General features: G+C 43.9%; 53 protein-coding genes, 2 tRNA genes and 1 rRNA gene (1 of these 56 only partly in view). 50 read left to right on the top strand and 6 right to left on the bottom strand.

Annotation, left to right across the window (positions count from 1 at the left end; genetic code table 11):
- The 4 genes from HGO97_RS15030 to HGO97_RS15045 form a co-directional block, all read right to left on the bottom strand.
- A protein-coding gene (locus tag HGO97_RS15030) for a PucR family transcriptional regulator (RefSeq protein WP_216243236.1) crosses the window boundary here: on the bottom strand, positions 1-529 show its 5' portion. The gene continues 380 nt to the left of window position 1, outside the view; the window shows 529 of its 909 coding nt (coding positions 1-529); its start codon is at positions 527-529; its stop codon lies beyond the left edge, outside the window.
- 104 nt (positions 530-633) lie between these two features.
- Positions 634-1,746: an ABC transporter ATP-binding protein gene (locus tag HGO97_RS15035; RefSeq protein ID WP_216243238.1), complete on the bottom strand. Its 1,113-nt coding sequence runs from the start codon at positions 1,744-1,746 to the stop codon at positions 634-636.
- A 137-nt stretch (positions 1,747-1,883) separates the two neighbouring features.
- A complete protein-coding gene (locus tag HGO97_RS15040) occupies positions 1,884-2,141 on the bottom strand; it encodes a helix-turn-helix domain-containing protein (RefSeq protein ID WP_216243240.1) in 258 nt (85 codons plus the stop codon).
- Between the two features lie 37 nt (positions 2,142-2,178).
- Entirely contained in the window at positions 2,179-3,063 is an 885-nt protein-coding gene (locus HGO97_RS15045) for a hypothetical protein (RefSeq protein ID WP_216243243.1), read from the bottom strand.
- A 346-nt stretch (positions 3,064-3,409) separates the two neighbouring features.
- On the opposite strand from HGO97_RS15045, the gene HGO97_RS15050 reads away from it, so the two are divergent.
- The 20 genes from HGO97_RS15050 to HGO97_RS15145 all read left to right on the top strand — a co-directional run bounded on the left by HGO97_RS15050 (position 3,410) and on the right by HGO97_RS15145 (position 23,541).
- The gene (locus HGO97_RS15050) at positions 3,410-4,303 is read left to right on the top strand and encodes a DMT family transporter (RefSeq protein ID WP_216243244.1); all 894 of its coding nucleotides are present in this window, start codon (positions 3,410-3,412) and stop codon (positions 4,301-4,303) included.
- A gap of 44 nt (positions 4,304-4,347) precedes the next feature.
- Positions 4,348-4,950, top strand: a complete 603-nt coding sequence (locus HGO97_RS15055; protein WP_216243246.1) for a hypothetical protein — start codon at positions 4,348-4,350, stop codon at positions 4,948-4,950.
- 94 nt (positions 4,951-5,044) lie between these two features.
- A complete protein-coding gene (locus HGO97_RS15060; RefSeq protein WP_246597470.1) occupies positions 5,045-6,694 on the top strand; it encodes an aryl-sulfate sulfotransferase in 1,650 nt (549 codons plus the stop codon).
- 121 nt (positions 6,695-6,815) lie between these two features.
- Entirely contained in the window at positions 6,816-7,334 is a 519-nt protein-coding gene (locus tag HGO97_RS15065; protein WP_216243248.1) for a peptidylprolyl isomerase, read from the top strand.
- 23 nt (positions 7,335-7,357) lie between these two features.
- Positions 7,358-8,290 (top strand): DMT family transporter, encoded by a 933-nt coding sequence (locus HGO97_RS15070; RefSeq protein ID WP_216243250.1) that lies wholly within the window; start codon positions 7,358-7,360, stop codon positions 8,288-8,290.
- 247 nt (positions 8,291-8,537) lie between these two features.
- Complete coding sequence (locus HGO97_RS15075; RefSeq protein WP_216243418.1) at positions 8,538-9,389, top strand: energy-coupling factor transporter ATPase; 852 nt, start codon at positions 8,538-8,540, stop codon at positions 9,387-9,389.
- Positions 9,374-10,222: an energy-coupling factor transporter ATPase gene (locus HGO97_RS15080; protein WP_216243252.1), complete on the top strand. Its 849-nt coding sequence runs from the start codon at positions 9,374-9,376 to the stop codon at positions 10,220-10,222. The genes HGO97_RS15075 and HGO97_RS15080 overlap by 16 nt, the downstream gene beginning before the upstream one ends.
- Complete coding sequence (locus tag HGO97_RS15085) at positions 10,215-11,039, top strand: energy-coupling factor transporter transmembrane component T family protein (RefSeq protein ID WP_216243254.1); 825 nt, start codon at positions 10,215-10,217, stop codon at positions 11,037-11,039. Before HGO97_RS15080 ends, HGO97_RS15085 begins: the two co-directional genes overlap by 8 nt.
- Positions 11,040-11,103: 64 nt before the next feature.
- The gene (truA, locus tag HGO97_RS15090; RefSeq protein ID WP_168866648.1) at positions 11,104-11,841 is read left to right on the top strand and encodes a tRNA pseudouridine(38-40) synthase TruA; all 738 of its coding nucleotides are present in this window, start codon (positions 11,104-11,106) and stop codon (positions 11,839-11,841) included.
- Between the two features lie 334 nt (positions 11,842-12,175).
- On the top strand, positions 12,176-13,117 hold the full coding sequence (locus HGO97_RS15095) for a dihydrodipicolinate synthase family protein (RefSeq protein WP_168866649.1): 942 nt from the start codon (positions 12,176-12,178) through the stop codon (positions 13,115-13,117).
- Between the two features lie 44 nt (positions 13,118-13,161).
- Positions 13,162-14,469 carry an ABC transporter substrate-binding protein gene (locus tag HGO97_RS15100; protein WP_216243256.1) on the top strand — a complete coding sequence of 436 codons (1,308 nt, stop codon included), beginning with the start codon at positions 13,162-13,164 and terminating at the stop codon, positions 14,467-14,469.
- A 69-nt stretch (positions 14,470-14,538) separates the two neighbouring features.
- Positions 14,539-15,411 carry a carbohydrate ABC transporter permease gene (locus HGO97_RS15105; protein ID WP_216243258.1) on the top strand — a complete coding sequence of 291 codons (873 nt, stop codon included), beginning with the start codon at positions 14,539-14,541 and terminating at the stop codon, positions 15,409-15,411.
- Positions 15,411-16,238: a carbohydrate ABC transporter permease gene (locus tag HGO97_RS15110; RefSeq protein ID WP_216243265.1), complete on the top strand. Its 828-nt coding sequence runs from the start codon at positions 15,411-15,413 to the stop codon at positions 16,236-16,238. The genes HGO97_RS15105 and HGO97_RS15110 overlap by 1 nt, the downstream gene beginning before the upstream one ends.
- 33 nt (positions 16,239-16,271) lie before the next feature.
- Positions 16,272-17,309, top strand: a complete 1,038-nt coding sequence (locus tag HGO97_RS15115; RefSeq protein ID WP_216243267.1) for an iron-containing alcohol dehydrogenase — start codon at positions 16,272-16,274, stop codon at positions 17,307-17,309.
- A gap of 22 nt (positions 17,310-17,331) precedes the next feature.
- Positions 17,332-18,291 (top strand): acetylxylan esterase, encoded by a 960-nt coding sequence (locus tag HGO97_RS15120; protein WP_216243277.1) that lies wholly within the window; start codon positions 17,332-17,334, stop codon positions 18,289-18,291.
- Between the two features lie 14 nt (positions 18,292-18,305).
- A complete protein-coding gene (locus HGO97_RS15125) occupies positions 18,306-18,986 on the top strand; it encodes an N-acetylmannosamine-6-phosphate 2-epimerase (RefSeq protein WP_216243278.1) in 681 nt (226 codons plus the stop codon).
- Positions 18,987-19,151: 165 nt separating this feature from the next.
- Positions 19,152-20,015 (top strand): MurR/RpiR family transcriptional regulator, encoded by an 864-nt coding sequence (locus HGO97_RS15130; protein WP_216243280.1) that lies wholly within the window; start codon positions 19,152-19,154, stop codon positions 20,013-20,015.
- A gap of 116 nt (positions 20,016-20,131) precedes the next feature.
- A complete protein-coding gene (locus HGO97_RS15135; RefSeq protein WP_216243281.1) occupies positions 20,132-20,923 on the top strand; it encodes an electron transfer flavoprotein subunit beta/FixA family protein in 792 nt (263 codons plus the stop codon).
- 42 nt (positions 20,924-20,965) lie between these two features.
- The gene (locus HGO97_RS15140; protein ID WP_216243282.1) at positions 20,966-22,159 is read left to right on the top strand and encodes an electron transfer flavoprotein subunit alpha/FixB family protein; all 1,194 of its coding nucleotides are present in this window, start codon (positions 20,966-20,968) and stop codon (positions 22,157-22,159) included.
- The gene (locus HGO97_RS15145) at positions 22,156-23,541 is read left to right on the top strand and encodes an FAD-binding oxidoreductase (protein ID WP_216243284.1); all 1,386 of its coding nucleotides are present in this window, start codon (positions 22,156-22,158) and stop codon (positions 23,539-23,541) included. The genes HGO97_RS15140 and HGO97_RS15145 overlap by 4 nt, the downstream gene beginning before the upstream one ends.
- Before the next feature lie 114 nt (positions 23,542-23,655).
- Here HGO97_RS15145 and HGO97_RS15150 read toward each other — a convergent pair whose 3' ends face one another.
- Positions 23,656-24,321, bottom strand: coding sequence for a helix-turn-helix transcriptional regulator (locus tag HGO97_RS15150; RefSeq protein ID WP_216243287.1), 666 nt, complete (start codon positions 24,319-24,321; stop codon positions 23,656-23,658).
- Positions 24,322-24,650: 329 nt separating this feature from the next.
- Between HGO97_RS15150 and HGO97_RS15155 the strand changes: the two genes are divergently transcribed.
- The 14 genes from HGO97_RS15155 to HGO97_RS15220 all read left to right on the top strand — a co-directional run bounded on the left by HGO97_RS15155 (position 24,651) and on the right by HGO97_RS15220 (position 39,415).
- The gene (locus HGO97_RS15155) at positions 24,651-25,031 is read left to right on the top strand and encodes a Rid family detoxifying hydrolase (RefSeq protein ID WP_168866610.1); all 381 of its coding nucleotides are present in this window, start codon (positions 24,651-24,653) and stop codon (positions 25,029-25,031) included.
- Between the two features lie 18 nt (positions 25,032-25,049).
- Entirely contained in the window at positions 25,050-26,270 is a 1,221-nt protein-coding gene (locus HGO97_RS15160) for a pyridoxal phosphate-dependent aminotransferase (RefSeq protein WP_216243289.1), read from the top strand.
- A 29-nt stretch (positions 26,271-26,299) separates the two neighbouring features.
- Positions 26,300-27,514: a DUF819 family protein gene (locus HGO97_RS15165; RefSeq protein WP_216243292.1), complete on the top strand. Its 1,215-nt coding sequence runs from the start codon at positions 26,300-26,302 to the stop codon at positions 27,512-27,514.
- Between the two features lie 29 nt (positions 27,515-27,543).
- On the top strand, positions 27,544-28,578 hold the full coding sequence (locus HGO97_RS15170) for a succinylglutamate desuccinylase/aspartoacylase family protein (protein ID WP_216243302.1): 1,035 nt from the start codon (positions 27,544-27,546) through the stop codon (positions 28,576-28,578).
- 265 nt (positions 28,579-28,843) lie between these two features.
- Complete coding sequence (gene nagB, locus HGO97_RS15175; protein ID WP_216243306.1) at positions 28,844-29,575, top strand: glucosamine-6-phosphate deaminase; 732 nt, start codon at positions 28,844-28,846, stop codon at positions 29,573-29,575.
- Positions 29,576-29,694: 119 nt separating this feature from the next.
- Positions 29,695-30,813, top strand: coding sequence for an N-acetylglucosamine-6-phosphate deacetylase (gene nagA / locus HGO97_RS15180; RefSeq protein WP_216243323.1), 1,119 nt, complete (start codon positions 29,695-29,697; stop codon positions 30,811-30,813).
- The gene (locus tag HGO97_RS15185; protein ID WP_216243325.1) at positions 30,810-31,850 is read left to right on the top strand and encodes a hypothetical protein; all 1,041 of its coding nucleotides are present in this window, start codon (positions 30,810-30,812) and stop codon (positions 31,848-31,850) included. Before nagA ends, HGO97_RS15185 begins: the two co-directional genes overlap by 4 nt.
- A 358-nt stretch (positions 31,851-32,208) precedes the next feature.
- Positions 32,209-33,045: a BglG family transcription antiterminator LicT gene (gene licT, locus HGO97_RS15190; RefSeq protein ID WP_216243327.1), complete on the top strand. Its 837-nt coding sequence runs from the start codon at positions 32,209-32,211 to the stop codon at positions 33,043-33,045.
- A 15-nt stretch (positions 33,046-33,060) separates the two neighbouring features.
- On the top strand, positions 33,061-33,546 hold the full coding sequence (locus tag HGO97_RS15195; protein WP_216243336.1) for a PTS sugar transporter subunit IIA: 486 nt from the start codon (positions 33,061-33,063) through the stop codon (positions 33,544-33,546).
- Between the two features lie 117 nt (positions 33,547-33,663).
- Positions 33,664-35,103, top strand: a complete 1,440-nt coding sequence (gene nagE / locus HGO97_RS15200; protein WP_216243345.1) for an N-acetylglucosamine-specific PTS transporter subunit IIBC — start codon at positions 33,664-33,666, stop codon at positions 35,101-35,103.
- Positions 35,104-35,184: 81 nt separating this feature from the next.
- Positions 35,185-35,937 carry a copper homeostasis protein CutC gene (locus HGO97_RS15205; RefSeq protein ID WP_216243348.1) on the top strand — a complete coding sequence of 251 codons (753 nt, stop codon included), beginning with the start codon at positions 35,185-35,187 and terminating at the stop codon, positions 35,935-35,937.
- Positions 35,938-36,428: 491 nt separating this feature from the next.
- Positions 36,429-37,652, top strand: a complete 1,224-nt coding sequence (gene tyrS, locus HGO97_RS15210; protein ID WP_216243420.1) for a tyrosine--tRNA ligase — start codon at positions 36,429-36,431, stop codon at positions 37,650-37,652.
- Positions 37,653-37,792: 140 nt separating this feature from the next.
- Positions 37,793-38,299, top strand: a complete 507-nt coding sequence (locus tag HGO97_RS15215) for a flavin reductase family protein (RefSeq protein WP_216243350.1) — start codon at positions 37,793-37,795, stop codon at positions 38,297-38,299.
- Between the two features lie 9 nt (positions 38,300-38,308).
- The gene (locus HGO97_RS15220) at positions 38,309-39,415 is read left to right on the top strand and encodes an aldo/keto reductase (protein ID WP_216243352.1); all 1,107 of its coding nucleotides are present in this window, start codon (positions 38,309-38,311) and stop codon (positions 39,413-39,415) included.
- A gap of 55 nt (positions 39,416-39,470) precedes the next feature.
- Here HGO97_RS15220 and HGO97_RS15225 read toward each other — a convergent pair whose 3' ends face one another.
- Positions 39,471-40,781, bottom strand: a complete 1,311-nt coding sequence (locus HGO97_RS15225) for an alpha-amylase family glycosyl hydrolase (protein WP_216243354.1) — start codon at positions 40,779-40,781, stop codon at positions 39,471-39,473.
- 404 nt (positions 40,782-41,185) lie between these two features.
- Between HGO97_RS15225 and rplM the strand changes: the two genes are divergently transcribed.
- The 16 genes from rplM to HGO97_RS15305 form a co-directional block, all read left to right on the top strand.
- Positions 41,186-41,614, top strand: coding sequence for a 50S ribosomal protein L13 (gene rplM / locus HGO97_RS15230; RefSeq protein WP_216243356.1), 429 nt, complete (start codon positions 41,186-41,188; stop codon positions 41,612-41,614).
- Positions 41,615-41,640: 26 nt separating this feature from the next.
- Positions 41,641-42,033, top strand: a complete 393-nt coding sequence (gene rpsI / locus HGO97_RS15235) for a 30S ribosomal protein S9 (protein ID WP_216243358.1) — start codon at positions 41,641-41,643, stop codon at positions 42,031-42,033.
- A 101-nt stretch (positions 42,034-42,134) separates the two neighbouring features.
- Positions 42,135-43,280 carry a Gfo/Idh/MocA family protein gene (locus HGO97_RS15240; RefSeq protein WP_216243360.1) on the top strand — a complete coding sequence of 382 codons (1,146 nt, stop codon included), beginning with the start codon at positions 42,135-42,137 and terminating at the stop codon, positions 43,278-43,280.
- 64 nt (positions 43,281-43,344) lie between these two features.
- Entirely contained in the window at positions 43,345-44,751 is a 1,407-nt protein-coding gene (locus HGO97_RS15245) for a hypothetical protein (RefSeq protein ID WP_216243362.1), read from the top strand.
- A gap of 52 nt (positions 44,752-44,803) precedes the next feature.
- The gene (locus tag HGO97_RS15250; protein ID WP_216243364.1) at positions 44,804-46,129 is read left to right on the top strand and encodes a hemolysin family protein; all 1,326 of its coding nucleotides are present in this window, start codon (positions 44,804-44,806) and stop codon (positions 46,127-46,129) included.
- A 113-nt stretch (positions 46,130-46,242) separates the two neighbouring features.
- Positions 46,243-46,956 carry an IMP cyclohydrolase gene (locus HGO97_RS15255; RefSeq protein WP_216243366.1) on the top strand — a complete coding sequence of 238 codons (714 nt, stop codon included), beginning with the start codon at positions 46,243-46,245 and terminating at the stop codon, positions 46,954-46,956.
- Between the two features lie 24 nt (positions 46,957-46,980).
- Complete coding sequence (locus tag HGO97_RS15260) at positions 46,981-48,159, top strand: phosphoribosylaminoimidazolecarboxamide formyltransferase (RefSeq protein WP_216243368.1); 1,179 nt, start codon at positions 46,981-46,983, stop codon at positions 48,157-48,159.
- 24 nt (positions 48,160-48,183) lie between these two features.
- Positions 48,184-48,612, top strand: coding sequence for a tRNA (adenosine(37)-N6)-threonylcarbamoyltransferase complex ATPase subunit type 1 TsaE (tsaE, locus tag HGO97_RS15265; protein WP_216243375.1), 429 nt, complete (start codon positions 48,184-48,186; stop codon positions 48,610-48,612).
- A gap of 124 nt (positions 48,613-48,736) precedes the next feature.
- On the top strand, positions 48,737-49,921 hold the full coding sequence (tsaB, locus tag HGO97_RS15270; RefSeq protein ID WP_216243377.1) for a tRNA (adenosine(37)-N6)-threonylcarbamoyltransferase complex dimerization subunit type 1 TsaB: 1,185 nt from the start codon (positions 48,737-48,739) through the stop codon (positions 49,919-49,921).
- Positions 49,922-50,092: 171 nt separating this feature from the next.
- Positions 50,093-50,326, top strand: coding sequence for a hypothetical protein (locus tag HGO97_RS15275; RefSeq protein WP_216243380.1), 234 nt, complete (start codon positions 50,093-50,095; stop codon positions 50,324-50,326).
- 1 nt (position 50,327) lies between these two features.
- Entirely contained in the window at positions 50,328-51,233 is a 906-nt protein-coding gene (locus HGO97_RS15280) for a ribonuclease Z (protein WP_216243382.1), read from the top strand.
- Between the two features lie 71 nt (positions 51,234-51,304).
- Positions 51,305-52,333, top strand: a complete 1,029-nt coding sequence (tsaD, locus tag HGO97_RS15285) for a tRNA (adenosine(37)-N6)-threonylcarbamoyltransferase complex transferase subunit TsaD (protein WP_216243389.1) — start codon at positions 51,305-51,307, stop codon at positions 52,331-52,333.
- 99 nt (positions 52,334-52,432) lie between these two features.
- Positions 52,433-53,134, top strand: a complete 702-nt coding sequence (gene ispD, locus HGO97_RS15290) for a 2-C-methyl-D-erythritol 4-phosphate cytidylyltransferase (RefSeq protein ID WP_216243391.1) — start codon at positions 52,433-52,435, stop codon at positions 53,132-53,134.
- Between the two features lie 110 nt (positions 53,135-53,244).
- A tRNA-Ser gene (locus HGO97_RS15295) sits at positions 53,245-53,330 on the top strand.
- A gap of 183 nt (positions 53,331-53,513) precedes the next feature.
- A tRNA-Ser gene (locus HGO97_RS15300) sits at positions 53,514-53,603 on the top strand.
- Between the two features lie 421 nt (positions 53,604-54,024).
- Positions 54,025-54,242, top strand: a 16S ribosomal RNA gene (locus HGO97_RS15305); the annotation flags it as partial.

Consider the following 54,242-nt stretch of genomic DNA (forward strand, 5'->3'; position numbering starts at 1 on the left):
CCCTGTATGCGGCGGAGAGATCCATGAGTGTCTCCACAGTGCCGCTGTATGCGGTCTGAACACGAGTCAGGGCCTCCATATTCAATGTATCCACGATCATATGTGCAAGCCGGTCGATATCCGCTGGCGTCTCGGAGGTCTTTAAAGGTCTCAGAATAACAAGATTACGTTCCCCCATACTGACCAAATATGTCTTGGACTGTGATGGAAAGAGATTCTTAAGAACCTCCATGATCGTATCGTCTATTGGGCCTTTGGTCTCCACCAGAAACAGGACTCTTGGAACCTCTGCGTCGATATGCAGACGGGACGCACGCTCGAATATGTCATATGAGGGGATGCCGTCTGTCATAAGGGTCTGAAGGAAATGATTCTTATTGTACTTTTCCTTGTATGCAAGACAAAGACAGTGGACCTGTGTAAGCGCGAGTTCCAGTTCTTCAGGGGTCTTGGCTTTGACTTCTAATGTAATACCGGTTATTCTTTTTAATTCGGATAATGCCTTATCAAGTTCCAGTTCAGATGCCATATGCGTCTCCTATGTATGTGGATTCATGGTATGTCAGATAGAATCAAAGAGGCCGCACTTTAATAGCACAGCCCCTCTTAATACCATATTCTTATTCTAAAACATTAGTTCACAATCGTCAACTCTGATTCTTTGTCAAATACGTGAATCTTCTCCATGTCAAGAGCAAATACTGCATCATCGCCTGTTCTGAGTGTTGTACGAGGATTAACGCGGGCTGTCATCTGAGTTCCTTCAACATCGAAGTACAAGAATACTTCTGCACCGAGCAGCTCGTATACTTTAATCTTAGATTTGATCACGCTGTCAGGTGAGTTCGCGATAAATGTCTCTGAATCATGTACATCCTCAGGACGGATACCAAGAACAACAGTCTTTCCGTCATAACCGCCATCGATCAGAGGTTTCTTCTTGGATGCAGGAACTTTCAATACATGCTCTCCAACTGTAAGAGTTACATCCTCTCCATTTACTTTAACAACAGCATCCATGAAGTTCATCTGAGGTGAACCGATGAATCCAGCAACGAACAGATTGCAAGGTGTGTTGTACAGGTTCTGAGGTGTGTCTACCTGCTGAACAACGCCGTCTTTCATAACAACGATTCTTGTTCCCAGTGTCATAGCCTCTGTCTGGTCATGTGTTACGTAGATGATAGTTGCGCCTAAGTTCTCATGAAGCTTGGAGATCTCGATACGCATCTGAACTCTCAGCTTTGCATCCAAGTTGGAAAGAGGCTCATCCATCAGGAATACCTTAGGATTACGTACGATAGCACGTCCCATAGCAACACGCTGTCTCTGTCCACCTGATAAAGCCTTCGGCTTACGGTCTAATAATTTCTCAAGGTCGAGGATTCTGGCAGCCTCACGAACCTTCTTGTCAATCTCGTCTTTCGGAGTCTTGCGAAGCTTCAGACCGAAAGCCATGTTGTCATATACAGTCATATGTGGATACAGAGCGTAGTTCTGGAATACCATCGCGATATCACGGTCCTTAGGCTCTACATCGTTCATAACCTTTCCATCGATCTCTAATGTACCACCGGAAATGTCTTCCAGACCAGCGATCATACGAAGTGTTGTAGACTTACCACATCCAGATGGTCCTACAAAGATGATAAATTCTTTGTCATCGATGTCAAGATTGAAGTCTTTAACTGCGTGAAATCCGTTCGGATATATTTTCTGAATTCCCTTTAATGATAAACTTGCCATTTTAATAGCCTCCTTGAAAAATGTTGTTTCGTTGTTTTCTGTGATTAGTATAATAAAAAAGTGGCAAAGGGACAATGGCACGAGTGACTAAAAAAAATGAAAAAAAGTGTACATTTCAACCAGATAGGAATAAAAGCCTATTCTATGAGCCTCTCTTTAATTGTAGGAACCGAAAGTCCCTGTTCCCTAAGGAGACGTATTTCTTCGATTCGGCTGACTGCTTTTTCTCTTGGAAAGCGCCTGGTCAGCTTTTCTTCTTCCTGTTCAAAGGGAAGCATTCCTTCTTCGGTGTAGAATTTGAGGGTACTGTAGCGCACTCCGGTGATGCGGACGAGCTCTCCAATTGAGACGTATTCAGATGTCAAAATTTTTTCCATACTGCGTTGTCTTGACATGTTCATTCTCCTTTTGCATATTTACATATGTGTATCTCTACATGACATAGCGCCGCAGGCGGACACCCTGAATTGGTACTTTCATGGCTCTCTGTGTAGGGATGCATTCGTAATAGAAGTTATCGATCTTCAACAGAGGCACGGTTCCGGCACGCAGCACATGGACTTCGTGCTGCTGCGACTCTAATCTGCGGATCACCGCCTCCAGACGTTTATCATCCCCGGAAAACCAAGCGTCAGCCTCGATGAAGATAGACTGCGAACGCTCGAAAAACGGGAAACTGAATAGGAGGCCTGTTCCTGTCTTTGTTGTAAAGACATCCTCCTTTTTCTTTAAGAACTTGTGAGAAAATGCTTCAAAGCCTTTGTGTACCTCAATAGGGAGCAGAAGCTTAGCCAGCGGTGAATGCAGGTATAATTCACTGATGCGGGAAGAAAGGTAATCCTGTTCCGATTTTGAAAACAGATCGTAGAAACAACTGCTTTCACGCAGCAGCCATAAAAGGCAGATCACTTCGTCTGAAATGTTGCCCTCCTCCATGAGTTCCGCGCGCATTCCTTCGGTCTGACGAGTATATTCTGTCTCATCACTTCGATACTCGAAGATGTTGACAGCGGCGGTGACATAATCCAAATCGCAAGCGAGAAGGTTCGGAATCTCACGGATCAACTGCTTTTCTTCCAGTGAGTTTTTGATCTTGGCCTCTAATTCCTTCAACTCGTGCGAAGAGAGTGAGACTGCATTCTTTAACTTCTCCTCAAGTACTTCCTGGGAGGGCCAGAGGCTGTCCATATATTCTTCTAAAATTCTGGCAGCAGAGATACAGCGCAGAGCAGCTTTCTTTGTGGCCGTGAGATGAAGACTGTCCTGGGCGTTGAGGGACACTAGGGCAAAACGTTCTTGTAATGTTAATTCTGACATAATAATACCTCCCTTATTAGATTACAGTTGATTCCATTGGAATTGGTGTTCCTTAAGACGGCAGCTCATATCTTGTACCGCATCTTTTTTACATACTACTTATTACTTATCACTTACTACTTACGATTTGAATATAGCACTTATAGATGAAAAAGGCAAGGGTCTGCAAGAAGTATTTGTTTTATAAGTATTTATTTTAAATTGGAAGATGAGAGGGAGTGTGATATACTAATACAGCAATCTGAAAGCAAAGAGCATAGGATCAAGTAATGTTCTGGAACATGGGGCTGGTCCTGCTATACAGTAATTCATATGATGTAATGTGAAAGTCAAGAAGGAGAGAGTCATGGAAAATCAGAAGAAGAGTCTGCTGTCAATACATCTCGCAGTACTGTTATTCGGGCTGGCTGGCCTGTTTGCAAAATGGGTACAGTTACCGGCGGTGATTATTGTACTTGGGCGTGTTATTTTTTCTTCTATTTCATTATTGGTTTTGCTAAAAATTAAAAAAGGAAGTATCCGGCTTAAAAGCGGGAAAGATTATGTATTGATGATCACAGCAGGAATTGTTCTGGCGGTCCACTGGACTACATTTATGCAGTCCATCCAGACTTCCACAGTAGCAATCGGGACATTGACCTTCTCCACGTTTCCATTGTTCGTCACATTTTTGGAGCCGATCCTGTTTCATGAAAGGTTGAAGGTCTCCAGTGTGGTCTCTGCAGTCGTCATGCTGTTGGGCGTACTGTGTATTGTGCCAGAGTTCGAATTGGGCAATACGATGACACAGGGCGTGATATGGGGAATGATCTGTAGTCTGACGTATGCAGTCCTGTCCTTGTTGAATCGTCTTTTTATGGAAAAATACACGAGTAGCGTGACTGCATTCTACGAGCAGGCAACAGCCAGTGTGGTACTTCTCCCGGCCCTATTTGTACTGCGCCCGGCTGTTTCAATCCGGGATATTCTTGTACTGATTTTGCTGGGGGTAGTTTTTACAGCGTTTGCACATACTATGTATATCGAAGGTTTGAGACACGTAAAGGTACAGACGGCAGGAATCATCTCCGGTCTGGAATCTGTATATGGGATTCTTGCAGCGTTTCTGTTTTTGGGAGAAAAGCCCGGAATCAAGGAGCTGGCCGGCGGTGTGATCATATTAGGAGTCGTGTTCTATTCCACCCGTCTCTCTTCAAAGGAAGAGGCAGACAAGGTAGAAAAGGCAGGTCCAATCAAATAGAAAAAGTTCAAAAGTGAAAATTAGTGGGACATCAGGAGGCAGTTATGAAAAAGATGTTAGATTATTTTACGATAGATGGTGAGATTGGCGGAAACCAGGATTGGTTCCGCAATGTTGTGATGCATGTCGGCGGATGTGCTGCAGCGACCGCTTGTGACTGCTGCATTTATTTTGCACTGCATCAGGGGCAGACACATCTGTACCCTTATGATGCTCATCATCTTGAGAAGGAAGATTATATTCAGTTTTCGATGAAAATGAAGCCTTATATCCGGCCGAGGGCAGGCGGTGTGAAAAAGCTGGAGATGTTCATCGACGGTTTTTCCAATTATTTAAGAGACGTTGGAGATCACAGTCTTAAAATGGAAGGATTTTCAGGAGAAGATACAGATACAAAGGCATCAGCTCTGATCAAGGCGCAGATCGATGCTGGATTTCCGGTGCCATATTTGATGCTGCGCCATACTAACCCGGAATATAAGGATTTCGTGTGGCATTGGTTTTTGTGTTATGGATATGAGGAAAAAGAGGATGATTTTTTGATTACTGTTGCAACTTACGGGGAGGCGACCACATTTTCGTTGAAAGATCTTTGGAATACCGGGTACGAAGAAAAGGGTGGATTGATTCGTCTTTTTCGAAATTAATTCCAGAGTTTTCATAGAATGGGCACAATTTTCATTTACAATGTGAGTGTTCAGAGGTTGGAAAAGACTACATTGCAGTGAAAGGAAATAAAATATGGTAAGAAGACCAAAAGAACCTAGTAGGAAAAAGTGGAAGAGGACGGCCCTGCTTGTATTGGCATTTATAGGTGTCAGTGTCTTTGGAAGGACGACAGCGATTTCAGCTATGGAAGCCACTGTCAGCAGGATATTGGGGACACCTGATGAAGAGCAGACCGAGGCGCTTACAGAAGAAGAGCAGAAGCAGTTAGAAGAGATAGAAAAGGTCTATGACACTGCAGGACAGGCCGAGATCGCGAAGCAGCTCGAAGAGAAAAAGAGGGACAATGAGTATACGATGGATCACATGTTGATCCAGTATAATCCATTTGGTACGAATACACAGTCGGCCTATGTTTATTTTGAAACAGAGAATCCTGCAAAGATTTCTTATACAGTGAGTGTTTCTGATAAGGAGATTGATGATTTTACACAGGAAGTGACACAGGAAAAGGAATATCAGACGGAGCATGAATTCCAGGTACTGGGACTGATTCCAGACATGGAGAATAAGGTGACTTTCTTAATCACAGAAGAGAACGGAAGAATCACAAAACGTTCCTATGCCTATAACATGGGAAGCCTATTAGGAGACGAAGAGGTGAAGCTGGAGACGGACATAAAAGAAGAAGCTAAGGACCAGCTTTCTGATGGTCTGTATGTGGTGCTTGGCAATGACGATTCCCACTTGGACTTTATGTACTATTATGATAATAACGGGATTCTCCGTGGGGAGGTCCCTCTTCTTGGATACCGGAGCCACAGGATTTTGTTTGACGACAATACAATGTATTACAGCATTTCTGAATCGAAGATAGCGGCTGTGGACCGCTTGGGACAAGTCGTAGGGGTATATGACCTGGGAGATTACAGCCTGCACCATGACTATGTATTTGATGATGACGGCAATATTCTGATTCTGGCTACAGACAGTAAGCAGGACAGCGTGGAAGATGTGGTGGTGAAGTTGGATGTTAAGACAGCTCAGGTGACAGAAGTGCTGGATCTTGGGAATCTTCTCGGGAACTATAAAGAGACTTGTGTGGTAAATGCGGACGGTGATCTGGACTGGATGCATATCAATACGATCCAGTGGATGGGAGGTGGGCAGATTATCTTAAGCTCAAGAGAAACCTCCACGATACTCAAGGTAAATCATTTGTATCAGACACCGCAAATCGAATACATGATCGGAGCGGACAAGTTCTGGGCCGGGACCGGGTATGAGAATCTGCTGCTTACGAAGGAGGGAGACTTCACTATACAGGGCGGGCAGCATTCGGTTACATATGTAAAAGATGATACCCTCAAGGACGGTCAGTATTATCTGTACATGTACAACAATAATATCGGTTACAGCGAGACAAGGCCGGATTATGATTGGACCAGTGTAGGATTGACGAATACTGCCGCAAAGGAAGGCAGCACTTCCTACTATTATAAGTATCTGGTGGATGAGAACAACAGGACCTTCCAGCTTGTAGAGTCATTTAAGGTACCTTATTCAGGTTATGTAAGCAGCGTGCAGGAGGTGGATGACAATATCATCACGGATTCAGGCTTTGCAGGAGAGTTCCGTGAATATGACAAGAATCATCATCTGCTTGCAAGCTATAAGATGGATGCGGAAAAGTTCATATACCGGGTGTATAAGTATAAATTTTAACCTTCGGGATAAAAATCAATAAAAAATAAGGAGTGCAGTTCGTTACCACAGTTGATTGACGAATCCCGCTTTATCCGCTACAATAGACATATTGAATTTTAGAAGAAAAGAGGAGTTTACTATGGCAAATCCAATTGTAACATTTGAAATGGAAAATGGAGATATTATGAAAGCAGAGTTATATCCTGAGATTGCACCGAACACAGTGAAGAACTTTGTTTCTCTTGTGAATAAGGGCTTTTATGACGGACTGATTTTTCACCGTGTAATCAGCGGCTTCATGATTCAGGGCGGATGCCCGGATGGGACAGGCATGGGCGGCCCGGGATATACGATCAAAGGTGAGTTCAGCCAGAATGGTTTCAAGAATGACTTAAAACATGAGCCGGGAGTGCTTTCTATGGCACGTGCAATGCATCCTGATTCAGCAGGATCACAGTTCTTTATCATGCACAAGAATTCTCCGCATCTGGATGGATCTTATGCAGCATTTGGTAAGATCACAGAAGGTATGGATGTTGTGAACAAGATTGCTGACACAGCAACAGACTACAGCGACAAGCCGTTAGAGGCACAGGTCATGAAAAAAGTGACTGTGGATACATTTGGCGAAGAGTACGGCGAACCAGAACAGTCATAAAGAAGCACAGGAGAAGACCACAGATGGAAAAGAGATTACAGAAACCGGCAGTTGTCTGCCTGCTTGCTTTAATCTGCTGTGCGTTATGGGGAAGTGCATTTCCATGTATTAAAGTTGGATATGAGTGGTTTGGAATAGAAGGGACCGGGAGTCAGATCTTATTTGCTGGCTACCGGTTTTTCCTCGCCGGAGTTCTTACTTTTATATTTGGCTGTATTTTGGAAAAGCGGTTTCTTACAATGAAACGTTCTTCCATTCCTTATATCCTGCGGCAGGGATTTTTACAGACCACCGTACAATATTTCTTCTTTTACGTAGGTCTGGCGAATACGACCGGTACGAAAGGCTCTATTATCAATGCTTCTAATGCATTTGTCTCAATCGTGGCGGCACATTTTATGCTCAAGAATGAAAAAATGACATGGCAGAAAGGGATTGGATGTATCCTGGGACTGGCAGGTGTGGTCGTGATCAACCTGGCGCCCGGTGCATGGGGGACCGGCTTTTCGATTCAGGGAGAAGGGATGGTCTTGATCTGTACGACTGCCTATGGAATCAGTACAGTCGTATTAAAGATGATTTCTGACCTGGAGAGTCCAATGACGATTACTTCCTATCAGATTCTGTTCGGAAGTGTACTTTTGATCGTGATCGGTCTGGCATTAGACGGACATGTGGAGGGATTCACTTTAAAATCCACCCTTCTTTTGATTTATATGGCGTTGATATCTACGGTGGCATTCAGTATCTGGACGATACTCCTAAAGTATAATCCAGTCGGGAAGGTCGCTATTTATGGATTTACAATCCCGGTATTCGGGGTTGCGCTCTCGGCGATATTCTTGGGAGAGGAGATTTTTTCACTTAAAAATCTTACCGCTCTGATTCTGGTCAGTGTGGGAATCTTGATTGTCAATCATGTAAAAGGCGGGACAAGCGTAAAAGAGAATTCATAAGGGCTGCCCAGAAGGTATTTTGTAACTTGTGTCCGGTGGGCAGGGATACATAGTAGAGAAGAAAAATATAAAAGAGACGGATGAGAGGAGCGACCAAGTTGGCCAGGCCCCTTTCATCCGTTTTTGTTATAGAATTATGATGTGCTAAGCATGCTGCCAGGAATTTTATCTTGTCAAAAAACAACTGATAACGTACAATACAATAATGAAGAGGCAGCAGACAGGAAGTTATGGAGGCAGAGCCAATATGGATATGATTCAGTCAGAAGAACTGATTTTTGAATATGAGAAGCGGGATGAAGAAGGCAATGTGATTGGGATGAACCGTGCTATTGACGGGGTGGATATCCATGTCAGCCCGGGGGAATTTGTGGCAATTCTGGGACACAATGGTTCCGGGAAGTCGACCCTTGCCAAGCATATGAATGCGATTCTTGTTCCGACTGGCGGTACTATGTGGGTCAATGGAAGAGATACTAAGGAACCAGCAGAATTATGGAATGTCAGACAGTCCGCAGGGATGGTCTTTCAGAACCCAGATAACCAGATCATCGGTACAGTGGTCGAGGAGGATGTTGGATTTGGCCCGGAAAATCTTGGAGTTCCGACAGATGAGATCTGGAAACGGGTGGAGGACAGTCTAAAGGCAGTGGGGATGCTTGAATATCGCAGTAATTCACCGAACAAGCTTTCTGGCGGGCAGAAGCAGCGTGTTGCCATTGCCGGAGTGATCGCGATGGAGCCACAGTGTATCGTTTTGGATGAGCCGACCGCAATGCTGGACCCAAATGGAAGAAAAGAGGTCATCAGGACCATTCAGGAGCTTCGGAAGAAAAAACAGGTCACTGTCATTTTGATTACACATTATATGGAAGAAGTCATTGATGCAGATAAGGTGTATGTGATGGACAGTGGACATGTTGTGATGCACGGGACACCGAAGGAGATATTCAGCCAGGTAGACCTATTAAAAAAATATAGGTTGGATGTGCCCCAGGTCACCATGCTGGCGGAAGAATTGAGGAAGAAAGGTCTGGATCTTCCCAAAGGGATCCTAAGAACTCAGGAATTGGTGGAGGCATTATGTCAATTAAGTTAGAGCATATCAATTATATATACAGCCCCGGGACAGCCTATGAGAAGCAGGCACTCAAAGATATCAGCCTGGAGATCAAGCAGGGCGAGTTTGTTGGAATCATTGGACATACTGGTTCCGGGAAGTCCACGCTGATTCAGCATTTTAATGGACTGATGAAAGCTACATCCGGGGCACTGTATTATGATGGGAAAAATATATACGAAACAGGATACAATATGAAGGAGTTAAGAAGCCAGGTCGGCCTGGTGTTCCAGTACCCCGAGCATCAGCTTTTTGAGGTGGATGTAATCAGTGATGTCTGTTTCGGACCGAAGAACCAGGGTCTTTCACAGGAAGAGTGTGAGAAACGTGCAAAGGAAGCACTGGAACTGGTAGGGTTTCCGGAAAAGTATTATAAGCAGTCTCCGTTCGAACTATCCGGCGGGCAGAAACGCCGTGCAGCAATCGCGGGAGTCCTGGCGATGCGGCCGAAGGTCCTTGTGCTGGATGAGCCGACGGCAGGGCTGGACCCAAGGGGCAGAGATGAGATTCTGGATCAAATCGAATATCTGCACAAGAATACGAATATGACTGTCATCCTGGTCTCACACAGTATGGAGGATATTGCCAGATACGTGGACAGAATCATTGTGATGAACCATGGAGAGAAGATGTTTGATGATGTCCCCAAGGCGGTATTTGCGCATTACAGGGAACTGGAGAAAGTCGGTTTGGCCGCACCACAGGTGACTTATATCATGCATGCATTAAAAGCCCATGGGATGGATGTGCATACAGATGCAACGACGGTAGAAGAAGCAGCAGAAGAGATAATGAGGAGTTTCCATGATTAGAGATATTACAATCGGACAGTATTATCCGGCAAAAAGTGTCATTCACAGATTAGATCCGAGGGTGAAGATTGTCTGCACCCTTCTCTTTTTGATCTCTCTTTTTCTCCAGAACAGTATCCTGGGCTATGTGATCGCAACTTTATTCTTGGGGGCTGTTATCTGTGCGAGCAGGGTACCTTTGAAGTTTATCGTAAAGGGCCTAAAGCCGGTCATTATGCTTCTTATGATTACGGTATTATTTAACTTGTTTTTGACGAGAGAAGGAAGCGAGCTGATTCATATCTGGATTTTCAGAATCACAGATAAAGGACTTCGGATTGCAGTTTATATGGCGATTCGACTGACGTACCTGATTATGGGCTCATCGATCATGACCTTTACGACCACACCGAATTCATTGACGGATGGGATCGAGAAGCTGCTTCATCCCTTGAATAAAATAAAGGTTCCGGTACATGAGGTGGCGATGATGATGTCTATTGCTCTGCGGTTCATTCCTATTTTGCTGGAGGAGACAGATAAGATCATGAAGGCTCAGATTGCCAGAGGGGCGGATTTGGAAAGCGGGAATATCATTCAGAAAGCAAAAGCGATGATTCCGATTCTTGTGCCGCTGTTCGTCTCTGCATTCCGCCGTGCGAATGATCTGGCTATGGCGATGGAGGCCCGCTGTTACCGGGGCGGAGATGGAAGGACAAAGATGAAACCACTTGTATATCACGGGAGGGACCGCGCGGCTTATGTTGTGACGGTCGCATATATGGTGCTGATTTTCTGTGTCGGAAGGTATGTCCCATTCCATATATGGATCTTTTGAGATTGAACAGCAGCTTTGGGGCAATGGAGTCTGTTCATAAATAAAGGAAATAGAAGAGGAATGTATGAAGAGAATAAAACTGACAGTCGCCTATGACGGCACGAATTACTGTGGATGGCAGATTCAGCCGAACGGGATTACGATTGAAGAGGTATTGAATAAAAAGTTATCAAAACTGACAGGGGAAGACATCCGTGTGATTGGAGCAAGCCGGACAGATTCTGGTGTCCATGCCCTGGGGAATGTAGCGGTGTTTGATTCAGAGACAGGGATTCCACCGGAACGCCTGGCTTATGCATTGAATCAGCGTATGCCAAATGATATTGTGGTCGTGAAGTCAGAGGAAGTCCCTCTGGACTGGCATCCAAGGTACTGCAATTGTACCAAGACTTATGAGTATCATATCCTGAATGCGAAAGTACCTGATCCTACGCGGAGGCTGACGAGATATTTTGTTTCCTACAACCTGGATTTGGAAAAGATGCGCCGGGCAGCAGGATATCTCGTCGGGGAGCATGACTTTGCGAGCTTCTGTAATGTGCGGACCAATGTAGAAGATACAGTTCGGACGATATACGACCTGGATGTTCAAAAAGTAGGAGATGAAATAACGATCCGTATCCGGGGAAATGGTTTCTTGTATAATATGGTTCGGATTATTGTTGGAACACTATTGCGTGTGGGAAGGAATTTTTATACACCTGAGCAGGTAAAGGATATACTGGATGCAAAAGACCGGCAGGCAGCAGGAGTGACGGCACCGCCGCAGGGGCTGATGCTGGTGGGCATTGAATACCAATAGAATATGAATAAAACATAAAAGAACTGGTCAAGGCTGGTTCTTTTTTTGTGACTTCAAATGAATGTGGAATTGTCAAAAAAATATCGAATAAACTAAACTGTAATCTATTTTTGATACATTTTCTGAAAATACTTTCACGAGTATTAATAATGCACAAAAAAGAAAAAATTTTTTATTTATTTTTTACGAAAAAGAAATTTTTTCCTAAAAAGCATTGTAATTTTTAAAAGGGATGATATTATGAAAACAAGACGAGATAAAACGACACAAAAAAGAAAAAAGATGAAGGAAAAAGAAAAACACATCTACGAGAAACAAAAGGAGGAAAAAGGAAATGATGAAACCAGAAGAATTAAGAGAACATTTGAAAGGAATTACAGCAATCAGTATTACACCATTTAAAGAAAATGGAGATTTCGATGCAGCAGGATACGAAAAAAATCTAAAGTTTTTACTGAATGGTGGATTGAACCGAGATAATTCTGTTATCGTAATCTGCGGCAGTACTGGAGAATGCGGTGCTATGTGTACAGATGAAAGAAAGATGATTCTGGAGATGGTATATGACACGATTGGGGATGCAATTCCGATTATTCAGGGCTGCAACAGCACCAATGTAAATGAATCCATCGAACTCGCACAGCATGCACAGGAGCATGGAGCATCAGGTGTAATGGCACTCTCACCGTATTATTATCCGGCGAAGGATGAAAATTGCATTTATGCTTTCTATGAGAAATTAGCAAAGAATACAGACTTAGGAATCCTTTTATATAATAACTTTGAAGTTATGAACATTGACTGTCCGATTTCAGTACTGAAAAGACTGAAAGAGTTCCCGAATATCGTTGGTATGAAGGAATGTACACCTGCATTCTTTAAGATGACAAGAGTAGTACAGGAGATTGGCGATCAGGTTTCTGTTGTGAACGGCCATGGAGAATTTCTTGAGCCATATGCAGCATTAGCAGGAACTACTGGATTTATCTCAAGTATGTGCAATCTTGTGCCAGATCGAAGCGTTGCAATCTGGAATGCACGTTCAACGGGAGATTATGAAGAAGCAAAACGAATCAGAAATACGATGATTCCTTACATGGATCTGGCAGTAAAGTATTCAGGAATGGGCGGCGAGTATAAGGTCATTGCTCTTCTGAAATATTTAGCAGATCTGGCTGGTTCATGCGGCGGATATGTACGTATTCCAACGGTTCCGTTGAGTGATGCAGAGAAGGCAGAAGCTAAAGAAGTAGCAAAACAGTGTGGAATTATCTAAAGAAAAGAGATGTAAATCATAAAATATAATAGGAAGGTGCCTGTATGAAAATAAAAACTGTAAAAAAACTTGCGAGTTGTTTATTAGTAGCAAGTATGACAATGGGATTACTTGCGGGATGCGGATCTGGATCAGATAAGGAAGCAAAATCAGAGAAAAAAGACGGCGGCTCTGATGAAAAGGTAACAATTTCTTTTATGAGAACTGGAACACCAGAGATTTTAAGAGGCATATTTGAGCCAATCATTGCAGAATATGAGAAGGAAAATCCAAATGTTACGATTGATATGCAGGATCTTGGATGGGCGGATGCAGAGAAAACATTGCAGGTAATGGCCTCTTCACAGACGCTTCCGGATGTTATGTATCATCTGCCGGCAACTATTTTTGACATGGCAGATAAAGGGTTGATCGAAGATCTAACACCTTACATGGATGATGAGTTAAAGGAAGATATGTATCCGGCACTGTTAGAAGCAGGTCAATATGATGGAAAACAGTATGTAATTCCTTGTGGAGCAACTACACTATTACTTTGGTATAATACAGAGCTGTTCGAGCAGGCAGGCTTAGATCCTGATAACCCGCCGGCAACATGGGAGGAATTCCTGGCAGCAGAGAAAGCAATCGATGAGAAGACAGATGCAGCAGGCGCAGCAATCTACGCAAAGGCTTCCGGTGGAGAAACTTCATTTGTTTTCGAATCTCTGTTTGCAAGTGAGATCAATGGCCCAACATGGGATGGTGAAATGTATACCTATGATAAAGAAGAGAATAAGCAGGCAGCGATTAATACTCTGAACTTTATTAAGGATATGACACAGTACTCCCAGGGAAATGTAGAAGAATTTGGACGTTTTGATGTCAGAACATTATTGAGAGATGGAAATGTCGGAATGGTACTGGATGCTGTCAATATTGAGAACCAGATTCAGGAAGGTCTTGATAGCGGAAAATTCAAAGTTGCACAGCTTCCGGCAGGAGCAAGTGGTGTACAGACATCTGCAGTTAATATGGGTGGATTCTTCATTCCGACCAACTGCGAACATAAAGAAGAGGCATGGAAATTCCTTCGTTACTTAATGGATACAGACAACCAGAAGGCTCACAGTGCATATGGCTCCATTCCGATTTTACAGTCTGAGGCAGCAACATATGATGAGAGTGATAATAATGAAGCAGTTATCATTAAATCAGTTGAAGAAAGTGTACCAGAAGGTGTTTCACCAAAGACAAATTCATTGTGGTCAGTAACGGGAGAACAGCTGCAGTTACTTATGATGGGCAAACAGGATGCGGAGACGACTCTTAAAAATATTACTGCTGGACACGAGAAAATTTATAACGAATAAGGCGCACTGCTGGGAACGTATTGGCGTAGTTCAATACGTTCCTGCCATATTCGGGAAAGAAGGGAACAGATGAAGACGAAAAGAAGTACAAAGATAGAGCCATATCTGTTTATATTACCAACGATTATCCTGTTGATCTTGGTACTTGGGATTCCATTGGTAAATGTATTTAAGTTTTCAGTAGGTAAGTCAAATATCATCCAAGGTTTTTTAGAGTGGAATTCATTTGAGAATTTTCATTATCTTGCTACTCCAGAATTTCTAAAAGCACTTGGAGTGACGGCGGTATACGTGGTGTTTGGTGTTGCAGGAATTGTTGTTTGCGGTACGCTTGTTGCGGTTGCATTGAATAAACCGATGCCATTACGCGGCATTTTCAGATCGATTGTAATTATTCCATGGATTGTGCCTCAGGCCTTTGCAGCTTCCATGTGGAGCTGGGTCTTGAACTCACAGTTCGGATTTATTAATCAGTTGCTTATGAAATTAAATTGGATTACTGAGCCTATTAGTTTTTTGGGCGATGGAAAGGCTTTAGGGACAGTAATCATGGTCAGAATATGGCAGGGAACGCCTTTTATGATTATTTCATTAATGGCAGCACTTCAGACAATTCCTTCTGACATAGAAGAGGCCGCTGATTTGGATGGAGCATCGGCACTACAACGCTTTCGGTTCATTACTTTGCCATATTTAAAGCCAGTCCTTTCCACTACAACATTGATCGTAACAGCCTGGACCATTCAGATCTTCGATACAGTTTATATTATGACCAACGGCGGGCCGGCCGGACAGACAGAGTTAGTAGCACTGGAGATATACAATAAAGCTTTCCGGGACTATGATTTGGGAACTGCCTGTGCAATTGCACTGCTGGTTCTGCTGATTGTAGGAATTATAGGATTCCTAAAATTTAAGAACGAAAGGCAGGTCGAGGAATAATGAGTAGAAAAGCAAAACGCAGATGGATGCTTACGGGAAGAATGGCTTTTGTAATCGCCTGGTGTATATTTACACTCATACCTATTTATACAGCATTTGTTGCCTCGCTCACAAAATATGAAAATTTAGGTAAAAACTTCCTTTGGCCGGCAGATCTGCATTTCCAAAATTATATTGATATTTGGCAGAGAATCGATTTGTTGGGCTACTTTAAAGCAACGATTATCTATGCAGTGGGGACATCCCTGATCAATGTTATACTGGCAACATTTGCTGCATACGCTTTATCGCGATACAAGTTCAAAGGTAAAATGTTTTACTCCTTTATTATTTTCATCACACAGGTAATACCGCAGGTCGTTATTGCAATCCCAATCTTTATGACATTGAACAAAATGGGGCTGTATGATACCTATATTGGAGTTATTATTGCAATTATTGCGACATCAATGGCATTCCCTATTTTGCTGCTGAGAAGCTTCTTTGATGGGATTCCAATTGCATTGGAAGAGGCGGCTTCCATAGACGGCTGTTCCAGACTGGGAATTTTATTCAAAATCATTATTCCATTGTCTGCGCCTGGAATCGCAACAACGTTTGCACTCTCTTTCTTCACTGGATGGGGACAGTACCTATATCCTCTGATTCTGACGAGAAATGCAAATAAAACACCTCTGACGGTTGGAATTGCCCGTTTGATAGATAATCAAACTCCATGGGAAATGGTTATGACAGGGACACTGCTGGCAATTATCCCGGCAATTTTAATTTATCTGTGTGCACAAAAGTCTTTGGTACGTGGAATGATGGCAGGAGCTGTAAAATAATAAAATTACAATACGATTAGGAGATGAAAGAAAATGCAGGAATTAAAGGTAGGAGCAGGTCGTTTTGTTGTTGGAGCAAAAGCAATCCAAAATTTGAAGCGGGAGATGCAGTATTTCGGGAAAAAGGCGCTGATTATCGGTGGGCCGAGTTCTGTAGATAAGGTTGCCGAGTGTGTAGATCTGAACGACCTGGGAATCGTACATAGGCATACCGGTGAGTGCTCCAAGCGATGGGCAGAGGATTACAGCGAGATTGTAAAACAGGAGCAATGCGATCTAATCATCGGAATCGGAGGAGGAAAGTGCATTGACTTGGCAAAATGTGCTGCCACATATGCAAACTGTCCGATTATTACGGTACCGACATCCGTTGCCACATGTGCTGCCAGTTCAGCGGTTTGTATTATGTATACAGATGAAGGAAGGTCCGATGGCTCAGTCGGCATGAACCGAGAAGTAGATGTTGTCCTTGCAGACTCAGAAATTATCAAAAATTCACCAAAAAGATTATGGGGAGCCGGATTAGTAGATTCTTTGGCGAAACTGCCGGAAGTAATTCATAACCTGACCATTAAAAATCATAAGGACTGTGACCTGAACAAGTATATTTGTTATATCAATGGGAAGGTCATTTGGGAATTCATCATGGGTGAAGGTTATGTGCTCGCAGATGATCAAAAGGACTTGGGCCTCGTGGAAAATATGATTGTTACAAATCTGATCCACACATCCATTGTGAGCGGATTTTCTTCGGGAAGCGGACAACTTGCACTGGCACATGGATTGTATGACTTTATACGGAGGGAATTTGTAAAAGAGGCAAAGGATATTCTTCATGGCGAGATAGTTGGCGTCGGACTGATTATGCAGATGTATTATAACGGGGATGATCCACAGGAAATAGAGAACCTGAAATCATTTATGGAGCATTTTGGAATGCCGATGAATCTTAGGGATATTCATTATGAAGATACGGATGACAATCGCCGGAAGCTGATTGAATATCTGACAAAAAGTACAAATGTAACGGATGTTGAACGGTTGGAGAAGGCTCTGGAAAAAATCAAATAAACTTAGAGTGGGAGGTCATGTAATGGGAGTTTTTGATCTACCATTAAATGAACTGAAAGTATATCAGGGAAGTACACCCTGTCCAGATGATTTTGATGATTTTTGGGATAAATCTGTGAAGGAAGCAAAAGGGCTTGAATGGAACCTGCAACTAGAAAGGAGCAGCTTCCAGACGAACTTTGCTGAATGTTTTGATCTCTATTTTACGGGAGTGGGGGGCGCAAGGATTCATGCCAAATATGTAAGACCACTGAAATGTTTGGAACCTCATCCAGCAGTTTTTTTCTTTCATGGATACACTGGGCATTCGGGTACATGGGTAGATAAGTTGAATTATGCGGCAAATGGATATTCTGTATTTGCTCTGGACGTCCGGGGACAGGGCGGGTTGTCCCAGGATATAGGCGGGGTGACCGGCGAGACATTTACAGGACACATTACCCGCGGGGTTCTCGACGGGCCGGAGAAAATGCTTTTCAGACAGGTTTTTATGGATGTTGTGGAATTGGCGGAGATCGCGAAGGCAATGCCGGAGGTCGATGAGAACAGACTAGGTGCTTATGGAATGTCACAGGGAGGTGCACTCACATTGATTTGTGGGGCATTGGTACCAGAGGTGAAAAAGATTGCACCCCTATTTCCCTATCTTTGTGATTACAAAAGAGTCTGGGAGATCGATCTGGCGAAGAATGCCTATGATGATATTACATATTATTTTAGAAAATTTGATCCATGCCATGAACATGAGGATGAGTTTTTTACGAAATTGGGTTATATAGATGTTCAAAATTTTGCTAAAAGAATACAAGCAGATGTGATGTTCGGAACGGCACTTCTTGATACCACCTGTCCTCCATCTTCACAGTTTGCAGTATATAATAAAATCAGGGCGAAAAAGGAGCTTGTTGTTTATCCCGAATACATTCATGAGCCGATACAGGATTTTGCAGATAAGACATATGAGTTTCTACAAACATTGTAAGGAGGAGAACTTAAATGGAAACTACAACTTTGGAAAAAATAAAGGGCGGCCTCATCGTCTCCTGCCAAGCGTTGGAAGAAGAGCCGCTGCACAGTTCATATATTATGCAGCGGATGGCTGTTGCTGCGATGCGCGGTGGTGCTGTTGGTATCCGTGCTAATACGGTCGAGGATATCAGAGAGATCAAAAAGGAAGTAGATCTCCCTGTGATTGGGATTATTAAGCAGGTCTATGAAGGCTTTGATGTTTTTATCACTCCGACCATGAAGGAGATTGATGCATTAGTCGAGGCACAGGCGGAAATCATTGCACTCGACAGTACACTTCGGACGAGACCAGGAAATGTATCATTGAATGACTTTTTTAAAGAAGTGAGGGCAAAATATCCAGACCAATTGTTCATGGCAGACTGCTCTACTCTGGAGGAAGGTCTCAATGCTGCCAAGATAGGGTTTGATCTGATCGGAACGACTCTAAGAGGATATACAGAGTATACAAAAGAAGTACAGCTTCCAGATTTAGACATGATGCGAAAACTGGTAGAAGAGTCTGGTAAACCAGTGATTGCAGAGGGTGGAATCTGGACACCGGAACAGTTAAAAGCTGCGCTGGATACAGGCGTGCTGGCAGCAGTTGTTGGAACTGCAATTACAAGACCGATGGATATTACAAGACGGTTTGTTGGGGCCCTATAACATAGCGGGACAATATGTTACTGTCACATGCGCGATTCGTAAGCTTGTTGACGAGTGAAAGGTAACATAAATATAGTAAATAATGGAAAATAATAAATAAAGTTGTTGTATTAAACAGCGGATAGGGTTTAGAATGAAGTAAAAGCAGTGCTTGGAGGGTGGATCATGGGGCAGGACAATTTTGCAATGCAGATACGTTCGGCATATCCGCATTTGACAAAGGCAGAGAAAAAGGTTGCAGATTTTATTTTAGAAAAACCATCAGAAGTTTTATATATGTCGATTACAGACCTGGCAGATGCCTGTTGTGTCGGCGAGACGACGGTCTTCCGTTTCTGTAAGAGCATGAAGCTGCAGGGCTATCAGGAATTCAAGATCCATCTTTCTCTTAGTATCCAGAAGGGGGATAAGGACAAAGGTCAGGAGACTCTTACCGAGAATGTGAGCATCGAAGATACATTTAATGTGGTCACGCAGAAGCTGTTGAATTCGAATGTGAATGTTCTGATGGAGACACAGTCATTGTTGGATTACGATAAAATCGAGCGGCTGCTAAATCGGATGATGCAGGCACAGCGAATCTTTTTCTTTGGTGTAGGTGCAAGCCAGATCATGGCAATGATGTCTGCTAATAAGTTTTTACGGATCACGAATAAGGTATACTGCTACACAGATTCGCATATGCAGACTATGGTGGCTTCTACATTGACAGCAGAGGATCTGGCGATTGTGATTTCCTACTCCGGTTCCACAAAGGACTCTATCCTGCTGGCTAAGTTAGCAAAGAATTCAGGAGCCTATGTAGCGGTTATTACCAGGTTTGCTAAGTCACCTCTGACGAACCATTCAGATGTCGTGCTCCTATGCGGTGCCAATGAAGGCCCTCTGCAGGGTGGTTCTACAACAGCAGTTATGAGTCAGATGTTTATTATGGAAGTTATTTATATTGAATATTATAGAAGAACCTATGATTCCAGCTATGAATATAATCAGAAGACATCACAGTCGATTATCGATAAGATGTATTAGTGAAATCCTATTTGGGAGACACCATACATGGCGGCTGTGTTTGAAACGAAAGGTATCCCGACATATCGAAGGATGTGCAGGGGTATCTTTTTTTATGCAAATACAGGAGGGATAGAGTGAAAATTCTAGTTTGTATCAAACAAGTACCGGGAACGACTTCTGTGGAAGTGGACGAAGAGACAGGAGTTCTAAAGAGAGACGGTGTAGAGTCAAAGATGAATCCATTTGATCTTTATGCGATTGAACAGGCCCTTTTATTGCGTGAGAGATATGGAGGATGCGTTGATGTCATTACAATGGGACCCAGACAGGCAGAGGAGGTTCTAAAAGAGGCCATTTATATGGGAGCAGATAGGGGAATATTGATCAGCGACCGGAAATTTGCCGGTGCTGATGTTGTTGCTACAAGCTATACTCTTTCCCAGGGAATTAGGAAAGCTGGGACATATGACCTGATCCTCTGCGGAAAACAGACTACAGATGGTGATACGGCACAGGTAGGACCCGAGACGGCAGAATTCCTCCATCTGGAACATGTGACCAATGTCCAGGAGGTATATGGGGTGGAAGAATCAGATATCCTCGTGAAGGAAAACCAGGAACATTATTTCAGGGAACTTCGCTTAAAGACGCCGTGTCTTCTCACACTGGAGAAAGATGTGAATACTCCGAGACTACCGTCTTTTAAACGCAAAATGGCAATGAAAAATGTGGAAATAGAGGTGTTTTCTCTTTCGGATCTCGAAGATACACAGGAATCAAATTATGGACTGGCAGGTTCACCAACACAAGTAGAACGCATATTTCCGCCGGAAAAGAATACATCCAGGCAGCTATATGAGGGTTCAGGTGAAAAATTAGGCGATGTGGTATATGACATTCTAAAACAGAAAAAATTCGTTGACTAGATGGGACTAACAATGGTTTGTGAAGGACCGGGAGGGAAGAATATGGGAGCTTTGAAAGTGCACCAGAATCTGGTGGACGAAAAGACGGCAGAGGAGATGTGCAGTCTGTGCCCATTTGGTGCAATTACCTATGAAGATGGTAAGCTGGATATTGGCGCAGGGTGCAGGATGTGTAAGATATGTGTGAAGAAGGGGGTGCCTGGTGTCATCACTTATGAGGAAGATAAAAGCCCCTTGATAGATAAGACACAGTGGAATGGAATTACTGTTTATGCAGAAAATGAAGAAGGCAGGATACATCCTGTTACATATGAATTGATTGGGAAGGCAAGAGAGCTTGCGGCGGTCAATGGACAGCAGGTATATGTACTCTTGATTGGAAATGGTTTAGAAAAGGCGGAGGAGGAATTGCTGCATTACGGAGTTGATTGTGTATTTTCTTATGAGGATGCAGAACTGACTGAATTTGCAGCAGCTCTTTATGCAGATGTCGTAGAGGATTTCGTGACGAAGGTACAGCCGTCAGTCATGATGTTTGGAGCTACGATGAAAGGGCGCTCCCTCGCACCCAGGGCAGCGGCAAGATTCAGGACGGGCCTGACTGCTGATTGCACGATTCTGGAGATGAAGGAAAATACAGATCTCGTCCAGATACGTCCCGCTTTTGGTGGAAATATCATGGCTCAGATCATTACTCCGAATTCACGGCCACAGTTTTGTACAGTACGATATAAGGTGTTTTCAGCGCCCAAGCGGAATGAAGCTGTATCTGGTGCTGTTAAGAAGATGGATGTGCCGAGAGAAAAAATGTCGTCAGGTATTCAAGTGCTGGACAGAATAGAGAAGCCCAGAGAAATTGATATTGCCGATGCAGACACGATCGTGGCGGTAGGAAGAGGGATACGCAGCCGCAATGATCTGGCTATGGCAGCTGAATTGGCAGATCTTCTGAATGCCCAGCTGGCGTGTACCAGGCCATTGATCGAAGCTGGCTGGTTCGATGCAAAGCATCAAATTGGTCTGAGCGGCAGAACGGTAAAACCCAAACTTTTAATTACCTTAGGTATTTCAGGATCTGTCCAGTTTGTTGCGGGGATGAGAGCGGCTGAATGTATCATTGCGGTGAATTCAGATAAGAATGCGGGGATATTCGACACGGCCCATTATGGAATCGTGGGAGATTTGTACGAAGTGCTCCCTGTTCTACTGAGACATTTGAAAGGCGGTGCAAGATGAAGTTAAATGAGGAACAGCTTTCTTTTTTGAAAAACTTAATCGAACCAGCAAGGATACAAATCAGAGATGAAATTGGTGAGGATTATAGTCATGATGAATTGGGCGGTGTTTACGGATACCCGGATGTTCTGATCAAAGTGGTTTCCACCGGAGAAATCTCCCAAATCATGACATATGCATATGAACAGGATATCCCTGTTGTCGTCAGAGGAGCCGGAACAGGTCTGGTAGGAGCGGCGGTAGCAGTACGAGGCGGGATTATGCTGGAGACTACGTTGATGAATCATATCCTTGAACTGGATGAAGAGAATCTTACCGTGACTGTAGAGTCTGGCGTTCTGCTTATGGAGCTGGCACAGTTCGCAGAGGAGCATCAATTTTTGTATCCACCTGATCCGGGCGAGAAATCAGCCACAATAGGAGGAAATATCAGCACCAATGCGGGTGGCATGCGGGCAGTGAAATATGGAGTTACGAGGGATTATGTCCGCGGTCTGACGGTCGTTCTTCCGAATGGAAGGGTAGAAAGATTTGGCGGGAAAATTGTAAAGAACAGCTCAGGATATAGCTTAAAAGACCTTATGATCGGTTCAGAGGGAACGCTTGGGATCATTACGGAAGCAATTCTGAAATTAGTTCCCCTGCCAGATAAAAGTGTAAGTCTTCTAGTGCCTTATAAGAAGATGGAGGATGCAATCGGGACAGTACCTGAGATTATTAAATTGAAGACGACTCCCACAGCAATCGAGTTTATGGAAAGAGAGGTCCTTCTTTTTGCAGAAGAATTTTTGGGGAAGAAGTTCCCGGATACGAAAAGCAGTGCATATCTTTTGCTGACATTTGATGGAAATTCCGCGTCACAGGTAGAAGGAGAATATGAAAAGGTTGCCCGTTACTGTTTGGAGCATGGAGCTGAGGATGTGTTCATCGTAGATACCCCGGAACGAAAAGATTCTGTGTGGTCGGCCAGAGGGGCATTTTTAGAGGCAATCAAGGCATCTACATCGGAGATGGACGAATGTGATGTGGTCGTACCTAGAAACCGTGTGGCTGATTTTATTCACTTTACGCACGATTTGTCCAGGAAACATGACATCAGAATTCCGAGTTTTGGTCATGCCGGTGATGGGAATCTGCACATATATATTTGTCGGGATGAACTGAAAGAAAATCTATGGAAACAAAAGCTGACAGAAGTATTTGCAGAAATGTACGAGATGGCGATGAGACTTGGCGGAGCAGTTTCCGGCGAGCATGGTGTCGGGTATGCGAAGAAAAAATATCTGGAGGATCAGTTGGGAGAGGTACAGATAGAAATCATGCGTGGAATAAAGAAGGTATTCGATCCGAAAGGACTGCTGAATCCTGAGAAGGTGATTTAGGGGGCGAGAGAACAGATTCTTATGAAACAGGGCAATTGCGACGTGAAACGCAATTGCCCTGTTTCAGATTAAGAGATCGTCATATCACTTGTTGTAAGGGATTCGTTGTAAGATTTACACCGACTTGGATTGATTCCTTAAATGAAGATAAACGGTATTTTTGGATATCCCCAGACGTTCAGCAACTGTAATGACAGCATCTTTCAAATTAAATACCCCTTGTTCATTCAATCTTAAGATAATCTCCTTATTTTTATAGCTGGATGGAATCTTCGAATCGGAGAGTACTTCCTTCTGCACAGTCGAGATGGCATTTTCGATAACATCACTGATATTTTCTGCAAAGTGTTCTGACACAGCAAGGGGGTTCGCTGCAGAAGGTAAAAGTGTTTCAACAAAATTACATAATGGGGTATTCAGATAAAAATTCATGCAGACCAACCCGATGATACGCTGATGCTCCCCGTAGACAGCTAGTGTGGCTGCTTTGATAGGCTCATTCTTTTTACTTTTGCAAAAGTAGATAATATAGGGATTTGTTCCCGTTTCGTTGATTTTTGAGAGCATGGAAAGAGCCAAATCTGTAATGGGTGCACCTACGGTTCGACCGGAGTAGAACCCGTTTAAAATCTTGATGACTGAACAGTCTAAATTTTCAAGGCTGTGCAGTACGATTTCTATACTATTGCCCAGATATTGGGAAAGTCCGTCTAAAAAGTAACTGTAGGACTCCAGAATACGGCGGTCTGTCTCTGATAGTGTGATAGATATTTCCTTCATAATGTGCACCTCCATAGTACAATTTAATTTTATTTAACCATGTTTTGGATAGAGAGTCAATGAATTGTTCCATTATCAATGAACAAAAATAATATCTATAGCTAGTAAAATACATATAAAATGAAAAAAAGTAATGTTATATGATGAAAAAACATAAAATAAGTAAAATAAAATAACATAACAATGAAAAAAAGTAACGTCGGAGTATTGACAAGAAGACTGTCGAATATTATAATCAAATTAAAGTTTCAGAAAATAAGAAAACAGAAAGTGAATGAAAAAGAATTTTCTGTAAACAAAAGCGTTATCGGTGGTGAAAGGAGAAAGAAATGAAAAGAGGAGTAGTACAGACAGAACGGGCACCTAAGGCAATAGGCCCGTATTCACAGGCAACGAAAGCAAATGGAATTGTTTGTATATCAGGGCAACTTCCAATTGATCCTGTTACAGGGATTATGCCGGATGAACTGATAGAACAAGTCCACCAAAGTGTGAAAAATGTGATAGCCTTAGCGGAAGAAGCGGGCGGAGGCAAGGATTCTATTTTAAAGTGTGGGCTGTTCATAAAGGATATGTCGAAGTTTCAGACGATTAATGAGGTTTATCAGGAGTACTTTCCAGAGGAGGCACCAGCACGGTTCGTAGTGGAAGTCGCACAACTGCCCAAGGGAGCACAGATCGAGATCGATGCAGTTGCGGCGGTAGAATAATCATAGGGAGAGATTGATGTGGATGTAAGAAAGAAATTGTCAGAACGATTTGCAGGTGTCGAAGGCGGGCTTTTTTCAAATGTGACAAAAGCAGATGTGGGAGATGGATTCTCTGCCATGGGAAAGGATAAAGTGACGTTGATGGGATGGGCAGACCCTTTTTATCCCGATCCATCCATCCCGGAGCATATCAAACAAGTCATGATTGAAGAAATACAGAATGGATTTCCGTCTCATTATATTATGCCGAGTGGTTCACTTGCATTAAGAGAAAGGGTCGCAAAGAAGCTTAAGCAAAAGAATCATCTCGATGTGGACCCCAAAAGAAACATCTTGATTACGCCGGGATCGGATTCGGGGTTATTCTATGCAATGGCAGTGCTTTTAGATCAGGGAGATGAGGTACTGGTACCGGATCCAAGCTATCCGAATAACTTCCTGGATCCTAAGCTTTTGGGAGCAACGGCAGTTTCGGTGCCACTGGCGCATGATGATGGTTACAGTCTTGATATAGAAGCTTTTCAAGCTGCATTGACGAGTCGGACGAAGGCGGTTGTATTGACCCATCCAAATAACCCGACAACAACTGTTTTCAGAAAAGAAAATCTGGAGGTCTTGGCCGAGTTCGTTATAAAAAATGATCTGATGCTGGTAGTCGACCAGGCATTCGAGGACAGTGTGTTTGACGATATCGAATTTATAACGCCGGCATCACTTCCGGGAATGTGGGAACGGACGATAACCGTCTTTTCTATTTCAAAGGGGATGGGACTTTCTGGTTTTCGAGTAGGATACATAGCTGCCTGTGATCAGATTATGGATGCGATGTACGGAGCCGCTGTTAATGTGTTAGGAGCTTCAAATACACTTGCACAGCTTGGCGCGATTGCTGCTTTCGATGCACCGGACTTTATCGATCCCTATATACAAAGCTTTGATTATCGGAGAAAGAAAGCTTTTGAAATATTCGGGAGCGTACCAGGTGTAAAGATAGAAATGCCAGAATCAGGATTCTACTGCTGGGTGGATGTTTCGGGACTGGGAGATTCTACAGATGTAATGAATTATCTGGTTCAGGAAGCAAAGGTGGCCGTGAATGACGGTAAGAATTATGGAAAGCAAGGAAATGGGCATCTCAGAATTATTCATGGCTGCCTTGGCAGTGATGAAGAGGCCGTGCTGACGATGAGACGGATGGCAGATGCACTGGTAAAGTATCCAAAGAGGAATGGTGAATAAAGGAACTCTTAAAGAGAAGGAGGAACTACATGGGGACATTAATTGGAACAGAAAATACGATTGCGTTATTTGCGGTCCTGTGTGCGATTGTAGCACTTGCAATATGGTTGGAACAGACATATAACTGGGCTTCCAAATTATCAGGCTGTATCTTAGTTCTGCTTGTAACTTTGGTGCTATCAAATTTAAAAGTCATACCTGAAAGTGCACCTGCCTATGATTTCGTAGGGGCATATCTGGTGCCGCTTGCCATCCCGCTGCTATTGTTTACGGCAAATCTGAAAACTATTGCAAAGGACAGCGGACGGCTGCTTATATTGTTTTTACTGAGTGCCGTTGGAACGATGATTGGTTCTGTGATCGCATATTTTGTTATGAATCGTTTTATTGATCATATCGGTGTATTCCTTGCGATGATTACAGGATCTTATATTGGCGGTGGAGTGAACTTTGTTGCGATGGCAGAAAACTATAATGCCTCAGGTACAATGGTATCAACTGCTAACGTCGCAGATGCTCTGACAATGATGTTTTTCTTCTTTGCCTTGATGACAATCCCATCTATGAAATTCTTTCAGAAGAGATTTCGGCATCCACTGGTAGAAGAGCAGGAGAGATTGAAAAACGAGAGTAAGGGAGAACAGAAGACGAATGCGGCGGCTTATTGGTCAGCGAAGGATATTTCTTTAAAAGATATTGCCCTGGCAATTGGTGTTTCTACTTGTGTAGTCGGTGTCGCAGAGCCTATATCAGGATTCTTCGGGAGAGTGATTCCGACCTCGAATTTTGGATGGAACTTTTTAAATGGTCTTTTAGGAAGTAAGTATCTGATAATTACAGTGATTACTGTAGCATTGGCTACCTTAATGCCGAAGTTCATCAGCAGCATACATGGTGCTCAGGAGGTAGGTACATATTTTATTTATCTCTTCTTTGCGACAATGAGCGCACCAGTTTCTATCCGTCTTTTAGTGAATGATGCACCGAAATTCTTTGTCTGCTGCTTTATTATTGTATTTACGAATATTGGAGTGACACTACTGGCAACCAAAGTATTCAAGTACGGAATCGAAGAAGCGATGGTATGTTCCAATGCAAATGTCGGTGGAGCAACAACAGCAGCGGCTCTGGCAGTTGCAAAAGGCTGGGGATCACTTGTAGTGCCGGCAATCCTGGTAGGGACACTTGGAAATGTAATCGGTAATATTGGCGGCATTTTGATTGGAACTATATTTGGTGCATAATGCATTTAGAAAAGGAAGGAGATTTTGAGATGAATATTGGTGGAAGAGAGATAGAAAGAGGAACCAAGGTAAAATGGAATTTTGTTGCGGCTGAAATGACAGTGAATAAAATTGAAGTTCCAGTAACGGTTATATGCGGAGAAGAAGACGGTCCTATTTTTACAGTAACAGCAGGATGCCATCCGAATGAATTGATCGGTATGGCTGCTACAATCGCATTAGCGAACGAATTGGACCCAAAAGATGTTAAGGGGACTATCATTTTTGTTCATGTCATGAATGTAATGGGGCTGCAGTTTAAAAAGTTAAATATCTCACCTCTTGACGGGGTGAACATGAACGGCGCATTCCCTGTAGAGGATGAAATTGGAGAGGATCAGGGAAAAACAGCATTGCACATGGGCCTGTCACCGACAAAAATGTCTGCAAAACGCATTTTTGATAACTTTGTAAAAATTGCAGACTGGCATGTTGATATGCACGGCGGGGAATTGAATGAAGATCTGGATAGCAATATTGAGCTGCTTCCAATCGGTAAGCCAGTAGATGAGAAAACAAGGAAGCTGGCAAGACTCCTGCTTTCAGAAAAGATTTGGGAAGTGCCACAGGGAACGATTCCTCAGATGCCTAATTATCCGGGAAGGGGATCAACAGTTGCCGAGGCCAATCATCGAGGTGTTCCATCTGTTCTATTTGAAATAGGTGGTGAAGGACGTCTAAAGCAAGAGCAGGTAGATCTCGTATGTGCAGCATTAAAAAATGCATTTATGGGAACTGGAGTATTAGAAGGCGAAGCCGTTGTAATGGAACCCAAGGTCTACGTGGGGGGAAATGTACTATTTGCCCAGAGAGGCGGCCTGCATTTTATTAACATAAAGAGTGGAGATTTAGTAAAAGAGGGGCAGGAGCTTGGATATACAATCGATTGGAATGGTGAGGTCATAAGCAGAGATATCTGTCCGTGTGACGGCCTTATGACGAATATGGTCGTTCATGGAGGCGTGAATCCCGGAGACATGCTGTTCGTTATTGCAAATGAAGTAGACACAAAATCTTCTATTTGACTTGACTTTTTTGTACAGCCTTGCTAATATAAAACTAATTAAAAAGACTGGGTTGTTACTCCAAGAAGGCAAAACCAGATTTTCTAAGGATGAAGTACATCTTTATCCTTGGGAATCTGGTTTTTTTATTCCTCATATGAAAGAACATTCAAAATGGATTTCTACCGGTCTTTTTCCTCTAACTGACTTGTGAAAAGTATATTCTGCGGTATATAATAGAGCCAGTAATGAGGTAAAATAATAAGTGATAGTGGAGGAAAAGACAATGAGAATTATTGAAACAAAGGATTACACAGACATGAGCAGAAAGGCAGCGAATCTGATTGCTGCACAGATCGTTACAAAACCAAATTGTGTACTTGGGCTTGCTACAGGATCTTCACCGATTGGTACATATGACCGCCTGGTAGAGATGTATGAGCAGGGAGATCTTGATTTTTCCGGTATTTCCACTGTGAATCTGGATGAATATAAAGGACTTGACCGCGAGAATGACCAGAGCTACTACTATTTTATGCATGAGCACCTGTTCGACCGTGTAAATGTTGTCGCTGAGCGTACTAACGTACCGAACGGGATGGAGCCGGATGCAGACAAAGAGTGCAAGAGATATGAAGAATTGATCGCATCTCTGGGTGGTGTGGATCTCCAGCTTCTGGGATTGGGACATAACGGACACATTGGATTCAATGAGCCGGCAGAGATTTTTGACAAAGCAACACACTGTGTTGATCTGACTGAGAGTACGATCGAGGCCAATAAACGTTTCTTCGCATCTGTGGATGATGTGCCGAGACAGGCATATACTATGGGTATCGGGACAATCATGCGTGCAAAGAAGGTGCTCTTAGTTGTGAGCGGCGAAGACAAAGCAGATATCGTTGCAAAGGCATTTTTCGGAGATGTTACGCCGCAGGTACCGGCATCTATTCTGCAGATGCATCCTGATGTAACTGTTGTTGCTGATGCAGCAGCATTATCTAAAATCCCGAGATAGTCTGTAAACATGCGGCATGGTACTTAAGGCGTGATCACTTAAAAGGGAACATGTTAAATTGACAGTGCCATGCCGGTTAATCACAGGCAGTATCGGAGGAAGAAAGAAGGTTGAAAGTAATGGTAATTAAGAATGTACAGGTTTTCGGGGAAGATAAGACATTCACACCTGGAGAAGTTTATATTGACGGAGAGAAGTTCTCAGCTTCTGCCGCAGAGGATCACGAAGTAATCGATGGAGAAGGATGCTTTGCCATCCCAGGTCTCGTAGACATCCACTTCCATGGCTGTATGGGAGATGACTTCTGTGATGCAAGCCTTGATGCAATTAAGAACATGGCAGAATATGAGGCATCCATCGGTGTGACCACGATCTGCCCTGCAACGATGACACTTGCCGAGGCAGATCTCCATAATATTATGAAGACGGCTGCAGCATATGAAGGTAGTTCAGGGGCGAAGCTGTCTGGAATCAATATGGAAGGACCATTTATCAGTGCTGCAAAGAAGGGCGCACAGGCGGCAGACCATATCCGCAACTGCGATACTGCTTTATTCCGCACATTGCAGGAGGAATCCGGCGGACTGATCAAGCTGGTAGATATCGCACCTGAGAATGAAGGTGCAATGGAATTTATAGAAGAAGTGAAGGATGAAGTCGTTGTATCAATTGCACATACAACTGCGGATTATGATACTGCGTCAGAGGCATTAGAAAAAGGTGCAAGCCATGTGACACATTTATACAATGCTATGCCGCCTTTGAATCACCGCGATCCGGGCGTTATCGGAGCTGCACGTGATGATGAGGATTGTCATGTGGAGCTGATCTGTGATGGAATCCATATCCATCCATCCGTTGTACGTGCGACATTTGCTATGTTTGGAGCAGACAGGGTCATTCTGATCAGTGACAGTATGCGTGCCACAGGTTTAACTGACGGACAATATACACTGGGCGGACAGGATGTTTTTGTAAAGGGTGCAAAGGCGACTCTGGCAGATGGAACGATTGCAGGCTCTGCAACGAACCTGATGGGATGCCTCAAAGTGGCTGTGCAGAAGATGGAGATTCCGTTGGAGGACGCAGTGGCATGTGCGACTATGAATCCAGCCAGAGAGATCGGCATCTATGATTCCTGTGGAAGCATCACACCTGGAAAAGCTGCAGACCTGGTTCTGTTAGATAAAGACCTGAATGTCAAGGCTGTTTATGTAAATGGGAGAAAACAGGCATGAATTTTATCCGAAAGCATCAAAAAGCGGTCTTTTTCGTAGGACTGATCGTGCTCCTGCTTGGTATGCTTGCATACTGGGAGCGCCAGTCTACGCTTTCTAAGTCCACTGCCAGCAAGCTGACTGATGAGCCGAGGAAAAGCGGGGAGGCAGTATCTACATTTTACTATGATCAGCTTACGAAAAAAGAGGCGGCGGTCTACGATCTGATGAAGGATCGTCTGGACCAGATGAAAGGCGGAGTGGTGGAGTTCCCGGAGCCGATGAGCGGCCCAGAATATCTGCGTGTAACGACCGCACTGGAAGATGAAGGATACAATTATTTTTATGGATTTTATGATATTCCAATGACTGCTGACGATGTCTATGTGAAGTATAAAAATACAGATCTGACTACACAGAAGGAAAAGAAGATTACGAAAGCAATCCTATTCCTATCTTGTGCACAGGGGATCAATGAGGCCGGAGACTATGCAAAGGATGGTACGGTAAAGAATCTGGCATCAATCCAGGAGGGACTTTCTGTTAATTCAGAAGAAAAAGTCGAAAAGATCGTAAAGACCCAGAATGGGACGGAGGAAATCCTGTCCCAAATTATGGAGAAACTCCCGTCAGACTATGGCGAGAAAAAGACAGTCGATTATTTTCTGGACTGGCTGGATGAGAATCTGTCAGTTGCTTCCCACATAGGAGAGGAGGCTCTGGATTTTACGAACATGGATGATGTGTTTGATGGAGCCTATATCTATAATAATCTGTCCTCATTGACTGAGAAAAAGGCGACCCCGCTCGGGTATGCAAAGATTCTGTCTGAATTGTGCAATCGGGCAGGGATGGAGTCACATATCGTTCTTGGTATATGGGGAAAGAGCAGTATCCAGCAGGAGGGATATGTTTTCTGCGCGGTCCAGATGAACGGTCAGACGATCTATGTGGATGCCAGTGGCTCGAAAGCCTCAGATCTGGGAGATCAGAAGTATATGAATCAGTTGGAAGCTAAGAATCATTTGAAATTCGTAGACTATTTTGAGTATGAATGATTTGGTACTTTTGTACGAAAATATTAAATAAAAATAAACATTATAACCAAAATATAAAAATTCTGTGTTTTAAAGGTTGACTTCGAAAACTAAGTTTGTTATAGTTGAGTCACGAAATGAATAACATTGGATTGTTACTGTAAGGCAGGCAAAACCAAATTTTATGAGCAAGACTTATCCGTCGTGCTCGTAAGATTTGGTTTTTTTATTTCTTAAACACGGTGGCTTGTAGGATAAATTTTCCGGGATATCACATATCCGGTAAAAGAATCAGATCAATCCTAATAGTAATCTGCAAGAACTGGAAACAATAAAACTTGAAGCTTTAGAATTTGTTAAAAAGGAACGTAAGATTATTATGGTAATTGAAAAGATTATAAACAATAACATAGTTTCTGCCTATGACGACAGCGGGAGAGAAGTCGTGATCATGGGACGCGGCATTGGATTTGGAACCCGTGCAGGGAAAGAAGTGGCCGAACAGAAGATCGAGAAGGTGTTCAGAATCAAGAGCCAGAGTTTGGCAGAACAATTGAAAGAGCTGTTGGCCAACATGCCTCTTGAGCATGTACAGATATCGAATGATATTATTTCCTATGCGAAAAAGAATTTGAAGTTAAAGCTGAATCAAAGCATATATGTGACATTGACGGATCATATTAACTTTGCGATAGAGAGATTCAGTCAGGGAATCAAACCAGAGAATGCATTGCTCTGGGAGATAAAGCGGTTTTATCAGCAGGAGTATCAGCTTGGGAAGTATGCGATAGACATCATTTGGGAAAGGCTGCATATCGCTCTGCCAGATGATGAGGCAGGATTCATTGCCTTACATTTTGTAAATGCAGAGTATGGAACAGATATCCGGGATGCTTTAAATTTTCCGAATCTGATGAAGGATATCCTGGACATCGTGAAAAGTGAACTGGGGATTGAGTTCGATGAGAGCTCCCTGCATTACGAACGATTTGTCACACATGTAAAATTCCTGCTTCAAAGGGTCTACAGAAAAGAACTTCTTCCTAATGAAGAGGATGAGCTGGCAGATATGATGCATCAGAAATATCCAAAAGAGTATGCATGCAGTCAGAAGGTGGCACAGTATATCGAGGATGTAACAAATAGTAAAATTTCCGGGGAAGAGATCATGTATCTATCCATTCATATCCGGAGAGTAACGATGGTGGAAGAATAAAAAGGAGGAGAAGATATGTTTAATTTTTTAAAGAAAAAAGACAAAAAGCATTTGTTAGGAGCACCGGCAGCAGGAAAAGCGGTTTCCATCAAAGAGGTGAATGATCCCACTTTCAGTGAGGAGATTCTTGGAAAAGGTGTGGCAGTCATTCCGTCAGAAGGAAAGATTTATGCACCGGCAGACGGGGAGATCGGAATGGTATTCGATACCCTTCATGCAGTGAGCATGACTACTGATTTTGGTGCAGAAGTTCTGATTCACGTAGGTCTTGACACTGTGAAGCTGAACGGAGAAGGATTTGAAGGCCATGTAAAAGCAGGAGATAAGGTGAAAAAGGGCGACCTTCTTCTGACGGTCGATTTAGAAAAGGTGAAAGCAGCCGGATATGATACGATCACCCCGATGCTGATCTGCAATACGGCTGATTATGCCGCAGTGGAAGCTCTGGCAGGAAAAGATGTTCAGGCAGGAGATGATGTTCTCACCGTAGAAGAGAACTAGGATGTTTTGGAGAATATAGTTTGTTTTGTATTTTAAGTTCGTATTTTAGCCGGCAGTGTACCGGTTTAAAATAATAAAGGGATTTTAATCAAGAGGATTCGAGAAGGAGGAAAAGGAATGAAATATTTACAAAGATTAGGAAAATCCTTGATGCTCCCGGTTGCATGTCTTCCGGTTGCAGCTATTTTACAGGGTATAGGTTACTGGCTCGACCCGTCAGGCTGGGGCGCTAATAGTGTTGTTGCAGCATTTTTACTTAAGGCAGGCGGTGTTCTGATCGATCAGATGGCAATTCTGTTCGCGATTGGTGTTGCAGTTGGTATGTCTGATGATAACGATGGTACAGCAGGTCTTGCAGGTCTGGTATCATGGCTGATGACAACAACGATTCTTTCCCCACCGGTTGTTGCTATGCTTTTAAAGATTGAGGAAGATGCAGTAAACCCTGCATTTGGAAAGATTCAGACACAGTTCATCGGTATCCTTTGTGGTTTGATCGCAGCAGGCTGCTATAACAAGTTCAAGAGCACAAAGCTTCCAGATGCATTCTCATTCTTTAGTGGAAAGAGATGTGTTGCAATCGTTACAGCAGGTGCGTCTATCGTATCTTCACTGATTCTGTTCTTTGCATGGCCGGTGATTTACGGAGCATTGATGAGATTCGGTGAGTTCATTATGAACCTGGGTGCTTTCGGAGCAGGTCTGTATGGATTCTTCAACAGACTGTTGATCCCATTTGGTCTGCACCACGCACTGAACTCTGTATTCTGGTTTGATGTTGCAGGTATCAATGATATCGGTAAATTCTGGGGAACTATGGAAGGTGGTATCCTTGGACAGACAGGTATGTACATGTCCGGTTTCTTCCCGGTAATGATGTTCGGTCTGCCAGCAGCAGCTTTAGCTATGTACCACACAGCAAAAGACAATAAGAAGAAAATTGCAGCAGGTCTGTTATTCTCAGCCGCTATCGCATCTTTCTTCAATGGTGTTACAGAGCCTTTGGAGTTTTCATTCATGTTCCTTGCACCGGCACTTTATGGTATCCATGCAGTATTGACAGGTATCTCTATGGCAGTAGTTGCGCTGCTTCCGGTTCGAGCGGGATTCAATTTTAGTGCGGGTCTTGTTGACTGGGTTTTGAGCTTTAAGGCTCCGTTTGCCGAAAATTCAATCATGTTGATTCCAATTGGCATTGTTGTAGGAATTATATATTACATCGTATTCAGAATCGTAATCGTGAAGTTCAACTTAAAGACACCAGGACGAGAAGATGATGATATGGATGAGACAAAGGTACAGCTTGCTAATGATGACTTCACAGCGATTGCACAGATCGTTCTGGAAGGTGTCGGCGGAAAAGAAAATGTAACAAGCATTGACAACTGTATCACAAGACTTCGTCTTGAAATCAAAGATTACACAGCAGTAGATGAAAAGAAAATCAAATCAGCAGGTGTTGCAGGTGTTATCAGACCAAGCAAGACAGCTGTACAGGTTATCATCGGAACGAAAGTTCAGTTTGTTGCTGATGAATTTAAGAAACTCTGCAAATAAACAGAGCAAACGAATATAATCCCTTTTTCAAAAAGACCGCTTTAGGCGGTCTTTTTGGAATCATGGAGTAAGGAGCGGAATATGGAATTAAAATTAGAAGTCTGTGTTGATAGTGTACAGTCCGCGATTGAGGCCCAGAAAGGCGGAGCAGACCGCGTGGAATTATGTGGGAATCTGATCATTGGAGGAACCTCTCCGGGAAAAGCTTTATTTACGCAGGTTAGAAAGTATACTGATCTGGAGATTCGTGTGCTGCTTCGTCCGCGCTTTGGTGATTTCTGTTATGATGAATATGAATTTGCCATGATGAAAGAAGATACGCAGATGTATAAAGAGTTGGGGGCAGATGGTCTGGTGACGGGAATCCTGCTGCCTGATGGAACTTTGAATATGCAGCAGATGCAGGAATTGATCCGTATTGCCGGGAGTATGGATACGGCACTTCACCGTGCCTTCGACGTGAGCTGGGATCCATTTGTGACACTGGAGCAGGCAATCTCTCTGGGAATGAAGACGATTCTTACAAGTGGTCAGAGGAATAGTGCCTGGGAGGGAAGAGAGCTTTTGAAAAGCCTTGTAAAAGAGAGTGACGGCAGAATTGAAATTATGGCAGGGGCAGGAATCAGTCCCGACATCATCCCGGAATTGGTTCCCTATACCGGTGTGACTGCCTGCCATATGTCCGGCAAAATCGTGAAGGACAGCAGGATGGAATTCCGGCGTGACGGGGTCAGCATGGGCTTTCCAGGATTCAGTGAATATGAGATCTGGGAGACCTCCGCTGACAATATACGCGAGGCAGCGATGGTGCTGCAGGAATTTTGTCAGGCATAATTTTATTGCTTTTGTTTTTTACACCTTGACAAAGAACGGGGAATAGGATAAGATTTCAGCGTAAGCAGCACTTAGGAGGCTGTATCCTTCCGAAGCCATATATTGACTGGGAAGCGGAGTAAGATGAATAACAGATATGGAAAAAGCGCAGAAGAGAACAAGTAGTATTTGATACGGAGAAGACAGAAAGCCGCCGGTTGATGAGAGGCGCATGACACGATCATTTATGAATACATCTCGGAGCTTCACACCCAAAGCATAAGCGGCGAGTAGGCTGTGACGGATTGGTACACGTTACCGTACTGAGTGATTAAGCATGATGAAGCAGGCGGATGCGCCTGAGTAACAAGCCAGATACACTCACTGAGGCAGGTGGCGCGAGCTGTCTGTGAATGAAGGTGGTACCACGAGTTTATGAGCCCTCGTCCTTTCAGGATAGAGGCTCTTTTTGTATTTAAAAATAAAATGTAAATGAGGAAAGGATGAAGAACATGACACTTTACGAAGAATTACAGGCAAGAGGGCTGATTGCCCAGGTAACCGATGAAAAGCTGATCGCGGATCTGATCAACAATGGAAAGGCAACCTTTTATATTGGGTTCGACCCGACAGCAGACAGTCTTCATGTTGGACATTTCATGGCGCTATGCCTGATGAAACGTCTGCAGATGGCAGGAAACAAGCCGATTGCTCTGATCGGCGGAGGAACTGGTATGATCGGTGATCCATCAGGAAGATCGGATATGCGCCAAATGATGACCCCGGAGACGATTCAGCACAACTGTGACTGCTTTAAAAAGCAGATGAGCAATTTCATTGATTTCTCAGAGGGAAAGGCATTAATGGTAAATAATGCGGACTGGCTTCTGGATCTGAACTACATCGAGCTGCTCAGGGAGGTCGGATCTCACTTCAGTGTGAACCGAATGCTGGCTGCTGAATGCTACAAGCAGAGAATGGAGAAGGGACTGACGTTCCTTGAGTTCAACTACATGATCATGCAGGCATATGATTTTATGGCCTTATACCAGAATTACGGCTGCAACCTGCAGTTCGGAGGGGATGACCAGTGGGGCAACATGCTTGCGGGCACTGAGCTGATTCGTCGAAAATTGGGAAAAGGTGCAAGTGCTATGACGATTACATTGCTTCTGAATTCTGAGGGCAAGAAGATGGGCAAGACGCAGTCAGGCGCAGTATGGCTGGATCCGAATAAGACATCTCCATTCGATTTCTACCAGTACTGGAGAAATATCGCAGATGCAGATGTTCTCAAATGCATTCGTATGCTGACCTTCCTTCCGCTGGAAGAAATCGATGCAATGGATTCCTGGGAAGGCAGTCAGTTGAACAAAGCAAAGGAGATCCTTGCTTACGAGCTGACCCAGATGGTTCACGGAGAGGAAGAGGCAAAGAAGGCACAGGAGAGTGCAAGAGCCCTGTTCAGCCAGGGGAACGCAGCGGATATGCCTACTGCAGAATTGGCTGAAGAAGATTTTGCGGATGGAACCATTGATATTCTGACGTTATTATTAAAGAGTGGCCTTGTTCCTTCTAAATCCGAGGCAAGACGTGCTGTGGAACAGGGCGGTATTTCTGTGGATGGAGAGAAGGTCGCAGACATCCGTGCAGTCTTTGCAAAGGATGCATTTGCAGGAGAAGGAATGGTTCTGAAAAAAGGAAAGAAAAATTTCCGCAAAGTTGTGATAAAATAGAAGATAGAAGAGTAACTTAAATATAGCGGACATCCCGGGCGGATTTGGATGCAGCGGACAGACCTCTTGTCGGCGGCAGATCATGGTAGAGTTTACATTCGCCCGTAAAGGGGCCCGCGGAAAGACAGGAGGCAGTGAGAATGGGATTTAAAGAAGTATCAGCAGAAGAGCTTACGTTCAATCCATTTACCAAGATTGGAAAAGAGTGGATGCTTGTAACAGCCGGGAATGAAGAGAAGCACAATACAATGACAGCAAGCTGGGGCGGCGTAGGAGTAATGTGGGGCAAGAATGTGGTCAGTGTTTATATCCGTCCGCAGAGATACACAAAAGAATTTGTAGACGCAAATGATACATTTACTCTTTCCTTCTATGACGAGACATACAAGAAGGCACTTGGCATCTGCGGCAGCAAATCTGGACGCGACTGTGACAAAGAGAAGGAAGCTGGTCTGACACCATATTATGTGGATGGGACGACAGCCTTTGAGGAGGCCAACATGATTCTGGTCTGCAAAAAGCAGTATCACCAGGATATGAAAGGGGAGCATTTTGATGTTAAAGAGAACATTGAAAGATGGTACCCTGAGCATGATTTTCACACCATGTATATGGCTGAGATCGTAAAAGTACTCGTAAAAGAATAGGGGAATGTTATGTACTATAAAGAATACGGAAATACCGGTATGAAGGTGTCTGCAATCGGCTTGGGGACGATGAGGTACGATGAGCAGGATGTCAAGGCCGGCAGATTTGAAAAATGTGCGGAGATTCCGCTGTATGCTCTGGAGAATGGAATCAACTACTGGGATACGGCTCCCTTCTATTGCGACGATAAAAGTGAGATCATTACAGGAATTGCACTTTCCCAAGTGAAAAGAAGTGATGTATATGTGACCTCAAAGACCAATTTCAGTACGCTGGGAGATCACCCTTCCAGGGATGATTTCCGCAGAAGGCTTGAGACATCCCTGGATAGACTGAAGACGGATTATATCGACTTTTACCACATGTGGTGCATGCTGAATCTGGAGTCATGGGAACGGCACATGGAGGTGCTGTATTCTTTCTTTGAAGAGGCAGAAAGGGAAGGACTGATTCGTAACATCGTCTTTTCTTCTCATATGCAGGGGGATGATATTGAGACTGTCGTAGAGACTGGAAAATTCAAGGGAATGCTCATCGGTTACAATGCTTTGAACCACCGTTTCAGACAGAGCGGCATCGAAAAAGCCTATGAGAATGGAATGGGCGTTGTTGTGATGAATCCGCTTGGAGGCGGGATGATTCCAAATCATCCAGAGGCGTTTACGTACCTGACAGAAGGAACGGACCTTACCGTGCCCCAGGCTGCACTGCGTTTCGTGGCATCTCATAAAGAAATTACGGTCACTCTGGCCGGATGTACAACGAAGGAACATATAGATGATGCAGTGAAAGCTGTGGAGAATCTGGAAGAATATTCAGCACAGGAAATTGTAAAGCAATTTGAAGGAAAGGGAGCATCTCTTAACAACCTATGTACAGGTTGCGGATACTGTAAAGGCTGTCCGAAAGAAATTGAAATTCCGAAATATATGGATGCGTACAATCAATACATATTTACAGGAAAGAAAAAGTCCATACTGGACCGCCTGGATAATCATTGGGACATCTCAAAAGAAAAAGTGCTGGAATGCATTGCCTGCCGCAAATGCGAAGAACAATGCACTCAGCACCTTCCAATCGTAGAACGTCTCAAAGAGATCGGAGAAATTTCATAGGGGGCTGACCCCTTTGCGGGGCGCTTTTGTCCCTCTTGAAATTGTCTTTGTCTATCTAAGAGATGGATAAATACTGTACGCTGTAAGGAGGCATATCGAGCTGACCGCTCATTGTGCCTTCTTTTTTTGTGATTAAATCAAGATAATCTCCCTGGAGTTCACCATTGTTGGCGGTGAAATCAGAATCGGAGGCGTTGATAGCAATGAAGATCTTCTCCTGATCCGTCTTTCTCTCGAAGATGAGCTGATGATTGGTAATGACTACATTATGATACCCGCCGTTGCACAGTGCATCACTTTCCCTGCGGATGGCAATGAGCTTTGTGATAAATTCCGTCAGTTCATTTGGTTTAGGCTCATCGAAGGCCGGGCGGAGTGCATAGTCATTGTCTGGCGCCTTCACACCCTCCTCGCCCCATTCGCTTCCATAATAAATACATGGGATACCCGGCATTCCGAACAAAATCCCATAGGCGAGCGGCAGATGTTCCTGGTTCGTAAGGATACTTGCAATCCTTGTTACGTCATGGTTATCCACAAAGTTCATCAGATGCTTGCCCCGATAGATGCACCATTGTTCTGGTCCATACTGGCGGTTCAGAGAATGGGCGATTTCGAACAGATTCATACTGTTGAAGCTGGAGAAGATTCCCTTATAACATTCATAGTTCGTACAGCTATGAAGCATTTCATCATTTACGATCAAATTATAATCTCCAAATAATACTTCCCCTATCAGGGCGAAGCCCGGTTTTAATTCCTCGCAGAATCGACGCAGACGCTTCATGAATTGGTGATCCAGACTGTAAGCGACATCCAGACGAAGTCCGTCAATGTCAAATTCCTCAATCCAGAAACGGACGCATTCGAGAAGATAGTCAACAACAGCCGGATTCTGGAGATTCAGCTTGACCAGCTCAAAATGCCCCTCCCATCCTTCATACCAAAAACCGTCATTATAGCAGCTATTTCCATCAAAATGAATGCAGAACCAGTCTTTATAGGGAGAATCCCACTTTTTTTCCTGTACGTCCTGGAATGCCCAGAAACCGCGTCCTACGTGATTGAATACACCATCCAGCATAATCTTGACATCGTACTTGTGAAGTGTCTTACAAACGTACTGGAAATCATCATTTGTTCCGAGACGGCAGTCTACCTTTTTGAAGTCCCGAGTATCATACCCGTGATTGTCAGAATCAAAGATCGGATTCAGTATGATCGAGCCAATTCCCAACTCTTGAAGATATCCGCCCCACTTGGCAATCTTGCGGATTCTTGGTACTGTAACACCATCATTATGAATCGGCGCATCACAAAATCCAATTGGATATATCTGATAGAAAGTTTCATTATAAGCCCACATAAACTACACCTGCTTTCTAAATAATTGTTAAAATTCCTGATTTTTAAGGCCTTACATTATTCTATTACGATCGGAGCCATAAATATCAATGCAGACGATATAAAATAGGAAATACTTATAAAGTATACCATGGATTCGAAGCTGAGAAAAGCAAAGAGAAGGAAAAGCAGAAAAAAGCAAGAAAAAAATGTCCATAAGCGGAAAAATATGTTGACAATTGAATTGGTACATACTATAATAGTACAGCATGACAAAAGGAGAAACAGCATACACCAAAGCCCCGGAGTGCGCTGATTTCATATAAAAGCAATGAGACCCGAAGGGCGGAAGAGATGTCCGGCGGGAAGGTTTGCAGCAGGTCTGCAGATGAAGGTATATGAAGATTATTTATAGGAGGAACACCCATGAAAACTTATATGGCTAACCCAGACAAGATTGAAAGAAAATGGTATGTGGTTGATGCTGAAGGATGTACATTAGGACGTCTTGCTTCAGAAGTAGCAAAAGTATTAAGAGGTAAAAACAAACCAGAATTTACACCACATGTTGATACAGGTGACTACGTAGTAGTTGTAAATGCAGAGAAGATTAACGTAACAGGTAAGAAGTTACAGCAGAAAGTTTACTACAATCACTCTGATTTTGTAGGTGGAATGAGAGAGACTACATTAGCAGAGATGATGGCTAAGAAGCCAGAGAAGGTAGTTGAATTAGCAGTTAAAGGAATGCTTCCAAAAGGACCTTTGGGAAGACAGATGCTGACAAAGCTTCACGTATACGCTGGACCAGAGCATGCACAGCAGGCTCAGAAACCAGAAGTATTAACATTTTAAGGAAAGGTTGAAAGGAGGACATTACTGTGGCTAACGCAAAATATTACGGAACAGGAAGAAGAAAAAAATCTATCGCAAGAGTATATCTTGTACCTGGAACAGGTAAAATCACTATAAATAAAAGAGACATCGACGAGTATTTAGGACTGGAGACACTGAAAGTTGTTGTTCGCCAGCCACTCGTAGCAACTGGTACAATTGATAAATTTGATGTATTGGTCAACGTACACGGCGGTGGATATACAGGACAGGCTGGAGCAATCCGTCACGGAATTTCAAGAGCACTTCTTGAAGCAGACGCAGAGTACAGACCAGTTCTGAAATCAGCAGGATACTTAACACGTGATCCACGTATGAAAGAACGTAAGAAATACGGTCTCAAAGCAGCTCGTAGAGCACCGCAGTTCAGCAAGCGTTAATAAGAAGCATTATAAGAGAATGAATAGAACCCTTGGAAACTTTGTGTTTTCAAGGGTTTTTAGTATATGAATTAAGCAGAAAAATAGTAGGAGGTATACCAGTGCTGCGGATAGGAATAGCCGGAATCGGTTACATAGCGGAAACATACATTAAACTGCAGGCGGAACGGAAGATCAAAGGCTGTGTGATTTGTGCCATATGCAGCAGAAACAGGGAGCACATGCAGGAAGTACAGTCCGGATACAAACTGGACAATGCAGAGTTGTACACGGACTATGGGGTGATGCTGGATAGCGGTCGCATTGATGCAGTCCTGATCTGCACGCCCCATCGGATGCATATTAAAATGGCGAGGGAAGCTCTGGACAGAGGGATTCACGCTCTGGTAGAGAAACCAGTGGGCGTGTGTATCGATGAGGGGGAAGAACTTCTGCATACGGTACATTTACATCCGGAACTGACTGCAGGAGTACTTTACTGCCGAAGAACAAGTAAAGCGTATGGAGAGCTCCGGCGGATGATATCTGGGGGAGAATTAGGCGCTATTAAGAGGGTCAATTGGCTGATAACGAATCTTTACCGTACACAGGCGTATCACAGTTCCCAGGCTTGGAAGGGGACATGGAAAGGCGAAGGCGGCGGACTTCTGTTGACCCAGGTGTCTCACCAGATGGATCTGCTTGTCTGGCTTATGGGAATGCCAGGGCAGGTGCAGGGCTTTTGCGGTTATGGTATAGAGAGAGAAATTGAAGTTGAGAATGAGGTATTATTGCAAATGTGGTATCCAGGGAATACTACTGTACAGTTCATAGCCTCTTCCAGAGAATTCCCAGGTACGAACCGTATAGAAATCAGCGGGAGTAAGGGGCAGGTGATTTTGGAAAATGATAGAGATATGAGGTACCGGAAATTGACACTGGATGAGCGGGAGTATTCCAGAACGACAGATGAGGTATATGGAAGTATACCATATGTGGAGGAAACTAAGAGGTTCGATGATGCGGACAATTCGGTACAACAGGCTGCAATTGTAAATAATTTCATTCAAGCGGTACAGGGCAGGGAAAATGTGCTGTGTCCTGTGGAGGAAGCGTTAAAGTCCTTGGAACTGATCAATGGTGCCTATCTGTCATCGTGGCGTGAGCAGGCGGTCCGGTTTCCGTTGAATTCAAGAGAATATAAAGAAGAATGGGAGAAGCGCTGCAATGAAAAAGAGGGTAATGATAAGCAATGCCACAATCGTTAATGCGTTTGCAACCCCGGCAGAAATGAACCAGTTCGCGATTGGAAGACAGTAGGAGGTATACCAGATGTTATTTGCAATGTTTTTTATATTTCTTGATTTGTTTATGGTAGGTATTGCATATGCGGTCTACGGCAGCAACAAAAAATACAAGCAAGGGATGCTTCTGGGAGTGCACATTCCCTCCTATGCGGTGGAAGAGCCGGAGGTTGTCGCTATATTAGAGAAGCATAAGCGCTTTACAAAGCGGTTCTACATTTGGAACTTTATTGTTTCTACTGGAATCTGTTTTCTGTCTTTGTGGCACTTTTCTATTTTTTTGATAATATGGTGTTTGTGGCTGGGAGAATTTTTCGGCGGGGCTATGCTTGTCCTATTTTATTCCCACCGAAAACTATATGATTTCAAAGTGAAAAAAGGGTGGTATGGGGCGTCTGACAGCAAGATTATTGTAGTTGATACAAAAGTCAGCACCTCCAGTAATAAGCCTCCTTTTCCAATTTGGTGGCATCTTCCAGCCGTCATATCAGGGCTGGGAGTATGTATGCTGCCGTCTGTGCTGGAATTTTTGAACAAGGAATATGAATCGTGGATTTTTGTCCTGATTTTTATAATGATGGAGGGAATGTTTATAATGCTCCATATGTGTACTAATCGGACGCGGAATAAGATCTACAGCAGTGACATGGAGATAAATAAGCGGGTCGACCAGGTGGTGAAGAGAATCTATTCGGGAATCTGGCTCATCAGCGGTTACTGCAATTGGAGTTCCTTTTTGGCGTTGGTATATCTTTCTGACAAACAGAAGTGGATCGGTGGTTGGGGAACTGCAGCATATATCGGCCTTCAGACACTCGCAGGCCTGAGTATATTGCTGGGGATTTTTTATCTTGGTTATAAAAAGAAAGAGATTCTGGATCAGGATACGAAGCCATTATATGTAGATGACGATATTTATTGGAAGAATGGATGGTATAGTAATCCAAATGATAAACGGATGTGGGTGCAGGACTGGGTCTGTGACATGAATTACACGACCAATATGGCGAGCAGAGGGGGAAAGATATTTACCTTTGGCATATTGGGAGTGGTAGCTGGCATATTAATCGTCATGTGCGCTATGTTTCTGAAGGTGGATTTTACTCCGGTGTATTTAAAGGTGGATCAAGCCCAGGCTGCTGTTATAGCACCAATGTACGGAGTCGAGATCGAACCAGATGAAATTAAAAGCGTAGAGGTGATAGAAAAACTTCCTGATGATTCTGTCACTAAGACAAATGGCTTTGCGGATGACAAGCAGCTTCTTGGTAAGTTTCGCGGTAAAGAAATGGGGCACTTTAGAGCATACATTTATAAAGGGTATTCCCCTGTCCTGAAAATTGAACTTACGGACACGATAATCTACATCAACAGTAAGGATTCTGGCGATGTTAAGATATGGTATAGAGAACTCAATACCCTCTTGCACAAATAATTGCTTCATGCTATACTCCTTCTAAAAACATTTTAGGAGGAGTATTTTTATTATGGATTCAGACCCTGACGGGAACACGATTTTGTTTCAATTGTTACTCTTATTATTTTTCACTTTAATGAACGCATTTTTTGCCGGAGCCGAGATGGCGGTGGTCTCTGTGAACAAGAACAGGATCCGCAGCATGGCGGAGGAAGGCAACAAAAAGGCGGTCGTAATCCAGAGCCTCTTTGAGGATTCTACGAAGTTTCTTTCCACGATCCAGGTAGCGATTACATTTGCAGGATTTTACTCCAGTGCATCTGCGGCAGCGGGAATAGCACCGGCGCTTGCAGGCTGGCTTGAAAGCCTTCATGTGCCATACAGCATGGCGATAGCAAGGAATGGCGTGACCCTGCTTTTAATGTTCTTCAACCTTGTATTCGGTGAGCTTGTGCCGAAGAGGATTGCGCTGCAGAAGGCAGAGGCGTTCTGTATGCTTACGGTGATGCCGATCCATTATATTTCAAAGGTGCTTTCGCCTTTTATCAAGATGCTTTCTGTTTCAACAAAAGGCGTATTGAAGCTCTTGCGGATGAAGACAGAAGATCAGGAAGAGGCTGTGACTGAGGAAGAAATCAAGGCTCTTTTGAAAATGGGAAATGAGAATGGTACTTTTGAGGATGAAGAGCGTGAAATGATTAATTCTGTCTTCTCTTTTGATGACAGGAGCGCAAGGGAAGTGATGGTTCCGAGGCGTGATGTCTATGTTCTGGATGTGGAGGAACCTTTTGCCACTCTGGCAGATGAAATTCTGGAGTCCAGACATTCCAGAATCCCGGTCTATGAAGGGAATATTGATAATATCATCGGTATTCTGCATATCAAGGATGTCATGATTGAAGCAAGAAAAAATGGCTGGGATCAGATGGATATCCGAAAACTCGTAAGAAAGCCATTTTTTGTTCCGGATACTAAGGATGCGGACGAACTATTCCGTGAACTTCAGAGGCTGCGCAGACATATGGCTGTGCTGGTGGATGAGTATGGCGGGTTTTCAGGTATCGTTACCGTGGAAGACTTGGTGGAGGAAATCATGGGTGAGATCAGCGAGGAGTACGAGGAAGTTATCCAGGATATTGTGATGCTGGGAGAGAATGAATATCTGCTTGACGGTGGCGCTCTGGTGGATGATATCAACGAAGAGATGGGATTAAAGCTTCAGACAGAAAATTATGATACCTTGTCCGGCTATCTGATTGAACAACTGGGGTTCATCCCTGAGAAGGGGAGTCATCAGAAGATAGAGTCAGATGGAGTCGAGTTTATCATAGAAGAGGTGAAGGGCAACCGGATCAATAAGGTGAAGGCGTGCCTTACAGGGCATAAGACGCCTTGAAACTATGCTGGTAAACGAAAAAACTTCGCTTAGTTATTGAACTTACGCCTGTTCGCAGTTATAATAAAGCTGTATATCAGAAAAATTCATGGAAGACAAAGGAGAGCCATCTTATGAAAATGTTATCAATCGAACAAGAATTAAAGGGCAACTCTTATCCTGGAAGAGGGATTATCATCGGGAAGAGTGCAGACGGCAAAAAGGCTGTGACCGCTTATTTTATCATGGGCCGCAGTGAGAACAGCCGTAACCGGATTTTTGTGGAGGATGGAGAAGGAATCAGAACACAGGCATTTGATGAGTCAAAACTGACAGACCCGAGCCTGATTATCTATGCACCTGTACGTGTATTGGGCAACAAGACGATCGTGACGAACGGAGACCAGACCGATACTATTTACGAAGGTATGGATAAGCAGATGACATTTGAACAGAGCTTACGCTCAAGAGAATTTGAGCCGGATGGTCCTAACTATACACCACGTATCTCAGGAATCATGCATCTTGAGAATGGGAACTACAATTATGCGATGTCGATCTTAAAGAGCAACAATGGAAACCCGGAGAGCTGCAACCGCTATACATTTGCATACGAGAATCCGGCAGCAGGCGAGGGACATTTTATCCATACATACATGTGTGATGGAAATCCACTGCCGAGCTTTGAGGGAGAACCGAAGCTGATTTCAGTACTGGATGACATCGAAGAGTTTACGTCCCTGTTATGGAACAGCCTGAACGAGGACAATAAGGTCTCTCTGTTTGTGCGCTATATTGATATCGAGACAGGTAAGTATGACACTAAGATTGTGAACAAGAACCAATAAGAACCCATAAGGAGCGAAGGACAAATGAATGAATTAGAATTGAAATACGGCTGTAACCCGAATCAGAAGCCATCCAGAATCTATATGGAGGATGGCAGCGACCTGCCGATCAAGGTATTATGCGGACGTCCGGGATATATCAACTTCCTGGATGCTTTCAATGGCTGGCAGTTAGTGAGTGAATTAAAGAAAGCGACCGGGCTTCCGGCTGCGACCTCTTTTAAGCATGTATCTCCTGCAGGGGCAGCAGTGGGCCTTCCGCTCAGTGAGACACTGGCGAAGATCTACTGGGTAGATGACTTAGGAGAGCTTTCACCGCTGGCCTGTGCTTATGCAAGGGCGAGAGGCGCTGATAGAATGTCCTCTTTTGGAGATTTCATTTCCTTGTCAGATGTCTGTGACGTGGACACGGCAAGGCTGATCAAGAGAGAGGTATCGGATGGTGTGATCGCTCCGGGATACGAGCCAGAGGCACTTGAGATATTAAAGCAGAAGAAAAATGGCAATTATAATGTGATCCAGATTGATCCGGATTATGTTCCAGCTCCGTTAGAGCGCAAGGAAGTATTTGGAATTACATTTGAGCAGGGAAGAAATGAGCTTAAGATCGATGAGAAATTTTTTGCTAATGTAGTAACAGATAATAAAGAAATTCCAGAATCTGCAAAGGTAGACCTTGCAATTGCAATGATCACTTTGAAGTATACCCAGTCCAACTCTGTCTGCTATGTAAAGGATGGACAGGCAATCGGTATCGGCGCAGGACAGCAGTCCCGTATCCACTGTACCAGACTGGCCGGACAGAAGGCTGATAACTGGTGGCTCCGTCAGTGCCCGAAGGTTCTGGAGCTGCCATTTAAGGATGATATCAGACGTGCTGACAGGGACAATGCAATCGATCTCTATATTGGGGATGAGTACATGGATGTTCTTGCGGATGGCGTATGGGAGAATACATTTAAGACCAAACCGGAAGTTTTCACAAGAGAAGAAAAACGCACATGGCTCGATAAGCTCACAGATGTGGCTCTCGGATCTGATGCATTCTTCCCATTTGGAGATAACATTGAGCGCGCCCATAAGAGCGGCGTGAAGTATGTGGCACAGCCGGGCGGATCGGTCAGAGATGACAATGTCATCGATGCGTGCAACAAGTATCAGATGGCTATGGCATTTACAGGACTGCGTCTGTTCCACCACTAAGACAGACTGGAAAGAGGATGCAATATGGTACAGGAAACAAGAAGCCCCGAGCAGACATTTGAGATCGGCTTTCGGCTTGGCAGGAAAGCAAGACCGGGACAGGTCTATACCCTGACCGGTGATCTTGGAGTGGGGAAGACTGTATTTACACAGGGCTTTGCGAAAGGGCTTGGGATAGAAGAGCCTGTCAGCAGTCCGACATTTACAATTGTGCAGGTATATGAAGAGGGGCGTCTGCCGTTCTATCATTTTGATGTCTACCGCATCGGTGATGTGGAGGAGATGGATGAGATCGGATACGAAGACTATGTCATGGGTGAGGGGGTATGCCTGATTGAGTGGGCCAACCTCATCGAAGAGATTCTGCCTCAGAAGCGGACGGAGATCGTGATTGAGAAAGATCTGGACCAGGGATTCGAATTTCGGAGAATTACAATAGAAGAACTGCCATAAGAGAAGTCTGCCGGTGCTTAAAAAGACGCCGGCAGATTCGTGTGGAGTGATTTGTGGGGGTCAGTGAGGTGCTGGCCCCTTTATACCTAAATATGCAGAAGCATGGATGGAGAGGATATAGAATATGCGTGTTTTAGCAATCGATAGTTCCGGCCTGACAGCCACGGTCGCCGTGGTGGAAGAGGAGCGGACAATCGCAGAATATACCATTGATTATAAGAAGACCCATTCTCAGACCTTGCTGCCGATGATCGACGAGGTAGCAAGAATGATTGAGCTGGATCTCTCAACGATAGATGCAATCGCCGTAGCCGGCGGACCAGGCTCTTTTACTGGTCTTCGAATCGGATCGGCAACAGCGAAAGGATTGGGGCTGGCACTTGGCAAGCCGCTGATCCATATACCGACGGTAGATGGGCTTGCGTACCAGGTATACGGATGTGAGGATATTATCTGTCCGATCATGGATGCCAGAAGAAGCCAGGTCTATACAGGTCTTTATACATTTTCGACAAAAGCAGGAGTAAAAGAGGGTACAAGGCAGGTAGATCCTGTCTTTCAGGTGATGCGGATGCAGATGGCTGTGTCCATCGATGATTTGATCCGCCGTCTGAATGCATATGGAAGGCCTGTGGTGTTCCTTGGCGATGGCGTGCCTGTTTATAAAGATACCATCGATAAATACATCCAGGTACCATATTCTTTTGCACCGTCCTATATGAATCGACAGAGAGCAGCGGCAGTAGGGGCTCTGGGTATCAAGTATTTGAAAGCAGGAAAATTTGAAAGTGCGATGGAGCATCAGCCAGACTATCTGCGGGTATCTCAGGCAGAACGTGAGCGGGCCGAGCGAGAAAAGAAGGCAGAGATTATCTGCCGGACGCTGCGTGTAGAAGATGCTGCCGCCATTGCAGAGCTGGAAAGACAGACTTTTTCGGATGCATGGAGTGAAAAAGGGGTATTGGATACAATCAAGCTGAGGAATACCATCTGTGTAGCAGCAGAAAAAGCGGGAAGAATCATAGGATATCTTATGGCTTACGATGCGGCAGGTGAGGCAGAAATTGCCCGCATTGCGGTGGATAAGGACGTAAGAAGGCAGGGGGTCGGCAGTCTTCTTATGCTGGAGCTGGAGAACATCTGTGAAGAAAGAAAGATTAAGAAACTGCTTCTGGATGTAAGAGAGAGCAACATGGATGCACGATCCTTCTATGAGGAGGATGGCTTCACAGAGGATGGAATACGACAGAAGTTCTATGTCGACCCGGAAGAAGATGCGGTGCTCATGAGCAGGGAGCTTGGAAGATAGCCAGGGGTGTGCAAATCTGGATGTACAAACTGTTTTTTGACAGGAAATCCAAGTCTTTTATGGAAAACGTCCATTAATTGAGGAAGCACTTCCCACTAGGAACAGGACTAGAAAGCCGATATAATAAAGGCGTAACAAAAGTGAAATGCACACAGCACAGGAGGAATTTGTATGCGCCAGTATCAGATAAAAGAAGTAAAAGAAGTAAGTAAGATTGTTTGTAATCAATGCGGAAAAGAAATACCGGTTGTGAATGGACGGGCAGAAGAAGGTGTATTTAGTGTGGATTACACATGGGGATATTTTTCTGAAAAGGATGGCGAGAGGCACTCGTTCGACCTGTGTGAGTCCTGCTATGACCGATTGCTCGCGTCTTTTCAAGTGCCGGCAGAAATAGAGGGATAATATGTTAGATGTATGTTTACTGGGAAGCGGTGGAATGATGCCGCTGCCTTATCGGTGGCTGACTGCCCTGATGACAAGATTCAACGGCAGCAGTCTGCTGATAGATTGCGGAGAGGGAACACAGATAGCAATCAAGGAAAAAGGGTGGAGTTTCAAGCCGATTGATGTGATCTGTTTTACACATTATCATGGGGACCATATCAGCGGACTTCCGGGACTGCTCCTTACCATGGGCAATGCAGACCGCCGGGAACCCCTTACCCTAATCGGGCCAAAAGGTCTTGAGCGGGTCGTGAATTCTCTTCGGGTGATCGCACCTGAACTGCCATTTCCAATTCAATGCGTGGAAATTGAAGGTGCACGCCAGACGTTTGAATTGAATGGGTATCGTTTAAAGGCTTTCAAGGTGAACCACAATGTTTTATGCTATGGTTATACATTGGAGATTGACCGTGCTGGAAAGTTTGATGTAGAAAAAGCAAAAGAGCAGGGGATTCCGCAGCAGTATTGGAGTCGTCTGCAAAAAGGTGATTCTATAGAGGCCGAGGGTAAAGTATTGACTCCAGACATGGTGCTCGGTCCGCCAAGAAAAGGGATTAAACTGACCTATACAACAGATACGAGACCGGTGGATTCTATCCGGGAAAATGCAGAGGGCTCTGATCTGTTCATCTGTGAAGGAATGTATGGTGAAAAAGAAAAGGCGGCTAAGGCAGTGGAGTATAAGCACATGACATTTTACGAGGCGGCCCAGCTTGCAAAGGATGCACAGGTGAAAGAAATGTGGTTGACCCATTACAGCCCGTCCCTGACCAGGCCGGAGGAATATATGGAGGATGTAAGGAAGATTTTTCCGGCAGCAAAACCAGGAAGAGACAGGATGTCTGTAGAGCTGACGTTTGAGTAAGCAATTAGCATTTTGGCAAATCTGTAGTGAATGGTCCGAATCATTTTAAACAGTGTGAGCAGAGGTGGATTATGAAAGAACTGAGAAGTATAAATATACTGGCAATCGAGAGTTCCTGTGATGAGACAGCCGCAGCGGTTGTGAACAACGGGAGGGAGGTCCGGTCAAATGTGATCTCTTCGCAGATTGAGCTGCACAAATTATATGGTGGTGTAGTGCCGGAGATTGCATCAAGAAAACATATCGAGAAGATTAATCAAGTAATAGAGGAAGCTCTTAAGGAAGCAGGCGTGACTCTGGATGATATTGACGCTGTCGGCGTTACCTATGGACCAGGACTCGTAGGCGCACTACTTGTTGGCGTGGCAGAAGCGAAGGCAATTGCATATGCGAGGAAGCTGCCGCTTGTGGGAGTGCATCATATCGAGGGACATATTTCAGCAAATTATATTGAGCACCCGGAATTAGAACCTCCATTTTTATGCTTGGTCGTATCAGGAGGCCATACTCATTTGGTTTGTGTAAAGGATTATGGTAAATATGAAATCCTGGGGAGAACTAGAGATGATGCTGCAGGAGAGGCTTATGACAAAGTGGCCCGTGCGATTGGATTAGGGTATCCAGGTGGGCCTAAAATAGACCGTCTTGCAAAAGAGGGAAATGCAGAAGCTATTAAATTCCCAAAGGCACATATAGAGGGTGCGCCTTATGATTTCAGTTTCAGCGGTCTGAAATCTGCTGTGCTTAATTATATCAATGGCTGTCAGATGAAAGGTGAGTCTTATAATCCGGCGGATATTGCAGCATCTTTCCAAAAGGCGGTCGTAGATGTATTGGTAGAGAAGTCGATGGCTGCTGTAGAAGAGTATGGGATGAATAAGTTTGCCATTGCTGGAGGCGTCGCATCCAATAGTGCGCTTCGGGAAGGCATGAAAAAGGCATGTGAGGAGAAGGGAATCGCGTTTTACTATCCGTCTCCGATTTATTGTACAGATAATGCGGCCATGATCGGGGCAGCAGCTTATTATGAATATCTTGCAGGAACACGACATGGATGGGATTTGAATGCGGTTCCGAATCTGAAACTGGGTGAGCGCTAGAGGAGAAACTGGTGATGGCAGGCCCTGGATTAGCATACGAAGCAGGCTTGCATGGAACTTTGCAGTGGGAAAGAGAAAAGGTCATAGAGGAGGAATTGTATGGGAAAAGCATATTGTACGGCCATTGTACTGGCGGCCGGCCAGGGAAAACGCATGGGGACAAAAGTACACAAGCAGTATTTGGAGCTTGCCGGGAGACCGATTCTATACTATTCACTGAAGGCTTTTGAGGAATCCGCCGTGATCGATGAAATCCTTTTGATTACTGGTGCAGGAGAAGAGGATTACTGCCGTCGTGAAATTGTAGACAAATATAAAATCACGAAAGTGAGCAGAATCCTGCAAGGAGGAGCAGAACGTTATCATTCAGTGTGGAATGGTGTGCAGGAGCTAAAGGAGGATGGATATGTATTCATTCATGATGGGGCGCGCCCTTTTGTGGATGAGGAGATTATCTCCCGAGCTTTCCAAGAGGTTCAGGTTCACAAGGCTTGTGTGGTCGGTATGCCGGTCAAAGATACAATCAAGGTAGCGGACAAGAATGAGTTTGTGGAAAAGACTCCGAATCGGAGCAGCTTGTGGATGGTGCAGACGCCCCAGGTTTTTGAAAATCATATTGTCAGAGGTGCATATTCTATGCTGATGCGGGAATCCTATATCAATGTAACGGATGACGCGATGGTGGTTGAGCAGATGTTGAAATATCCAATCAAGCTGGTTTATGGGTCTTACGAGAATATAAAAATCACAACACCGGAAGACTTGGAAATAGCAGAAGTTCTGGTTAAAAGAAAAAAATAAAAAAATTGGAAAAAAGTTGTTGACAGATATTTCATATATATGCTAAAATAAACATCGTCGCGAAAGCAGACAAGATAATTGAAATTATCTGCTTATCAGACAGATAAGATGGAGAGGTATCGAAGTGGTCATAACGAGGCGGTCTTGAAAACCGTTTGTCCGCAAGGGCGCGTGGGTTCGAATCCCACCCTCTCCGTTAAGGAACTCAAGTGAGAGTTCCTTTTTTCTTCCTTTATCTTCCAGGAAGCGATAGCTGGATATTTGTGGCAGAATGTCTTAAAATTAAGGCGAAACCTGTAAAAGCGAAGAAAAATAAAAAAAACAAAAAAAGTACTGGACAAACAGTGCTGTATCGTGTATATTAAATACCGGACGTTTTGGAGAAGTACCCAAGCTGGCCGAAGGGGCTCCCCTGGAAAGGGAGTAGGTCGTTAGTAGCGGCGCGAGGGTTCAAATCCCTCCTTCTCCGTTTGTCTTACGGACGACGAAAGTGATTTCGACATCAGTGAGATAAGATATCAAATCTTGTTGAGAAAAATGGAAAAACATGTAAAAAAGTTTTTTGAAAGTCTTGACAAACGAATTGATAAATGTTAGTATGTTTAAGCTGACTCGCAAGAGATAAGCGAAAAACAGCAAAAAACAAAAAAAAAAGTTCTTGACAGAGTAAAAGCGATGTGGTAATATATAGAGGTTACTGCTTTGGGAGCAAGAACAAAGAACCTTGATAATTAAACAATAGACAACAAACCCTTGAAAATTTCTTATAGAGAAAATTTTTAAGAACAGCATCATTTATGATGCACCCATCACCAAGAGAAATCTTGATGATAAGAACAGTAAAAGGGATAGAATTAGCTAGTAGCGATTCTTGAACTGGAACAAACACTTTTAACGAGAGTTTGATCCTGGCTCAGGATGAACGCTGGCGGCGTGCTTAACACATGCAAGTCGAGCGAAGCACTTTACTTTGATTTCTTCGGAATGAAGAGTGATTTGACTGAGCGGCGGACGGGTGAGTAACGCGTGGGTAACCTGCCTCATACAGGGGGATAACAGTTAGAAATGGCTGCTAATACCGCATAAGACCACGGTACCGCATGGTACA

The organism is Faecalicatena faecalis, from assembly GCF_012524165.2.
Taxonomy (GTDB): domain Bacteria; phylum Bacillota; class Clostridia; order Lachnospirales; family Lachnospiraceae; genus Faecalicatena_A; species Faecalicatena_A faecalis.

Excerpts from the sequence above, each read along its gene's own strand:
- HGO97_RS15035 (WP_216243238.1), bottom strand. The coding sequence starts at position 1,746 with ATGGCAAGTTTATCATTAAAGGGAATTCAGAAAATATATCCGAACGGA.
- HGO97_RS15040 (WP_216243240.1), bottom strand. The coding sequence starts at position 2,141 with ATGTCAAGACAACGCAGTATGGAAAAAATTTTGACATCTGAATACGTC.
- HGO97_RS15045 (WP_216243243.1), bottom strand. The coding sequence starts at position 3,063 with ATGTCAGAATTAACATTACAAGAACGTTTTGCCCTAGTGTCCCTCAAC.
- HGO97_RS15050 (WP_216243244.1), top strand. The coding sequence starts at position 3,410 with ATGGAAAATCAGAAGAAGAGTCTGCTGTCAATACATCTCGCAGTACTG.
- HGO97_RS15055 (WP_216243246.1), top strand. The coding sequence starts at position 4,348 with ATGAAAAAGATGTTAGATTATTTTACGATAGATGGTGAGATTGGCGGA.
- HGO97_RS15060 (WP_246597470.1), top strand. The coding sequence starts at position 5,045 with ATGGTAAGAAGACCAAAAGAACCTAGTAGGAAAAAGTGGAAGAGGACG.
- HGO97_RS15065 (WP_216243248.1), top strand. The coding sequence starts at position 6,816 with ATGGCAAATCCAATTGTAACATTTGAAATGGAAAATGGAGATATTATG.
- HGO97_RS15070 (WP_216243250.1), top strand. The coding sequence starts at position 7,358 with ATGGAAAAGAGATTACAGAAACCGGCAGTTGTCTGCCTGCTTGCTTTA.
- HGO97_RS15075 (WP_216243418.1), top strand. The coding sequence starts at position 8,538 with ATGGATATGATTCAGTCAGAAGAACTGATTTTTGAATATGAGAAGCGG.
- HGO97_RS15080 (WP_216243252.1), top strand. The coding sequence starts at position 9,374 with ATGTCAATTAAGTTAGAGCATATCAATTATATATACAGCCCCGGGACA.
- HGO97_RS15085 (WP_216243254.1), top strand. The coding sequence starts at position 10,215 with ATGATTAGAGATATTACAATCGGACAGTATTATCCGGCAAAAAGTGTC.
- truA (WP_168866648.1), top strand. The coding sequence starts at position 11,104 with ATGAAGAGAATAAAACTGACAGTCGCCTATGACGGCACGAATTACTGT.
- HGO97_RS15095 (WP_168866649.1), top strand. The coding sequence starts at position 12,176 with ATGATGAAACCAGAAGAATTAAGAGAACATTTGAAAGGAATTACAGCA.
- HGO97_RS15100 (WP_216243256.1), top strand. The coding sequence starts at position 13,162 with ATGAAAATAAAAACTGTAAAAAAACTTGCGAGTTGTTTATTAGTAGCA.
- HGO97_RS15105 (WP_216243258.1), top strand. The coding sequence starts at position 14,539 with ATGAAGACGAAAAGAAGTACAAAGATAGAGCCATATCTGTTTATATTA.
- HGO97_RS15110 (WP_216243265.1), top strand. The coding sequence starts at position 15,411 with ATGAGTAGAAAAGCAAAACGCAGATGGATGCTTACGGGAAGAATGGCT.
- HGO97_RS15115 (WP_216243267.1), top strand. The coding sequence starts at position 16,272 with ATGCAGGAATTAAAGGTAGGAGCAGGTCGTTTTGTTGTTGGAGCAAAA.
- HGO97_RS15120 (WP_216243277.1), top strand. The coding sequence starts at position 17,332 with ATGGGAGTTTTTGATCTACCATTAAATGAACTGAAAGTATATCAGGGA.
- HGO97_RS15125 (WP_216243278.1), top strand. The coding sequence starts at position 18,306 with ATGGAAACTACAACTTTGGAAAAAATAAAGGGCGGCCTCATCGTCTCC.
- HGO97_RS15130 (WP_216243280.1), top strand. The coding sequence starts at position 19,152 with ATGGGGCAGGACAATTTTGCAATGCAGATACGTTCGGCATATCCGCAT.
- HGO97_RS15140 (WP_216243282.1), top strand. The coding sequence starts at position 20,966 with ATGGGAGCTTTGAAAGTGCACCAGAATCTGGTGGACGAAAAGACGGCA.
- HGO97_RS15145 (WP_216243284.1), top strand. The coding sequence starts at position 22,156 with ATGAAGTTAAATGAGGAACAGCTTTCTTTTTTGAAAAACTTAATCGAA.
- HGO97_RS15150 (WP_216243287.1), bottom strand. The coding sequence starts at position 24,321 with ATGAAGGAAATATCTATCACACTATCAGAGACAGACCGCCGTATTCTG.
- HGO97_RS15155 (WP_168866610.1), top strand. The coding sequence starts at position 24,651 with ATGAAAAGAGGAGTAGTACAGACAGAACGGGCACCTAAGGCAATAGGC.
- HGO97_RS15165 (WP_216243292.1), top strand. The coding sequence starts at position 26,300 with ATGGGGACATTAATTGGAACAGAAAATACGATTGCGTTATTTGCGGTC.
- HGO97_RS15170 (WP_216243302.1), top strand. The coding sequence starts at position 27,544 with ATGAATATTGGTGGAAGAGAGATAGAAAGAGGAACCAAGGTAAAATGG.
- nagB (WP_216243306.1), top strand. The coding sequence starts at position 28,844 with ATGAGAATTATTGAAACAAAGGATTACACAGACATGAGCAGAAAGGCA.
- nagA (WP_216243323.1), top strand. The coding sequence starts at position 29,695 with ATGGTAATTAAGAATGTACAGGTTTTCGGGGAAGATAAGACATTCACA.
- HGO97_RS15185 (WP_216243325.1), top strand. The coding sequence starts at position 30,810 with ATGAATTTTATCCGAAAGCATCAAAAAGCGGTCTTTTTCGTAGGACTG.
- licT (WP_216243327.1), top strand. The coding sequence starts at position 32,209 with ATGGTAATTGAAAAGATTATAAACAATAACATAGTTTCTGCCTATGAC.
- HGO97_RS15195 (WP_216243336.1), top strand. The coding sequence starts at position 33,061 with ATGTTTAATTTTTTAAAGAAAAAAGACAAAAAGCATTTGTTAGGAGCA.
- nagE (WP_216243345.1), top strand. The coding sequence starts at position 33,664 with ATGAAATATTTACAAAGATTAGGAAAATCCTTGATGCTCCCGGTTGCA.
- HGO97_RS15205 (WP_216243348.1), top strand. The coding sequence starts at position 35,185 with ATGGAATTAAAATTAGAAGTCTGTGTTGATAGTGTACAGTCCGCGATT.
- tyrS (WP_216243420.1), top strand. The coding sequence starts at position 36,429 with ATGACACTTTACGAAGAATTACAGGCAAGAGGGCTGATTGCCCAGGTA.
- HGO97_RS15215 (WP_216243350.1), top strand. The coding sequence starts at position 37,793 with ATGGGATTTAAAGAAGTATCAGCAGAAGAGCTTACGTTCAATCCATTT.
- HGO97_RS15220 (WP_216243352.1), top strand. The coding sequence starts at position 38,309 with ATGTACTATAAAGAATACGGAAATACCGGTATGAAGGTGTCTGCAATC.
- HGO97_RS15225 (WP_216243354.1), bottom strand. The coding sequence starts at position 40,781 with ATGTGGGCTTATAATGAAACTTTCTATCAGATATATCCAATTGGATTT.
- rplM (WP_216243356.1), top strand. The coding sequence starts at position 41,186 with ATGAAAACTTATATGGCTAACCCAGACAAGATTGAAAGAAAATGGTAT.
- HGO97_RS15245 (WP_216243362.1), top strand. The coding sequence starts at position 43,345 with ATGTTATTTGCAATGTTTTTTATATTTCTTGATTTGTTTATGGTAGGT.
- HGO97_RS15250 (WP_216243364.1), top strand. The coding sequence starts at position 44,804 with ATGGATTCAGACCCTGACGGGAACACGATTTTGTTTCAATTGTTACTC.
- HGO97_RS15255 (WP_216243366.1), top strand. The coding sequence starts at position 46,243 with ATGAAAATGTTATCAATCGAACAAGAATTAAAGGGCAACTCTTATCCT.
- HGO97_RS15260 (WP_216243368.1), top strand. The coding sequence starts at position 46,981 with ATGAATGAATTAGAATTGAAATACGGCTGTAACCCGAATCAGAAGCCA.
- tsaE (WP_216243375.1), top strand. The coding sequence starts at position 48,184 with ATGGTACAGGAAACAAGAAGCCCCGAGCAGACATTTGAGATCGGCTTT.
- tsaB (WP_216243377.1), top strand. The coding sequence starts at position 48,737 with ATGCGTGTTTTAGCAATCGATAGTTCCGGCCTGACAGCCACGGTCGCC.
- HGO97_RS15275 (WP_216243380.1), top strand. The coding sequence starts at position 50,093 with ATGCGCCAGTATCAGATAAAAGAAGTAAAAGAAGTAAGTAAGATTGTT.
- HGO97_RS15280 (WP_216243382.1), top strand. The coding sequence starts at position 50,328 with ATGTTAGATGTATGTTTACTGGGAAGCGGTGGAATGATGCCGCTGCCT.
- tsaD (WP_216243389.1), top strand. The coding sequence starts at position 51,305 with ATGAAAGAACTGAGAAGTATAAATATACTGGCAATCGAGAGTTCCTGT.
- ispD (WP_216243391.1), top strand. The coding sequence starts at position 52,433 with ATGGGAAAAGCATATTGTACGGCCATTGTACTGGCGGCCGGCCAGGGA.